We start from the raw sequence: 57,671 nt of genomic DNA, 5'->3' as shown, positions 1-57,671 counted from the left end.
CCCCCGCACAGGTCGGTAGATCACCGCTCACGACATCGGCCCAGATGGCGGAATTGGTAGACGCGCACGGTTCAGGTCCGTGTGCCGCAAGGCGTGGAGGTTCGAGTCCTCTTCTGGGCACCAAAGTCTTGGCGAAAGCCCCGCAGCTCCGGTTGCGGGGCTTTGTCTTTATGTTCTGTTGCTTTCTGCCGCGCGCAAAGAAAAATGCGCGAAGGACAAAGCCCCCGCGCATCAAGCAATCCATCACCTGCAAATGAATCAGTCGGCGGTCCAGTAGACCAGCGTGTGCGCCTCGCCGCGCTTCAGGCCGATCGCCGCGGCATGCTCGCGCGCCTCGGCCACCTCGGTCTTCTCTCCGGCATAGAAGACATAGCGGGGACCTTCGGGCAGGCGCAGGTCGCGGAAGGCGTCCATCAGGACGTCGCCCTTTTCACGGCACAACCAGCGCAGGGTGATGCCCTCCGGCACGTCCACCCGCTGGATGTCGGCCTCGGTGGGAACAAGAAGCACCGCCTCGCCCTGCGTGCCGTCGGGCGCGCCGCGAATCATGCGCAGGACGGCCGGAAGCGCCGTCTCGTCCCCGAACAGGCCCACCCAGGGGGCGGACACGTGGCCCGTGCCGCCGGGGCCGGTGATCCCGACCTCCTCGCCCATCTCCAGCGTGATGATCCAGTCGTTGGCGCGGCCGCCTTCATGACGGAAGACGTCGAAGTCGATCCAGCGCCCTTCGGGGCAGATGTCGCGCACGGTGTAGACGGGCCGATTCCACGCCGCCAGACCGCCCGGCCAAACCGTCCCGCCCGTGTCGTCGGTGGAGGGCCAGCCCAGTTCCTTCGGGCCCAGCAGCAGCCGGAAGTGGAAGCCCCCTTCCAGAAAGCGGGTGTAATCCCCCGCCAGCCGCACCCGCGTGAAGTTCGGAGAGATCTCGCTGACCCAGACCACATGCCCCAGCGCCAGATTCGCCGGGTTGGCCCCGGCCTTCATCTTGGCCCAGGTGATGCAATGCTTCAGCCCCACCTGGTCCAGATGCCAGGTCAGCGTGTCGCGCAGGTTCAAAAGCCGCGCCGCGTCCGAGGAGACGAGTTCCACCCGCGTGCGCGGGCCTGTGTCGATCACTTCCAGCGTGCCATAGTAAAGTTCGACCGCCTTGCCGCGCGGGGTGTCCGCAACCGCCATTTCCATTTCGGCGGCGCGCTGGATCAGGCCGGGAAGGAATGTTGCAGCGGGGATGTCCAGAAAAGCCGTCGTCCGTTCCAAGGCTGTCTCCTAACGCGGAAAAGCGACCGGTGCGCCGGTCGAAGGCTGAGTCACGATTTCCATACCAATTCCGTAAACTTTAGCCAAGCACAACTCTGTCATCAATTCGGAAGGCGTGCCCTGCATCACGATGTGCCCGCCGCGCAGGGCGATCACCTCGTCGCAGAAGCGGGCGGCCATGTTCACGTCGTGCAGCACGACGATCACGCCGCGTCCCTGTTCGCGGCACATGCGATGCACCAGCGACAGCACCTCCACCTGATGCGCGATGTCGAGGGCGCTGATCGGTTCGTCCAGCATCAGGCAGCCCGCTTCCTGCGCCACGGTCATGGCCAGCCAGGCCCGCTGGCGTTCGCCACCCGACAGGGTGTCCACCAGCCGGTCGGCAAAGGGGCCGATGGCGCATTCCTCGATCGCGGCCTCCACCACCTGGCGGTCATGCGGGGTGATGCGGCCCAAGGCGCCGTGCCAGGGATAGCGGCCCAGCGCCACAAGTTCGCGCACCGTCATCCCTTCGGCCGGGGGCGTGTGCTGCGGCAGATAGGCCAGACGCCGCGCCAGATCGCGCGCGGGCCGATCGGCCAGCGCCCGGCCTTCGAACGCCAGCTGCCCCGATTCGGGCCGCATCTGGCGGGCCAGCGTCTTCAGAAGCGTTGATTTGCCCGACCCGTTATGCCCGATCAGCGCCACCATCTTGCCGGCGGGCACGGTCAGGGACACGCCGTGCAGCAGAACGCGGCCCGGAACCGAAACCCGCAGGTCCCGCACGTCGAAAAGGGGGGTCATGCGTGCCTCCGCAGGATCAGCCAGACCAGATAGGGCGCGCCGATCAGCGACGCGAACAGGCCCAGCGGCAGTTCATATGGGAAGGTGGCCATGCGCGCGCCGAAATCCGACAGGATCATCAAGAGCGCGCCGATCACGGCCGATCCGGCCAGATGCCCCGCCGGACGGGCGAAACCGGACCGCCGCGCGATGTGCGGGGCCATCAGGCCGACAAAGGACAGCGGCCCCACCAGAAGCGTCGCCGCCCCGGTGCCCAGGCCCGCCAGAAGGATCAGCGCCAGACGCACCCGCCGCAAGGGCAGGCCCAGCGCCCCCGCCACCCCGTCGCCCAGCGGCATCACTGCCAGCCACCGCGTCATCACCAGCGCCAGCGCCAGTGCCACCGCCGCGAAAACGCACAGCGCAATCGCCCCCGCCGGCGTCACGGCCGACGACGATCCGCCCAGCCATTCCAGCACCTTCCAGGACCGCGCGTCCCCCAGGCTCATCATCGCCGACAGGACGGAGGAGGCGAGCGAGGACAGCGCGATGCCCGCCAGCAGGATGCGTTCGGGCGTGGCGGCGGCGCGCAGGGCCAGCGTGCCGACCACGGCCAGCACAACCGCCCCGCCCGCCATCGTGCCCGCCAGAAGGCCGGCCGCCGTGGGCTGGGCCGAAAGGAACACCACCAGCGCGAAGCCCAGCGCGGCGCCGCCCGACACGCCCAGCACCTCGGGCGAGGCGAGGGGGTTGGCCGTCATCCGCTGCAGGATCGCCCCCGACAGCGCCAGCACGGCCCCCGCCGTCCCCGCCGCCGCAAGGCGCGGCAGGCGGGTGGGCAGAAAGGCGGCAAAGCTTTGCGCGTCCAGCACGACCCAGCCGTCCGGAACCCGCCCGACCCAGATCAGCACGACGACCGCCACCGCCAGCGCGGTTGTCAGAAGCCCCAGCACCGGCAGCGGGCGGGCCAGACGCGGCACCGCGCCATCGCCGTCGGCCTGCGGCGGCACCGTCACGCGCATGCGCAGCGTCAGCCACAAAAGCAGCGGGCCGCCGATCAGGCCGGTGACCGCGCCGGTGGGAAACATCTCCCCCCCGGCGCCCGCAACCCACATCACCAGCCCATCGCAGATCGACAGCAGCAGCGCCCCGGCCAGCGGCGCCACCAGAAGCACCTGCCCGTGCCGCCGCGCGCCCGCCGCCCGTGCGATGGCAGGCGCAGCCAGACCGACAAAGACCACCAGCCCCACGGCCGCCGTGACGCTGGCCGCCAGCCAGACCGCCAGCGCGATCACCGCCAGCCGCACCCCCGCCACGTTCATGCCCAGCGCCGACGCGCCTTCACCCAGCGACAGCACCCGCAGCGGCCGGGCCAGAAGCGCCGCCCCCACGCCACAGATGGCCAGAACGGCCGCCAGCCCGCGGGCCGAGCTCCAATCCTGTTGCACCAGCGATCCGCTGTTCCACATGACCAGCGTCAGCAGATACTCCCCCTGCCCCAGCGTGATCGCGGTGGAGAGGGAGGCCGCCGTCAGCCCCACCAGCATCCCGGCGATGACCATCGTCACCGGCGCGAAATTTCGCCGCGCACCCAAGGCCACCACAAGCCCCGCCGCCAAAGCGGCCCCCGCCAGCGCCACGGGCCAGCGCCCGTGATCCAGCACCCCCGGCGCGAAGATCGTGGTCGCCACCACCGCCAGCTGCGCGCCCGAGGAGATGCCGAGCGTGGTCGGATCCGCCGCCGGATTGCGCAGAACCGCCTGCAACAGCGCGCCCGACAGGCCCAGCGCAGCACCCACCAGCAAGGCCACGACCCCGCGTGGCATCTGGCCGAAGGCCAGAAGGATCTGCGGCAGGCTCATCCCGGCCGGGTCAAAAGGCCAGGCGGGCCAGTCCGCCATCGGCAGAAGCGTCACCGCCGCGTGCCACCACAGCGCCAGCGCCACCCCGGCGGCCAGAAGAAAGGGAAAAGCACGGATCATGCCGCCTCCAGCGCGCGGACCAGTTCCATCGCAAAGCGACGCGCGGCCAGGACGCCGCCGAAAGGGCTGATCTCGGGCAGGCGGTGCAGCCGGCCTTCGGCCACGGCCGGAAGATGGTTCCACAGCACGGAACGATGCAACTCGGCCTCCACCTGCACGGGGGGTGCACCCACAACGACGATCCGCGCCTCGGGCCGCGCGGCCAGCGCCTCGATCGGAACCGAGGCGGTAAAGGCGAAACGCGTGCGGTCGGCCCAGGCGTTGGTCAGCCCGGCGCGTTCCAGAACGTTGCCGAACAGGCTGTCCGTCCCAAAGGCCCGGAAGTGCCGCGAATCCCCGATGTTCACCAGATAGACAGGCCGGTCCGCCACAGGGGCCAGCCGGTCGTGCGCCCGGGCAAAATCCCCCTCGGCGGCCTCCATGGCCGGCGCCGGATCGGCCCCGATCCGCGCGCCCAGTGCGGTCAGCGCGTCCATGACCTTTGGCAAGGGCCCCTCCCCCGGCACGAAGAAGGGCAGCGTGATCACCGGGGCGATGGGCTCCATCCGCGCAAGGTGACGCACGTAATACGGGGAGGACAGGATCAGGTCGGGCCGCACGATCTGCATCAGCTCGAAATTCGGCGCCCCCCGCAGGCCCAGATCGACCATGTCGGGGGGCAGCACGGGGGTCACGGCGTCGCGCCGGAAGCCCTTCACCTCGCACGCCGCGACGGGCGTGTTGCCAAGGGTGATGGCGGTTTCCAGCATGGCCCAGTCGATGGCGGCCAGCCGCAGGGGCGCGCCCCCGAACGCAAGCTGCGGCACCACGAAGGGCGCCGCAAGAAGCGACAGGACCTGCCGCCGTTTCACCACTTGTAGGCGACGTCCGCCACGACCGTGCGCCCGGCGCCATAGGTGCAGCCGAAGGTGCCGCAGTTTGCCAGATATTCTTCGTCCGTGAGGTTCTGGACCGTCAGGCGGGCCTCGAACGCGTCCTGTTCATAGCTGACGGAGGCGTCGAGCAGCGTCTCGTCCTCCATCTTGTAAAGGTTGCCGGCGTCGCCGTAGCGCTCGCCGATGTAGCGCAGGCCCCCGCCCACGTTCAGCCCGTCCAGGCGTGAACCTTCGGCGAAGTCATAGCCAAGCCACAGGCTCGCCACGTTTTCAGGCGTGTTCTCGGGCGTCAGGCCCGAATAGTTTCCGCTTTTGGTTTCGGCATCAGTGTAGCTGTACGAGGCGCGCATGGTCCAGTTGTCATCCAGTTCCGCAGTGCCTTCCAGTTCCACGCCCCGGGATTCGACCTCACCCCGCTGACGATTTGCAGGAATCCCGGTGTCGGGGTCCAGCACACGGACGCTGACATTCTCCTGGTTGATGTCGAACAGGGTGGCCGTGAAGAACCCCTTGAAGAACGTGGGTTCGTATTTCACGCCCAGCTCCCACTGTTTCGCGGTGGAGGGGGCCAGCACCTCACCCGTGACCTGATCCGTTTCCGTCAACGGATCGAAGGAGGTCGCATAGCTGAGGAACGGCGCCACGCCATTGGCAAAGACATAGGAGAGGCCCGCCCGGCCGGTCGTCTCGCTGCTGTCCTCATCGATGTCGGTTTCTCCGGCAAAGTTGGTGTAGGTCTCGCCCTCGCGGCTGGACCAGTCATGACGGAGCCCCAAGGTGGCGCGCCAGCCGCCGAAGCTCGCCTCATCCTGCGCGTAAACGCCGAACTGCTTGAAGGTCAGGTCGCTCGACGCGCTGTACCACCATTCCGGATCGATCTTGGACCCGTATTCGGGATCGGACATGGACAGCGGCGGCAATGTTCCGGTTTCGCCTTCCCGACCGAATTCCGTGCTCAGCTTCTCGTCGAACTTGCGCATGTCCAGACCGAAGAGGATCGTGTGGTCCACGGCGCCCGTCGTGACCTTGCCGGTCAATCGGGTGTCGGAGTTCAGGGTCGAGTTGTCTTCGGCCTGACGGATGGCGGCCCGGGCCACGGTGTTATCCGCACCAAAGGCGCTGAAATACAGCCACTGATAATCCCAGTCAAATTTCTGGTAGCGGAAGGACTGGTTCAGCGACCACTGGTCGTTGAAGCGGTGCTCCCACTCCAGCCCAAGGTTCGACTGCGTGCGGTCGGACCGGTTGAAGTCCTCCTCACCCAGATAGAAGTCGGGTCCTAGCGGATCATCGCCCGTGTCGAGGGTCGAGATGTCCGTGGCCGTCGGCTGTTCCGGATTGTCCCACTGGTAGCTTCCAAGGAAGGTCAGCGTGTCCTGATCGCTGATCTTCCAGGTCGCGCTGGGGGCCAGATAGACGCGGTCGTCGTTGATCTCCTCGGCATTGCCGTTCTGGTGACGCAGCACGCCGGTGAAGCGGTAGGCCACATCCTCGCCGATCGTGCGGTTCAGGTCGAAGAAGGTCTGGGCGCGCTGATTGGTGCCGAAGGACAGGCCCGCCTCGTTGAAATCCTCGAATTGCGGGCGCTTCTGGATCTGGTTGATCATGCCGCCCGGATTGCCCGCGCCATACAGGACGCCGGCGGGGCCGTGCAGCACCTCCACCCGCTCCAGCCCGTAGACCTCGAACGACGGCGTGGTGGAGGTCCGCAGCAGCTTCAGCCCGTTCAGGAACTGCGAGTTGCCGCCGTCGAAGCCGCGCAGGCGCGGGCTGTCGCCGCGCGCGTCCAGACCGAAAGGTTCGCCGAAGACGCCGGAGGAATAGTTCAGCGCCTGGCCCAGCGTGGTCGCGCCCTGCGCCTCGATCTGTTCGGCGGTGACGATGGAATCGCTTTGCTGGGTTTCCAGCCGCGGGGTGCCCGTCTTCGTGGCGCTGGCCTGCGAGGTGGCGACGAAACCGCCGGCCGGCGCGGTGGGATCCTCCACCCCTTCCACGATGATGGGGGCCAGGACCGTGGTGTCGGTCTGCGCCTGCGCCGGGCCCAGAAGGGCAAGCACGCTGGCACCCAAAAGAAGCGGATGGTGGAAACGCATGGAAACCCTCCCGAAATGCGGTGGAGGCCCCATATCAACAGTCCCGGCACCAAGCAACGAAATCCTACGGTTTTAGTATGATTTTGGGGCGGGTGTTGCGGGGAGCCCCTGTTGCACGATATTCAGACCCGAACCGCCGAAAAGGAAACCTTCGCCCATGCGCATGTCCGACGTCGTCTTCAAACCCATGCATCCCGAAGGGTGGCGTTTCGTCGGCATCTTCGCGGTGATCACGCTGATCCTGTTTTGGCTGTGGGAACCGCTGGGCTGGCTGGGCGTGATCCTGACGATCTGGTGCTATTACTTCTTCCGCGATCCGGTGCGCCACACGCCGGTGGCCGACGGGCTGGTGGTCAGCCCGGCTGATGGCCTGATCTCGCTGATGGAACGGGCGGTGCCGCCGCCGGAACTGGGCATGGATCCCGCGCCGCGGATGCGCATCTCCATCTTCATGTCGGTGTTCAACGTGCACGTGAACCGCGCGCCGGTGTCGGGGCTGCTGACCAAGATGGCCTACACGCCGGGCAAGTTCTTCAACGCCTCGCTCGACAAGGCGTCGATCCACAACGAACGCAACGCGCTGCTGATCCGCACGACCACCGGCCATGACATCGCTTGCGTGCAGATCGCGGGCCTTGTGGCGCGCCGCATCCTGCCCTTCGTCAAGGAAGGGGAACCGCTGGTCGTCGGCGAACGCTTCGGCCTGATCCGCTTCGGTTCGCGTCTTGACGTCTATCTGCCCGAGGGGGTGGAGCCGCTGGTCGCCCCCGGCCAGACCATGATCGCCGGGGAGACGGTTCTGGCGCGCCTGACCGGCGAACAGGCGGCCCTGCCCGCCCGCGCGACATGAGCCGCCCGCCCCGCCGCCTGAGCCTGGCGCAGCAGGTGCCCAACCTGATGACGCTGGGCGCCATCTGCGCCGGCCTGACCGCCATCCGCTTCGCGATCGAGGGGCGGCCCGACCAGGCGATCCTGCTGATCGTGCTGGCCGCCATCCTTGACGGGCTGGACGGACGGCTGGCGCGGATGCTGCAAAGCGAAAGCGCCATCGGGGCCGAGCTGGACAGCTTGGCCGACTTCCTGAACTTCGGCGCGGCGACGGGCCTTCTGGTCTATTTCACGCTGTTCGGGACCGGCGGTCTGGGCTGGGTGGCGGTGCTGGTTTACGTGATCTGCTGCGTCATGCGGCTGGCGCGCTTCAACGTTGGCACCAAGGCCCCCGAGGCGGACTCGATGCCGGGCTGGTTCACGGGCGTTCCGTCCCCCGCGGGCGCGATGCTGGCCCTGATGCCCATCGCAGTGGACCGCGCCTTCGGATCGCTGCCGCCGGCCGTGGTGGCGCTGTGGCTGGTCTTCGTGGGCTGGCTGCTGATCAGCCGCATCCGCACCCCGTCGTTGAAGCTGGTGCAGCTGGGCCCGCAGAACATGCGCTATGTCTTCGTAGGGGTGATCGCGCTGGGCGCGGTCCTGTTCACCTGGCCATGGGAAGGCCTTCTGGCGCTGGATCTGGTGTATCTTCTGGTGGTGCTGTGGTCCGTCCGCCGGCCCCGCCTGTGGCGCAAGAAGGCGACCCAAGACAACTGAGGCCGTTCAGCCCACCTTCACCCGGGGGGTTGCCACCCCCCGCACGGGCTGGCCGTTCATCATCATGCGGGCGTGGAAGGTCATGCCCGCCTGCGGCTGCCGCGCCCGCTCCTCCTCCGTCATGTTCTCCTGCCCCGTGGTGACGAACAGCACGTCCAGATCCGGTCCGCCAAAGGCGGGGCAGGTCGTCAGGGTGGCGGGCAGAGGCTCCGCCATCAGAAACTTGCCTTCCGGGCTGTAGCAGGCGATGCGGCCCGCGCCGAACTGGGCGGACCAGAACCGTCCCTCCGCATCGACCGTGCCGCCATCGGGGTTCAATCCTTCCTTCGACAGGTCAAGGAACACCTGCGGCTCACCCTTTGGCCAGCCGTCGGCGTCCAGCGTCCACATCCACACGATGTGATGCGGCGTGTCGCTGACATAGACCCGCTTGCGATCAGGATCGAAGGCCATTGCGTTGGGGGTGGTCATCGGCTTGCGGATCACCCGCAGTTCCCCGCGGTGCCAGCGGTAAAGGGCGCCGCGCCCCTCCTCGCCCTTCTTGCCCATGGTGCCCAGCCAGAAGCCACCCCAGGGATCCGCGCCGCCGTCGTTGCCGCGCGTGCCGGGATCGTCCGCCTCGATCGCGACCCGCCGGTCCCACGCGCCGTTTCGCAGGTCGAACCGCACCAGCCCGGTTTCCGAGGCGAGGAGAAGCCGGTCATGGTCGATCCAGCCGAGCGCCGACACCGTTTCCGGCAGGTCCCAGACCCTTGCCCCATCCTCGGTCCGGCTGTGCAGCCGCTTCGCCGGGATGTCGAGCCAGAAGATCTGTTCGCGTTCGGGATGCCACAGCAGCCCCTCGCCCAACTCGCAACGCGTCGAATCGAAAACCTGCATGCCGCCTCCTCTGTGTCAGGGGGATATGGGGCGGGGACGCAGGCCGGCCAGCAGCAACTCCTCCTCCGGCAGGGCGCGGGTCGGGACGCCTTGCGCTGACAGGGCGCGCAGCAGAAGGTCGGGAAGCGCACCTTCCCCCGTGACCAGAACCGACCGCCCCAGCCACCACGCCTTCGTGGCGGCGAGTTCCGCGCCGATCAGGGCCGCCGCCAGACGGGCGTCGTCCGCATCGGGAACGGCCAGTTGCGCGGCCAGCGTTTCGGGACGCGACAGGGTGGCGGGCAGCGCCGCGGCGAACCGTTCCGCGTCCACGGGCGCCCCGGTGGTCAGGCTGTCGAACAGGCGGCCGGTGAGCGTGCTGCGGGCGTCCGTCACCTCTCCCGCGCTGAGCGACGCCCAGACGGTCCGCGCGCCCACGACGACAAGGGTGCCGTCGAACTGGGGATGAACCGACAACAGCCCGGCGATCCGGGCCATGGCATCGCTCACCGCATCCGGCAGCGGGCGGTCCTGCGTCAGGCCCGGAAGAAGGTGCAGCCCGTCGCGCAGAACCGGCACGGGCACCGCGGCCGGCATGGTGGACCAAAGATCCCACAGGTCCGCCGCGCCGGACACCACCACCGGTCCATCCTGCTTGGGCAAGGCGGCCAGCAGCGCCTCCCGCGTGAGGGGCCGTGGCGCCTCGGCCCGGCCGATCACCTTGTCCCCGGTCATCTTCCACAAGCGCAGGCGTGCGCCACGATCCACCGCGATCCAGTCCATCTGCGGCACATGGGCGATTGGAAGGTCAAGATCAATGGTCAGCGGCCTTGGTGACCCCCAAGCGGGTTTGTTCCCGGAAAAGTGGAACAATGGGCAAGATTTCGCGCAGGTCACGGATCCCCGCGCTCAAGAGGTTGCTTCGGGGACAAGGTTTCGCGGAAAGAAGATTGGCGACATGACGTCTGTATGGGGCAGGCGCGGCAGGTCCAGCACCTGCGGATTGGGGATATTGCGGACAATGCGGATGGCCGGATTTTTCGGACGGGTTCTTCTTGTGCTTTCCTTGGCCCTGCCGGGCGCGGCCTTTGCCGACGAAGGCGCGCGTCAGGTGTACGTGGAACAGATGACCCGCGACGATCTTCGGGTGGCCGTGCACGACGCCACGCAGGACATGCGCCACCTGCGCCGGATCTGGTGCGTCCCCTTCGCCCGTGCCGTGTCGGGGATCGAGATCAAGGGCAACGCCTGGACGTGGTGGGAAGGTGCCGGCCGCGATTATCCGAAGGGCCGCATGCCGGTGGCGGGGTCGGTTCTGACGTTCCGCAAGACGAACAAGATGCCAATGGGCCATGTCGCCGTGGTGTCGCATGTGGTGGATTCGCGGCGCATCCTGGTCGATCAGGCGAACTGGGAGCGCAACCGCATCACCACCGACACGATGGTGATCGACGTGTCCGAAAAGAACGACTGGTCGCAGGTGCGCGTGCAGAACCGCTACAACAGCTTCGGCGCCGTCTATCCGACCTACGGCTTCATCTACCGCGCGGCCAGCCTGTCTTGAACGGGGATGCGCCGGCAAGGCTCCGGCGCTAGGGTGCGCGCGAACGACGCATCCTCCCCGAGGCTTCCATGACCGATCCTTCCCGCCCGCTGTCCCGCGGGCTTGTCTTTCTGTTCGCCGCCGCCTGCGGGCTGATCGTGGCGAACCTGTATTATCCGCAACCGCTGGCCGGACCCATCGCACGCGATCTGGGCCTGTCGCCCGGCGCGGCGGGCCTGACCGTGACACTGACGCAGATCGGCTACGGGCTTGGGTTGCTGTTTCTGGTGCCCTTGGGGGATCTGGTGGAAAACCGCCGCCTGGTTCTTGCACTTATGGGGGGCTTGACGGTGGCGCTGGTGGTCGCGGGGCTGGCCGGGTCGGCGGCTGTGTTCCTCACGGCAGGACTGGCCATCGGTCTGGGTGCGGTGGCCGTGCAGGTGCTGGTGCCCTTCGCCGCCGCCCTTGCCGACGACGCCACGCGCGGCCGCACCGTCGGCAATGTCATGAGCGGTCTGATGCTGGGCATCATGCTGGCGCGGCCCGTGTCGGCCCTGATCGCCGATGTGGCGGGGTGGCACATGGTGTATGCGCTGTCGGGGGCCGCCATGGTGGGGTTGGCCGCGGCCCTGCGCCTGCGCCTTCCGCAACGCGTGCCGCAGGGCGGGATGAGCTATGGGGCCCTCCTCCATTCGATGATGGGGCTGGTGCGGGACACGCCAGTGCTGCGGCGCCGGGCCCTGTATCACACGGCGCTGTTTTCGGTGTTCAGCCTGTTCTGGACCGTGACGCCGCTGCTGCTGGCCGAACGCTACGGGCTGGACCAGCGGGGCATCGCCCTCTTTGCACTGGCGGGGGTGGCAGGCGCGCTGATCGCGCCGGTCGCGGGCCGGCTGGCCGATGCGGGCCACACGCGGATGGCGACGCTGTCGGCCCTGCTGCTGGCCATCGCCGCCTTTGCCCTGTCGCTGGCGCCGGGGGTGATCGCGCTGACCGTGGCGGCGATCGCGCTGGACGCGGCGATCAGCCTGAACCTCGTCCTCAGCCAACGGGAGATCTTCACGCTGGGCGCCGCGACGCGCAACCGGCTGAACGGGCTGTTCATGGCCGCGTTCTTCGTGGGCGGCGCCGCCGGTTCGGCCTTTGGCGCCTTCGCCTATGACCAAGGCGGCTGGCTGGCGGCCGCGCTGGTCGGGATGGCGGCGCCCACATTGGCGCTTGCCGCGTTTCTGGCTTTGGAACGGCGGGCCTAGCGGCCCGACGCCTCGTCCATGGGCAGGACGACCCGGTCGGCGCGGCGCAGGCCCAGAAGCTGATAAAGCACGATGGCCGCGACCGTCGCCGTGCCGATCCCTTCGACGGTGAAGCCGCCCAGGGTGATGCCGAAATTGCCCGCCCCGAAGACCAGCGTGACCCCCACTGTGATCAGGTTGCGCGGGTCGGAAAAGTCGACGCGGTTGTCCACCCACAGCCGCACCATGGCGGCGGCGATCAGGCCGAACACCACGACCGACAATCCGCCCAGTACGGGCGCCGGGATCGTGCCCAGCAGCGCCCCGAACTTAGGCGAGAAGCCGAGGAAGATCGCCACCACCGCCGCCACCACGAAGACGAGCGTGGAGAAGACGCGCGTGACGGCCATGACGCCCATGTTTTCGGCATAGGTGGTGACGCCGGTGCCGCCGCCGGCGCCCGACACCATCGTGGCGATCCCGTCGCCGATGAAGCCGGGTCCGATCCAGCGGTCCATGGGGCGGCCCGTCATCGCGCCGATGGCCTTGATGTGGCCCAGATTCTCGGCCACCAGGATGACGGCGACGGGGGCGATCAGCCAGATCGCGCGGCTGTCGAACACCGGCGCGTGGAAGGTGGGCCAGCCGAACCACGGCGCGGTGGCCAGCGCCCTGAAATCGACCCCAGGCAGAAGGCCAAGGCCGTTGCCCAGGATCAGCACGGCGGCGTAGCCCATAAGGATGCCCGCAAGGATCGACACGCGGCGAATGGCGGGCGGGGCGTAGACCGCGACCAGCCCGACCGCCAGCACCGTCAGCAGCGCCACCAGCATGTGCGGGCCGGTCCCCTCGATCCCTTGCGTGGCGACGGGGGCGAGGTTCAGGCCGATGGCCGCGCCCACGGCCCCCGTGACGGTCGGTGGCATCAGCTTTTCGACCCAAGCCGTGCCCGTGGCCATCACCAGCGCGCCGATCAGCGCATAGAGGAGCCCGCAGGCGATGATCCCGCCCAGCGCCACGCCGATGTTCGCGTTCGCCCCCTGCCCCGCATAGCCCGTCGCCGCGATGACCACGGCAATGAACGCGAAGGAGGAGCCGAGGTAGCTCGGCACCCGGCCGCGCGTGACGACAAAGAAGATCAGCGTGCCGATGCCCGAAAACAGGATGGCGAGGTTCGGATCGAACCCCATCAAAAGCGGCGCGAGGATGGTCGAGCCCGACATCGCCACAAGATGTTGCAGGCCAAGGGGAACCGTGGCGCCCCAGCCCAGCCGTTCGTCCGGCTGCACCAGGGGGCCCGTGGCGGGCGTCCAGCGGGGAAAGAAACTCACATGCACCTCCGTCGGCCCGGTCTTTGGGTGGTGCGGCCTCCGGGCACGGCGCGCGACCTGGGAATCGGCTTACATCCAGCCTTCCGGCGGCGCACGGTCTTTCTTCACGGGTCCGTGGCCTTGCATTGGCGCGCCGTCCGGAAAAAGGTGGTCCCACAAAGGAGCATGCCCATGACGTTCGACATGACCACCATCCTCTCCCACCCCTCGTTCACGACAGCGACCGACGCGCTGCGGGCTGGGCACGACCGCTTCGTGGAGGAGATCGTCACTCTGACGGAAATCCCCGCCCCGCCCTTCAAGGAGGAACGGCGCGCGGCCGCCTATGCCGACCTGTTCCGCGCGCACGGGCTGGAGGATGTGACCACCGACGCCATCGGCAACGTGACGGGCCTGCGGCGTGGGCGGGGCAACGGGTCGCTGGTCGTCGTGTCGGCCCATCTGGACACGGTGTTTCCCGAAGGCACGGACGTGACCGTGCGGCGCGAGGGCACGAAGCTGTTCGCCCCCGGCGTGGGCGACGACACGCGCGGGCTGGCGGCGCTTCTGGCCTTTGTCCGCGCGCTGGACGCCGCGAACATCCGGACCGAGCATGACCTCCTTTTCATGGGCGACGTGGGGGAAGAAGGCAAAGGCGACCTGCGCGGCGTGCGCCACTTCTTCACCGAAGGGGATTACCGCGACAAGGTGGCCGCCTTCTTCACCATCGACGGGATCGAGACGCCGGATCTGGTCACGGGGGCCGTGGGGTCGAACCGCTACCGCGTGACGTTCCGAGGGCCGGGCGGGCACAGCCTTGGTGCCTTCGGCACCGTCAACCCCGCCTATGCCATGGGGGAGATGCTGGTCGGCCTGTCGAAGATGGAGGTGCCGGCCGATCCCCGCACCTCCTATTGCGCAAGCGTGTTCGGGGGCGGCACCTCCATCAACGCTATCCCCGAGGAGGTGTGGGTGGAAGTGGACCTGCGCTCCACCTCACCCGCCGAGCTGGCGCGGATCGACGCCGAGATGCACCGCCTGATCGCCACGGCGGTGGAGAACGAGAACGCGCGCGGCGACACTGCGAACGGTCCCGTCCGGGCCGAGGCGGCGCAGATCGGCGCGCGTCCCGCGGGCGGCACGGCGCATGACCAGCGCATCGTCACCGCGTCCATGGAGGCGATCCGCGCCTTCGGCTTCACGCCGGTGCTCTCCGCCTCTTCCACCGACGCGAACATCCCGATGAGCCTGGGGATCCCGGCGGTGAAGTTCGGCAGCGGCGGCGCGGGCGGGCGCGCCCATACGCTGGAGGAATGGATCGACGTGGAGCCGGAGTTGTCCCTGCGCGGGCTGAACGCCGCGCTGGCCGCCATTCTTGGCACGGCGGGGATGGAGGTCTAGCGAGCGAAGCGCCCCGGACCGCTGGCGGCCAGGACCAGAAGGCCGCCAGCAATGGCCCAGTTCTTCACGAAGATCGTGACCTGCCACGGATCGGCCCGAAGCTGCCAATGGAACCAGCTGGTGAGGAGGCAATAGGCCGCCATCACCAGCGCCACCTGCCGCACGCGCGGGCCCGTCACCAGAAGCACGGCCGCGATCCCGTCGAACAGCCCCACGGGCCAGACCAGGACAGTCGGCAGGCCGAGGCTTGCGATCATGCCCTGCACCGGACCGGGATCGGCCAACTTCTGGACCGCTCCGCCCAGAAACAGCAGGGCGATCAGCACCCGGCCCGTCAGGTTCAGGATGTTGTCCATCCTAGACCACCGCCAACGCGGACAGGCCGATCACCGCGCCCCCCGCGGCCACCTGAAGCAGGCCGGCCGTGCGCAGCGCCCCTATGCCCGACATGCGGGCGCCCAGACCGGCCACCCGCCGCGCGGCCAGTCCCCCGCCGATGGCAAGGCTGTTCAGAAACGCGGTCCCGAAGCCCATGGCCAACACGCCGCAGATCCCCGCGACCGGAATGCCCAGATGCCAGGTGATCACCAGCAGGAAGATGGCCCCCGTGCAAGGGCGCGCGGCCACGCTCAGGATCAGGGCGGCGATGTCGCGGGGGGTGCCAAGGGCAACCACGTCCTGCGCCGTCGGGCTGTGGGCGTGGCCGCATCCGCAATGGGCGTGATGCCGGTGGCCCGCCTGCCGCAACGCCTTCACGCCCCGCCACACCAGAACGCCCCCGATGACGAGGATGGCGATGCGGCTGACGGCGGACATCGCCCCTTCGGCCACCGCCGACGCCTGCTGCGAGGTGAGGGACAGGAGGTTCACCGTCACCAGCACCAGAAGGATCGCACTCAGCGCCTGCGCAAGGCTGGCGGCCGCCCCGACCGCGAACATTCGCAGGGGCCGGATGGCCGATCCGATCGCCGAGCCGCCCAGCAGCACCTTGCCGTGGCCCGGGCCCAGCGCGTGCAGGAAGCCGTAGCTCCCGCTCAGCATGATCAGGGTCCAGAAGGCGGCGGGTTCGCCGGCCTTGATGGCCCGGATCACGGCCGCCATGTCGCTCTGCACGCGGAACTTGAACTGCGACGCCCAGCCGCTGGCCGCCAGCACGTAATGATCGCCCAGCAGCACCAGACCCGCCGCCAGAACCAGCGCCGCCAGCAGGCTGAGGGTCAGTCGCATGCCAGACGGACCTCCTCGGCGAAGTTGGCGCCTATGTTGGGATCGTCCGGCATCTCCTCGGTGCCGAGGCGGGCCAGTTCGGCCTGAAGGCGGCGGCTGACGCTGTCGGGAACGAAGGGCACAATCCGGCTGCGGCATCCGGCAGGCGTGTCCAGAACCTCCTTCGCGGTGTAGGCGTAGTAGTAGTCGGGGGCGTACATCTTCAACACCACCTCCTGCCCCGCGATGGACAAGGGATCGGCCAACGGAAGGTCGAACGTCACCTCGGCCCGGTCGCCCACCATGCGGGCGGTGCCGTGTTCGGGGCGGCCCAGCGCCACCTTGGCGTCTCCCTTGAACAGGTAGGTATCGCCCTCGTAATCCTCGGCCCATTCGGTTTCGCCGGCCGCGATCTTGGCCAGATCCCCGGCGTCCAGTTGGCCATCGCCATCTTCGTCCAGCCAAAGCTGGTCATACAGAACAAGAGTGGAAAAGGCGTCATACAGCCAGACGATCCGCAGCCCCGTCAGCGTGCCCTGTTCGACCCGAAAGCCAGCGGACACGTCGACGAACACATGCGGATGCGCCCCGACGGGCGAGGCGGCAAGAAGGGCGAAGGCAAGGGCGCGGCGGAACATGCCCATGGGTTATCCTGCCCGCGCCCCGGACGCAATTTCCCTTAGCCGCGTCCGCGATAGGGCGGCACGCCCTGTTCGGGGATCCACACGCCTTTCGGCGGTTCCCCCGTCTGCCAGAAGACGTCGATCGGGATGCCGCCGCGCGGATACCAGTAGGCGCCGATGCGCAGCCATTGCGGATCCAGAAACTCCACCAACCGCCGCGCGATCATGACGGAGCAATCCTCGTGGAATGCGCCGTGATTCCGGAAGGCGCCCAGGAACAGCTTCAGCGACTTCGATTCCACCAGCCAGTCGCCGGGAACGTAATCGATCATCAGATGCGCGAAGTCGGGCTGCCCCGTCATGGGGCAGAGCGAGGTGAACTCCGGCGCGGTGAAGCGCACCAGATAGGACACGTCCTGCGGGTTCCTCACCCGCTCCAGCACGGCCTCCTCCGGCGAGGCGGGCATGACGGTCGCGCCGCCCAGTTGCTTCAGCCCGGAATAGATATTCTCTTCCATCATACGCCCCTCTTGTTGCCCCAAAGGATGACATGCAGTTGCGGCAGGATGCGCGGGTTGAACCAGCCATCCGCCACGGTCTTGTCGATCAGCCACAGCATCCGGTCCACGAGGCTGTTCTGGTCGACGGCCGCCGTTTCGTCCACCACCGGGTTGCCCGGTTGCAGATACAGCGGCAGTTGCGGGAAGCGGGCCGCCGCGTCCCGCGCGAAGTCGTAATCGGCGTCGTCGAAGATCACGATCTTCATCACGGTCTCCGGCCCCGGCAGAAGGCAGCGCGCGAAGGCGTCCCAATCGGTCACCTGTCCACTGCTGGGAGGCTTCGGCGACAGGACCAGCGTGTCCAGCCGCACGAACCACGGCTGGCTGATGGACCCCTGGGTTTCCAGCGCGAAGCGATACCCCTTGTCCTGCCCCGCCGCGATCAGCGGGCCGAAGGGCTGGATCGCAGGGTTGCCACCGGACAGGGACACGGTCAGCGGCCGGCCGCCCGACAACTCCTCGATCCGGCTCAGGATCGCTTCGGCGGTCATGGGGGTCCAGGTGTCGCGGAAGGCGCTGTCCACCGCGTGCAGGCTGTCGCACCAGCTGCACCGGTAGTCGCACCCGCCCGAGCGGACAAAGACGGTGGGCAGGCCGATCAGCACGCCTTCCCCCTGGATGGTCGGGCCGAAGATTTCGGAGATGCGGATCATGGCCGGTATTCCGCCCAGGTCTTCGGCGTTTCCGACACGCGCACGGCCGTCACCTCGGGCCACAGGACCGAGCACCAGTCGTGGAAGTGCTTGGCCAGCTTTTCGGCCGTCACCAGATCGTCGTCCATCACCTCGTTCAGGTGGCGATGGTCAAAGGTGGTGTCGATGTAGTCCTTCAGCGGCTTCAGCTCTCCGTAGTCCCGCACGAAGCCGTGGGCGTTCAGGGTGGCGGAGGCCAGTTCGACCACGATGATGTAGTTGTGGCCGTGCAGGCGGCCGCACTGGTGCCCGTCCGGCAGGCCGAACAACTGGTGGGAGGCGCAGAAGGCGAATTCCTTGGTGATCCGGTACATCAGGCGCGCCCCTCCACCGCGTGCCGCCAGAAGTCGGGATCGGCGTATTCGGTGGGATCGGGAACGCCCGCCAGATCGAATGCCTCGCGCCGTTCGACGCAGGTGCCGCAGCGGCCGCAATGGATGTCGCCGCCCTTGTAGCAGGACCAGGTTTCGGCGAAGGGCGTGCCGACGCGCGCGCCGTCGGCCACAATGTCGCCCTTGCTGCGATGCACGTAGGGCGTCAGCAGCCGCACGTTCGCGTATCCGTCCAAGGCCGCGTCCTGCATCACCTGGAACGCGTCGGTGAAGGCGGGGCGGCAGTCGGGATAGATGAAATGGTCGCCGCCATGCACGGCCGTGGCCACGGCCTCCGCCCCCTGCGCGGCCGCGACGCCAAAGGCGGTGGTCAGCATGATGGCGTTGCGGTTGGGAACGACGGTGATGCGCATCGTGTCTTCGGCGTAGTGGCCGTCGGGCACGTCGAGGTCGTCGGTCAGGGCCGACCCGGTCAGCGCGGCGCCGACGCCGCGCATGTCGATCAGGTGGAACGGCACGCCCAACCGGGTGGCGGCGCGGGCGGCGAAGTCCAGTTCCTTGCGGTGACGCTGGCCGTAGTCAAAGGACACCAGTGCCGCAAGCTGCCCTTCGGCGGCCAGCACATGCGCGAGCGACACGGAGTCCAGCCCGCCGGAGCAGATGACGATCGTCTTCATTTTTATAACCCTTGTTTTGATCACCCGGGTAGGCTGCGACCGGGGCGGGGCGCGTGTACGGCGAAACCCGCAGGGAACGCAAGCAACGAAATCTTGAGGAGGAACGAAAATGATCCTTGATCTGCACCACATCCAGCTGGTCATGCCCGTGGGCGGCAATGACGAGGCGCGGCGGTTCTACGCCCTTCTGGGGTTCGAGGAGGAGCCGCAGCCCGAGGTACTGCGCGGCCGCGGCGGCGTCTGGTTCCGCGCGGGTCATGTCAGCCTGCACATGGGGGTGGAGGAGGCGTTCCACCCGGCCCGCAAGGCGCATCCGGCCTTCCGCGTCGCCTCGCTGGAGGTGGCCCTGGAAAGGCTGAGGGCGGCGGGCATCGCCTACCGCCCCGATGTGGACCTGCCGGGGATCCGGCGGGTCCATCTGAACGATCCGTTTGGAAACCGTATCGAGCTGCTGGAGCAGGTGTAACCCTCACTCCACCCGGCCGATGGAGAAGAACAGCGTTTCGCCCGAGCTGTCGTCCACGCCGTCGTTGTCCGTCACGACCCAGCCTTCGCCGTCCGCCGTGATGGCGAAGCCTTCGACCTTGTCGACGACATAGCCGTGGGTGCGCTTCAGGTCGGGGATCAGGTCGCGGACCTCTTCCTTCGTGACGACGGGCATGTCGGTCATCGACGGTTGCATCTGGTCCAGCGCCACGCGGAAGATCTTCTTCACCTTGGCGGCCTCGCCGATCAGGTTGTCACGTTCCACGACATAAGCGTGATCGCCGTGCACGGTGATCTCGGACAGGCCCATCCAGCCGTCGCCCTTCTCCTCCAGCGGATAGGAAACGCCGCCCAGCCATTCCTTCTTGGCCGAGTCGTAGGCCAGCAGCTTCACATGGCCGGCCTCGTCGTTCCATTCGCGCTGGACGGCCACCCACAGGACGTCGCCCACCTTGGCGATGCCTTCGAAGCCGAACCGCTTTTCGCCGTCCCGCAAAGCTTCGGGCAGCGTCAACTCCTCGGTGATGGCACCATCGGCGCCGACATGCAGGATGGCGTTCTGAAGCTCCTCCTCGGCGTCGCCTTCGGACGCGACCCAGAACCCGCCGTTCCCGTCCAGCGTGATGCCTTCCAGATCCAGCTTTTCGGCCGGCTGACCGTCGCGTGTCACGATCGTCTTCGCCGTGATCCGCGCCGGCGTCTGCGCGGCGTCGATGGTGTAGATCGCGGGTTGCGCGTCATAGGCGCTGTCGGACACGGCAAACAGGGTGCCCGCCTCGCCGGCGACCAGGCCGGACATCGCGCCCCAGCCGATCAGCGGGTCGGAGCCTTCGGAGGTCAGCATGGGATAGGCGGCCGCATCGGTGCCGGCCTCGAACACCATGGCATGGGCGCGTGCGCCGCCATCCTCGCCCAGATCGGCCTCGTTCGCCGACACCAGAAGGTTGCGGGCCGGAATGGCGACCAGACCTTCGGGGCTGACGCCCGAGGGGATCATCTGGGTCAGCACGGGCTTCGTCGGATCGGTCACGTCATAGACGCCGATGACCGAGGCGCGTTCGGATACGACGAAGACATAGGTGGTGGCGTTGAAGGTGCCGATCTCGATCGACTCCGGCTCCGCCCCCTTCGAATCCGAGCGTTTGTCGGGATAATGGCCGATGGCCGCGACCGCCTGTTCGAAGCTGTTGCCGGCGTCATAGACGATCTTGCCGTCGCGTCCGAAGATGGTCCAGCCGCGCGAGCCGCCGTTCCAGTCGCCTTCGTTCGCGGTCACGATGTGGTCGGTGCCCAGCCATTTCACGCCATCGGGTTCGCGCGGAATGTCCGACTGGCTTCCGGTGAAGGACAGCGCGCCGTCATCTTCCGTGTCGATGCCCGTCAGGGACACGTTTCCCGCCGGAAAGTCCGAGGCGACCTTGCCATCCGCGCCGATGATGACAATGTGGTTGTTTTCCTGAAGCGTGACCACGATCTCACCCGCGTCGTTGATGTCCACGTATTCCGGCTCGGGGTCTTCCGGCGCGATGTCGGCAAGGCCCGTCATGTCGATGACCTGCATCGCGCCGCAATCGATCGCGCCGTCCACCACCGGAAGCTTCACGACGAAGCCTGCCGGCATCTGCGGCAGGGCGCCGTCGTTCACATCCTCGTCGCGCTGGTTCTCGATCGCGACGGCCAGGAAGCTGCCATCCTTGGCCTTGGCGACCGAATCCGGCTGCCCGCCCAGATCGCAGGATTCCAGCACCTCTTCGGTTTCCAGGTCCAGCATCCGCAGCTGGCCCGAGGGTTCGGTGAAGCTGTCGGAGGTGTCGACCCCCACGAAGGCGCGGTTGCCGATGATGACGGCGGTCGTGGGCTCGCCCTCCATCTCCACATTGCCCAGGGGTTTGGGCTGGGACGGTTCGGTGATGTCCACGAAGCCCAGGACGCCGTGCGGGCTGTCGGAATACACCAGCGTCATCCCGTCCTCGGAGACCGAGATGATCTCGGCCGAGGTCGGCTGCGCGCGATCCTCGCCTTCGGCCATGTTTTCGGTCGTGGCGAAGGAGGCGATGCGGTTGAAGGTCGTTTCGGCCGCCGCGGGCATGGCCGCCGCCAGTGCCAGCATCGAGGAAAGCGCGTATCTGTTCATGTGGGTCCCCATGTTCGTTGCCGCGACACCTGACGCGGCAACGTGACAGGCGCGTCACAGCGGTGTGACAGTTGCGTGAACCCGTCACGAGCCCTATCTGGGGCTTGACGCGGGTGTCCCGCTTTGGCCCAACGGTGTTATGGAAAAGATCAGCCTCACCCCCCGCGCGGACCAGCGCGAAGCCGAGACCGGGTTCACCTTTGCCGAGATGCATGGCGAACCCTATTGGGACGAAACCTCGGCCTATCGATTCACGCTGGAGGAGATCGAGACGCGGATCGAGGATCCCGCGACCGAACTGCACGGCATGTGCCGCGAGGCGGTGGACCGGATCGTGAAGGACGAACGGCTGATGGACCGCATGGGCATCCCGCCGGGCTTCCGCGACCTTGTGGCGAGCAGCTGGAAATCCTTTGCGCCCGAGGTGTATGGCCGGATGGATCTGGCCTATGACGGGGGCGACGCGAAGCTTCTGGAATACAACGCCGACACGCCGACCTCGCTTTATGAAACGGCGTCGTTCCAGTGGCAGTGGCTGGAGGACCAGATCAAGGCGGGCGTGCTGCCCGAAGGGGCCGACCAGTTCAACGGCCTGCACGAGGCATTGGCCGAACGCTTCCGCGAGCTGTTCCCGGCCAACACCGACATCCATTTCGCCGCCGCCGCCGGCAATGCCGAGGATTACGCGACGGTGGAGGCGATGGCCTGGGCCGCGCGCGAAGGCGGCATGGGCGCGCATTATACCGACCTGGAAAAGATCGGGCTGAGCGGGGAAGGCCAGTTCCTGGACGCCGAGGACCGGGTCATCGGCACGCTGTTCAAGCTTTATCCGTGGGAAGACATCTTCCGGGACGAGTTCGGCGCGGCTATCGTCCCGTCGGGGTGCCGCTTCATCGAGCCGCCGTGGAAGGCGCTGGTGTCGAACAAGGCGATCCTGCCGGTGTTGTGGGAGATGTTCGAAGGCCATCCGAACCTTTTGCCCGCCTTCTTCCTGGAAGATGTGGCCGGCCCGATGCGTGACGGCACGGGCGGATCGCCCCTGTTCGGCCGGGCGCGGGACATCCTGAAGGCCGGCCATGTGGTGAAGCCGATCTTTTCCCGCGAAGGCTCCTCGATCGACATTCTGGAAAACGGCCGCCCGCTGGAAACCGCTTCGAATCGGGGCTATGATGATCATCCGAAGGTTGTGCAGGCCTATGTCCCGCTGCCGGTCTTCGACGGATTCCGCCCTGTTCTGGGGGCATGGATCGTGGGGGAAACCTGTGTCGGCCTTGGCATCCGCGAAGATCGGGCCCGGATCACGCAGGACCTGTCACGCTTCAAGCCCCACTTCCTCCAAGGATGACGCCCATGCGCAAACGTTCCGCCACCGTGGCCCTGACGCTGATGGGCGCCGCCTTTGTTCTGTCCGGCTGCAAGGAGGATGAAACCCAGGCCTCCTCGTTCCCCGATGCGGCGGCCTGCAAGGCGCAGGTGGCGCAAGGCAGCCTTGCCTTCACCGCCGAGGATTGCGACGCGGCCTTCGCCCAGGCGCAGGCCGACCACGAGGCGACTGCCCCCCGCTATGACGCGCTGGCGGTGTGCGAGGAGCAGCACGGCGCCGGCAACTGCGAACAGCAGGCGCAGCCGGGCGGCGGTTTTTCCTTCATGCCGCTGCTGGCGGGCATGCTGATCGGGCAGATGCTGGGCGGACGCGGCGGCTTCATGAGCCAGCCGCTGTCTCGCACAGCCAATGGCCGTTTCACCACCCCCGGCGGCACGCAGGTCGCCACCAACACCGGCAAGGGCCCGATGAGCGCGACGGCCTTCAACAAGGCCCCCACCACCGTGGGCAAACCCCCGATGACACAGGCCGATGCCATGCGGCGAGGCGGCTTCGGGTCCAGCGGCGCGGCGCGGTCCACCATGGGCGGATAAGGCTGCATCTGCGCCCCGCCTGTGCCAATTTGGGGTGGCACGGTGGATTTCGGGCGAGTCTTCGCCTATAACAAGGCGCATATGCAAAACGAGACACAGACACACCCGCCACACACCGGGTCGCAACCTGTCGCGACTGTTACCCGTCCCTTTGACCGCATCGCCGTGATCGGCGGCGGGGCCTGGGGGACCGCCTTGGCCACCGTGGCCGCCCGCGCCGGGCGTGAAACCCGGCTGTGGATGCGGGACGAGGCGCTGGCCACCATCGTGGCCGAAACCCACCGCAATCCGCGTTATCTGGGCGACATCCCGCTTCCCCACAGCATCCGGCCCACGACCGATCTGGCGCTGGCGCTGAAGGGGGCGGAGGCCGTGCTGCTGGTGACCCCCTCGCTGACCGTGCGCGAGATGGCGGGCCGCGTCGGCGCGCTGGCCGATCCCGGCATTCCCATCTTCGTCTGCGCCAAGGGGATCGAGGCCGACACCGGCCTTCTGATGTCCGCCCTGGTGGAGGAGGTGGCCCCCGGCCGCCCCATTGGCACTGTCACCGGGCCGACCTTCGCCAAGGAAACCGCCGCCGGCCATCCCACCGCCGTCACCGTGGCCTGCACCACCCAGCCGGACGTGGCGCCCGCGGACCGGGCGGCCGTGCGCATGGCCCTGTCGCTGACCACCGGCAGCTTCCGCCCCTACGTCTCGGACGACATGGCGGGGGTCGAGGTGGGGGGCGCCGTCAAGAACGTCATCGCCATCGCCTGCGGCATCCTGGCCGGGGCGGGTTTTGGCGACAATTCCCGCGCCGCGATCATCACCCGCGGCCTGGACGAGATGAAGGAGCTGGCCGTGCATCTGGGCGGCCGGCGCGAAACGGTGACGGGTCTGGGCGGTCTGGGCGACCTGATCCTGACCTGTTCGTCGCGCCAGTCGCGCAACTTCTCCTACGGGTTCCAGCGGGGGCAGGGCATTCCCGACGCCGCGGTGTTCGAAGGCAAGCCCGTGGTGGTCGAGGGCCGCCACAACGCGATCACCGTGACCGATCTGGCCCGGAAGCTGGGCCTGAACATGCCGATCTGCGAGATGGTCCGCGCCATCACCGCCGAGGGCCAGCCCATCGCGATCGCCTTCGCGAATTACTGGGCCGCGCCCATCAGCGCCGAACCGCGCGCGATGAACCTGCAGATGGATCACCCGGCGGTCGATGCCGTCACCCGCCATTTCGAGGACAAGTTTCAATGACCCAACCCCGAGACCCGAAAAACTGGCGCTTCGTGCTGGCCACCGATCTGGACGGCACCTTCCTGGGCGGCACCGACGCCATGCGCCGAAACCTCTATGACTGGATTGAGGCGCGCCGCGAGGATGTCGGCCTGATCTTCGTGACCGGCCGCGATCCGGCCTTCATCGCGCAGATGTGCGGCGACGGCATCATGCCTTGGCCCGATTACGTCGTGGGTGATGTGGGCACCACCATTGCCGGTCTTGAAAACGGCACCGTGACGCCGATCGACGCACTGGAAGCCCATATCCGCGAGGTATGGGGCGACCGCGGCGATCTGGTGCGCCAGACGCTGAAGGGCGCGCCGGGACTGGTGGAGCAGGACACGCCCTTCCGCCACCGCGTCAGCTATCACTGGGACCCCGAAACCTATGACCCGGCCAGCGTGGCGCCGCTGGAGGAGGCGGGCTTCGACATCCTGATCTCGCATGGGTGCTATCTGGACGTGCTGCCGGGGGGCGTGTCGAAGGGGCCGTCCCTTCTGCGCCTGCTGGACCAGCTGGGGATCGATCCCGAACGCGTGCTGGTCGCGGGCGACACTCTGAACGACCTGTCGATGTTCCAGACCGGGCTGCACGGCGCGGTCGTGGGGGAAAGCGAACAGGGCCTTCTGGACGCCACGCGCGACCTGCCCCGTGCACGCCATTGCACCCTGCCCGGCACCGGCGGCATTGCCGAGGCGATCCGCGCCTTCCAGCTACATCCCGAAGCCCCGGACGAGGTGACCGCATGAGCGTGAAATCCGATCTTGTCGTCGTCTATCACCGCCAGCCCTACGAGGAGGTGGAGCACGAGGACGGCACCGTGGAACTGCGCGAGAACCGGTCGCCCAACGGCATCGTCCCCACGCTGAAAGGCGTGATGGGCCGCATGGGCAACGGTGCCTGGGTTGCGTGGAAGCACGCCGAGGATCCGGCGAACCCCGCGTTCGAACGGGTGATCGACATCGACGATTCCTACGGCAAGTACAAGGTCAGCCGCCTGCCCCTGACCAAGGAACAGGTGTCGAGCTTCTACCACGTCACCTCGAAGGAAGCGTTCTGGCCGATCCTTCACGGCTTCAAGGAAAAGTACAACTACGACCCCGTGGACTGGTCGACCTTCCGCGAGGTGAACTGGGCCTTCGCCGAGGCCGCCGCGAACGAGGTGTCGGACAATGGCGTCGTCTGGGTGCACGACTACAACCTGTGGCTCGTGCCCGGCTATCTGCGCCAGATCAAGCCGGACGTGAAGATCGCCTTCTTCCACCACACGCCCTTCCCCTCGGCCGACATGTTCAACGTCCTGCCGTGGCGAGAGGAGATCATCCGTTCGCTTCTGTCCTGCGACAGCGTGGGCTTTCACATTCCGCGCTATGCCCAGAACTTCGCCTCGGTTGCGCATTCGCTGACGCGGGCGCGGACGGTTTCGGACGAATACACCGCTGACACGATGACGCCGCGCGGGGCCGCGCTGTCAGAACGGTTCACGCCCACCCTGATGGAACATCGCGGCCGCAAGATCCGGATCGAGGTGAATCCTGTCGGTGTCAACGTCGACTACCTGTCCGATCTGGCCGAGGCGCCGGAGGTGGAGGAAAAAGTCCGCGCCATCCGCGACTGGATGGGCGAGGGCCAGCTGATCGTGTCGGTGTCGCGCACCGATTACACCAAGGGCAACATCGAACAGCTGGAAACGTTCGAGCGGCTGCTGCACCGTCGCCCTGAACTGCACGGCAAGGTGCGGCTGATGCTGGTGTCGGTGGGCGCCAACCGCAACATGACCGCCTATGAAGAGGTTCAGCAGAAGATCGAGGAGCTGACCGGCCGCATCAACGGCACGCACGGCACCTTCGAATGGCAACCGGTGTCGCTGATTTCCACCGCGATCCCGCTGGCGGAACTCGTGGCCTATTACCGCGCGGCCGACGTGGCCTCCATCACGCCGCTGGCGGATGGGCTGAACCTCGTGGCGGCGGAATATTGTCTGGCCAAGGCGACGGGCGATCAGGGCGCGCTGATCCTGTCGGAATTCGCAGGCTGCGCGGTGCTGCTGACCGGCGCGATCCCTGTGAATCCATTCTCCCACGCTTCCATGGACCGGGCGCTGGATCAGGCGCTGGCCATGGGGCCGGAGGAACGGGCCTCGCGCATGGTGGAACTGCGCCAGTCCGCCAAGCGGTGGAGCATTGCCGCCTGGTCGGACCGGATGACCCGCCACTTCCACGAGCTTCTGAACCCGCAGCCGGACACTCTCTCCTGAACCTCCGGGATGATCGGCGGGACCGGATGGACCCGCCCCTCCCCTTCATTTTGGCCTTAAGGCAACAGGGGTGAAACAGCTGCGGGCCCCTGATTGTCTTACAGGCTCAAGGGGTGTTTACTCATCTTTGAAGCCAGCGTAAGACCAGTCGAAAGTATACGAACAAACGTTCCGTTTCGACGCGACGCGGGTCGGACTTCCCGGAAAACGAGGAACGGGCTCCTCATGCCCGTCAGAGATGAGATCGATGTGATGAGCGAGACGCCCTCCCCCCTTCTTCGCAACGTGCGCAACACCACCGCGCTGGCCTTGGCCGCCTGGGTGCTGGCGGGCTGCACCATGAACTACCGTGCCCCCACGCCCGACCTGCCGGCCACCTTCAGCGCCCCGGCGCCGGAGCGGGACGTGACGCGTGGTCAGCAGTGGTGGGCGTCGTTCAACGACACTCGCCTGAACCAGTTGTTGACGGCGGGTCTGGCGCGTAACCTTGACGTGGCGCAGGCGATCGAGGCGATCAACGAGGCCCGGGCGAACACGCGGCTGACGGGCGCCAACGACCTTCCCGAGGTGTCGGTGACGGGCTCGGCCTCGCGCGGGCGGCCCGAGGCGGCGAGCCCGGTGGTGGAATCCTCGGCGGTGAGCGGCAACGTGTCTTGGACGCTGGATCTGTTCGGGCGCAACCGCAACGCGCGCGCGGCGGCCTCGGCCCAGCTGGACGCGGCATACCTGTCGGTGGACGTGGCGCGGCTGACGATGATGTCGGCGATCGCCCAGTCCTACATCACCGCCCGCTATTACCAGGAAGCCATTGCCCTGACGCGGCAAAGCATCGCCAGCCGGCGGGAGTCGCTGGAACTGACGCAGACCAAGGTGGAATACGGCAGCGCCCCGCGTCTGGATCTGGTGCAGGCGCAGCAGCTGGTGGCGCAGGCCGAAGCGCAGCTTCCGTCGCTGGAGGTCGGTTTCGACCAATCCGTGAACAGCCTTGGCACGTTGACGAACCAGCGCATCTCCACCCTGAAGGCCATGCTGCAACCGGGTGGTCCGCAGCCGCGGCCGCGTTACCGTGCCAGCGTCGGCGTGCCGGCGGAGGCGATCCGGAACCGTCCGGACGTTCTGGCGGCGGAACGTCAGTATGCCTCCAGCGTCTTCAACGTGGGTGTGGCGCGCGCGGCATTTTATCCTTCGCTGTCGCTGACGGGCACGGTGACGCCGACGCATCTTGCGGGAGCGGGCAGCGTCAAGACATGGAGCTTTGGGCCGCAGCTGAACCTTCCTATCTTCAACGCCGCCAACAACGCGAACCTGACGATCGCGGAGTCGCAGGCCGTTCAGCAACGTCTGGCGTACCAGGCCACGGTTCTGGACGCGGTGGAAGAAGTGGAGAACGCGCTGGCCGCCTATAACCGCGACGCCCGCAACATCGAGGCCCAGCGTCGTCTGGTCGACGCCGCCCAAGAGGCGGTGGATCTGGCCCGCACCAGCTTCGATATCGGCGACACGGAGTTCTTCACGGTGCTGGACGCGGAACGGTCGCTTCTGGACGCGCGCAACTCGCTGGCGCAAGCCATTCAGCAGCAGGCACTGAACTACGTGACATTGTCGGTTGCCACGGCCGGCGCGGGGATCGGCCCGCGTGCGGCGGCACCGGCACAGGTGGCCACGGCACAGGTCGCCGCGAACTGAGCCTTGTGCTCGGCCTTCCTGTCTTGCGCGGGAAGGCCGGTACTCCGCAGGTAAAACATTCTCACCTTGATCCAGATCGCCGAACTGGAGACAATCCTTCTTCTGCTGCGGGAGACGACTGAGGAAGGCACAGTGTCTGGCGGTCCACCTTGTCAGGCCTTCTGAGGCTCGCAGCGGGCCTTCCGAGTGATGTCGCACCCTCAACGGCTAGAACTTTCACGCCGAACATTATCGGAACAACAAAAAGCCCCGCGAGTTGCGGGGCGTGGTGTGGGCTATGAAGCCAGTCTGCAAGTTAGAGTGGTTGCGGGAGCTCGCTTCCAGAAATTCTTACCCATCATGCAGACCAACTGCCGTCCTGTTACTTCCGATAGCCCGTAACCCGTTACGGTTGCGATGGGCGGAAAGCCGTCTGACGGCGGCGCGGCATGGCATCCGCAGCAAACATAAGGAAGCTGCCATCCGGGCGCAGGGTAGCGACGAACGCGTCACGCGCCCCGATCGGGCGGAAAGCGGCCTGACAGCAGTGCGGCGCGGCAGCCGCAGAAAGCTCGTGAAAGCGGCCATCCCTGCGCGGTGTAGCGACGAGCAAGGCAACGCACGACGACCAGAATTCGAACTACTGGTGCCTGAGGTAAAATAGGAGTGCATCTCCATACTTCTACAACGACATCCCGAAAGCCACCGTTAGCTTCCCGACGGGAAAAGCGTATGACTCGTCAAAGAATGGCTCGGCAACAGCTTGTTGCCGTCGATTAAGATCTTGGCACAATTGGTCGAGGGACATTAGCGAACCAGAAGAAAACGATTGGAGAAAAGTCGCCCAGTCCGTCCAGCAGGCTCTTTGATCTAAGCCGTTGGTTGACAAGAGCGGACCGGTGTAGCGACCTACTACGATTAGATGGATGCTTGTCTCTGAATTTAGGCGAGCTTCTATTCGAGTGCCGAGTTCTTCACAACCATATATTTCCAACCATCTGCTAGTAGCCTCTACCCACCTATTGCCCTCTCGTTCAAAATTGCGTGCCGCACTAAATTTAGCTTTGTCGTCCAAGCCGACCGGATCTTGCCACTTCAGCTGGAATAATAACGCAGCGTTTTTCTGCTCATCAAATGCAAGAAAGTCGATGTCGGTGAGAACGCGCCCGCCGTGCTTGAGATTTACTCCCCTATCTACAACCCTCCATCGCCCTGAGCTAAATACATCTTTGAGTTCGGATTGCCAGCGTCTCTCTCGACGATTTGCAGCGGAAAACCAGTCGCTTGCGTACCTTGCCTTCAGGTCGCGAAGCAAGAATCTAAACGGCGAGTGCTCCAACCCAAAAAGGGGTAGGATGATATGTGATTGAGAAGATCTAATCAGTGGCGCCCAGGCCGTATCACCAGAAGCGGTATGGGTGATCTTGTTGAAGGGTGACAGCGTCAGTGACTCGCATATTTGCTGAACTTGAAGCTGATCGGCGTCGAGATGTTTTGCCAAAGAATAAAGGAATTCGTCATGTGGCGCGAATGTGGTCAGCAAATTTCTGTGATCTAACTCCGGGTGGCGCCTACTTAGGATCGAAGCATAACATAAGTGTTTTTGAGCTCTTCCGGCTAGCCCGACGAGTACTCCAAGGTATTCATTATATTGGCTAGGTCCAATGCGATCACCGAGGCCGATCAGATCCTGCCCCCACATCCGCCGCAAATATAATCGCCCCCATTCTAGGAAATAGTCGTCGATTTCTCGAGAGGTTTGGTAGGCTATGCCCCAGTCCTGGTATTTTTGTACGTTCTTAATTAACTCTGGCAGAACGGCGTAATGTTCTTTTTCCAAAGCCTCTTCCATCGGCCTGTCAGCCTCGTACTGCAGATCTTGCAGCCACTCCCTGCTGCGGTATGCGATATGCTCAGATCTATAATCGGCGCTCTTTGGGTGGAGTTCCAAGAGGATCCCGATCGCTTTGTCTCGCTGGTTCTTGAAATTTCGAAGTGTTGGATCTAGCAGGCCATGAAACAACTCGTGGCGGCACTTGCGTGCTCTCTGGAGTATGCCGCAATGAAAAAGAAGATTATCGGCCTGGCTTTGAATTTGCGGCCGGCTTGGGAAAAGCGTGAAATTCTCTAGGCGCAATTCGTCTGGAACCATCATAGCCAAGGCCGCATTTGCTCCAAAACTCCGAATGGTTCGCGTTGCAGTCTCGGAGAGGTCAATAGACGGTGGCTCCATCATATCGCCTACAAACAGATTATCGAGAGCGCGCACCAACTCGAACAAGAGTGGTGACTTGGGCTGATTCCAGCGATCAACGAGTGAACGTTGTTGCCGAATGGATCTGTCAAGCAAGCCTAAAGCGATGGCGTGAGTATCGTTCATTCGGTGAAGCCTGAAAAGCTATAAGTGTGTTTTATAAATTATCGTCGGATCAAAGAAGGAAACCCGAATGCGCCGAAATAACCATGCTTTAGCGCTAAATTCCGTGCGCGATCGTGCTGACCGGTCAATGGCTGTTAACCAAATCCCCTCAGGTAGCCTGACCGCTCCGCCACGGGCAACGTTGACATGCGGGCAGGCTCTGTCTATCGTGGTGTGGCCAAGTAAAAAACTAAACGATCTGCAGGTTGCCAGCCTTTTCGTCGAACTGACTCATGCCGCACGCTTTAGCGAGCACGGTATGAATCAGTTAAAACTCTATCTATGTGCACCAGTTGCGCAAGGTGTGATCATGCTTGCCTGTCGACGGGTGCTCACTCAGGTGAGGTTAGCTCAATCAAAAACACTCAAGTCCACCACTGAACCAAGTAAGACGCCTAGTTGTACTTGCCCCTTCCCGCTTCTGGAGTCCTGCCGACAAGGAGTCACACCTGATCTGATGCTGACGCAAAATCATCTACCCATATCATGTGCGGTGCCGCTTCATTTTCTTGCAACATTCGTGTGATGCGTGTAGAGTGAAGAAAATGGATGATTAGACGTAAGCACATGAAATTCGTAGATTTATTTGCGGGGCTAGGTGGCTTCCATCAAGCTCTCAGCCTGCGCGGCGGAGAGTGCGTCTTTGCGTCCGAACTCAACATGCATCTCGCTGGGCTGTACGAAAAGAATTTTGGGCTTCGTCCAGATGGTGATATTCGGGCCGTCGATCTGGATGGTATACCTGATCATGATGTTCTTTGCGCGGGGTTTCCCTGCCAGCCGTTCTCAAAAGCCGGCGATCAAAAAGGCCTAGAGTGCCCTGAGTGGGGCAACCTTTTTGACTATGTGGCAGGCATTCTTGAGAAGAAGCAGCCCCGCTACTTCATTGTCGAGAACGTTCCCAACCTTATGCGGCACCGTGGCGGCGAGACGTGGGATATTATCTGCAACCAGCTTAGAAATTTGGGCTACGACATTTCTTTCGAGCGGCTATCTCCCCATATGTTCGGCATCCCGCAGAAGCGGGAGCGCGCCTTCATCGTCGGAGACCGGCAGGGGCTGGACGGCTTCAACTGGCGGAAGCCGAAAGATTTGCCTGAGATTTCGATTCATTCGATCCTCGATCGCGATCCACCCGACGCTCACGCTCTGAACGAAAACCACGTCAAGTACATCGAAGCCTGGCAGGAATTCGTCGCGGCTTTCCCGAAAGAAGAGGACCTGCCGTCTTTTCCCATCTGGGCAATGGAATTTGGCGCCGACTACCCTCTGGACGGAGCGACGCCTCATAAGCGCGGCTACAAGCGAATGGGTGGCTTCAAGGGCGCCTTCGGCCAGCCGCTTGACGGAATCTCCGCCGATGAGGTCAAAGAGATGCTGCCCAACTATGCACGGACCGAATTGGACGCATTCCCGGACTGGAAGATCGACTTCATCCAGAAAAACCGAGATTTCTACGACCAGCACAAAACGCTGATTGATGGGTGGATTGAGAAGATTAAGGGCTTCCCGCCTAGCTTTCAAAAACTGGAGTGGAACTGCAAAGGCTCCGAGCGTAACATCTGGAACCACATTCTTCAGTTCCGGGCTAGCGGCATTCGTGTCAAAAAAGCTGACACTGCGCCCTCGCTCATTGCCATGACAACTAGTCAGGTGCCTATTATCGCCTGGCGCAAGCGCTACATGACCCCCCGCGAGTGCAGCCGGTTGCAGAGCATGGGCGCACTTGAGCATCTGCCTGATTCAAAGGGCGGTGCCTACAAGGCATTTGGAAATGCGGTCAACGTTGATGTCGTCGGGCACATTTTCGATTGTCTCATGAACCGCACGCCTTCCGAAGAAGCAGATAATTTGGCGGTCGCGGCGGAATAATGGTGCAAGTAAGTTCGGTAAATATTCGCCCAGGAGTTAACGTTCTCTCCGTCCTTCCACACCTGAACTATAAGTCATGGTTCGCTCTCGCTGAGTTTGTAGACAACTCAATTCAGAGCAGTATCGACAACAAACGGGCTCTCAAGGCTGTCGGTGGATCCCAGTATAAGCTCCGCGTTGACATAGCCTTTGACGTGGCCGGCAATATGATTGCCATAAAGGATAACGCCGGCGGTATTGCGTCTGCGGACTATCAAAGAGCCTTCCGTCCGGCAGAAATTCCCCCGAACGCCGCGGGCCTTTCCGAGTTCGGCATGGGGATGAAAAGCGCCGCGTGCTGGTTCGCGCCCAATTGGAGCGTTCGGTCCAGCGCATTGGGTGAGAACATCGAGCGCACGGTCATCTTTGATATCGACGAAATCGTGCATGACAGGATCGAGGAACTCAACGTTCTCTCGACGCGCGTAGCCGAAGAAAAGCACTATACCGAAGTCCGCCTAGAGAATATTCGCCGCTTCCCGCGCGGGAAGACGATTCACAAGATCAAGGAACACCTGTCCAGCATCTACCGCGGCTATATCCGCGAAGGGTCTTTAGCGCTCTTCGTTGATGGCGAGCAACTAGTCTACGATGAACCGGCCATACTGACCGCGCCAAGCTACCGCGATCCAAGCGGTGATCCCGTTGTATGGAAGAGGGAAATCGATTTTGACTTGGGTGATGGTAAGTCGGCTAGCGGCTTTGTTGCCATCCGCGAGACCGCCAGTACAAGGCTGGCGGGGCTTGCGCTCTTCCGGCGCAAACGCCTGATCATGGGTAGTGCCGACGAGGCCTACCGGCCGGAAGACATATTCGGCAGGTCGAACACCTATCCCTACCAGAGGATATTTGGTGAAATTCATCTGAAAGGCTTCTTCGTTTCCCATACCAAGGACGGCATCAAATGGGAGGAAAGCGAAGACGAGTTCCTGCGCAAACTGCGTAAGGTATTGTCAGAAGAGGGTTTCCCTCTGTTGCAGCAGGCGCGCGAACATCGGACGAAGGCTAGCGTAAAGGGGGTGCGCAAGGATGCCGCCGCTGCGCTGAACGCCACGGCAGCCAATCTCAATGATGCGACGCTGTCTGCGCCTGGCGTGGATGCCGATGCACCCATCCCGCCGCAAGATGTTCCCACCCCTCCGCCGCCAGAGGATGAGGCGCTCCCTGACCTCGAAAGCGGGGACATGGAGCAGGCCGAGTTCAAGCTACGGTTTCGGAGCGAGAGTTGGATCGTCGGTATGGAACTGTCTTACGCTGACGATGATGCTGATTGGCTGACCATCCAAGACCGTCCTTCGATTACAGACCCCGAGCCGCGCAGGGTGACAGTCCGGGTGGCGATGCTGCACCCGTTCATGGTGCAGTTTCCGACGATGGACACGGACAGCTTTACCGCAATCCTCAACATCGCAGCGGCCATGGCGCTGGCCGAAGTCGTCGCTGCCGAACTGGCGGACAAAAAGCCGACCGCAATCCGACGCTACACCAACGAGATATTACGGAACCAGATGTCGAAGGGAGCGATGGGTGAGTGAGAGCAAAAGCATGATCACGGTCGCCTCATCCGCGGCAGTTGCCAACGGCAAATGGTCCCCCGTCCAGCGCAGCGCTTTCAGCGATATGCTGGGTGCAAACACGTCTCTTTCCCAGGAAGAGAAGGATCGGCTGTCGGAAGAGACAACCACGATCCTCGCCCAATGTGTTGATCCGGCCAAAACGGGAGACGTCAACACGGGCCTCGTCATCGGCTACGTGCAGAGTGGCAAGACTCTCTCGTTCACAGGGCTAGCGGCGCTAGCTAGAGACAATCAGTATAGGTTGGTTATCCTGCTCGCGGGGACAACGAATAACCTTGTTGAGCAGTCGCATTCCCGCTTGAAGGACGATCTGGACATTGATGCTACGCGGGAATGGAAGCTGTTCTCCACCCAGCAAAAGGGCTTCCAGCAGAGCGAACTCGACCGCGTCAACATGGAACTCGCCAGGTGGCGGCGCGGCAACCCACGCGCGCGAACGATCCTTATCGTCTCCATGAAGCAGCACCAGCACCTCGACAGCCTTTCGAAGCTCCTTTCCGCTTCTGATCTCAGTGATGTGCCGACGCTCATCATTGACGATGAAGGCGATCAGGCAGGCATCAACACGCGCGCCAAGCAGAACGAAGAGAGCACCACCTATTCCCGAATCCTAGAGCTTCGGAAGCTCTTCCCGCATCACAGCTACTTGGCCTACACAGCAACGCCGCAGGCTCCGCTCCTGATCAGTCGCATTGATACACTGTCCCCCGATTTCGGGTGCGTCCTGACGCCGGGCAGCAAATACGTGGGCGGCCAAGAGTTTTTCATAGAAGGTGCCAGCAAGTATATTGAGCCGATCCCCGCCGGTGACGTGCCCGACAAGAATGATCCGCCCACGGAGCCGCCCAGCAGCTTGCTTGCAGCGCTGCGACATTACTTTGTCGGCGTGGCCATCGGCCTACTTGAAGAAGAGGATCAGAAGGGACGCAATCGCTCCATGATGATTCACCCGGCCGTACCGAAAGACGAGCATCTGATGTTCGCGCGCTGGATAAAGCAGACCAAGGAGAACTGGTCGATCATCGTTCAGGACGAGGAACACGAAGACTATGGTGATCTGATCGCGGCGTTCGAGCTTTCCACGAAAGAGTTGCTGGATACCTATAACACCCCCTTTACATTCGCTGATGTGCTTTCGGTGCTGTTCGATGCCATCGAAGAGACCGCCGTCGTCGAACTGAACACCCGCGAGAAGAACCGCATTCCGAGTGTGGATTGGAAAGGCGAGTACAGCTGGATTCTTGTAGGCGGCATCGGCCTCGACAGGGGATTTACCGTCGAAGGTCTGACCGTCAGCTACATGCCGCGCTCTACAGGCGTAGGGAACGCAGACAACATCCAGCAAAGGGCGCGTTTCTTCGGCTATAAGAAAGCTTATCTGGGGCTATGCCGGATATACCTGACAGCTGAAAACATCGAGGCCTTCACCGACTATGTGAAGCATGAGGAGTCTATCCGCGGCTCGATCAGGCGCCACCTACAACAGGGTAAGACCCTGAAAGATTGGCGGCGAACCTACTTCCTAGACCAAAGCCTCAAACCGACGCGAAGCTCGGTCATCCTACTTGAAATGTATCAGTCTAAGGGGAGCGGCGGCTGGGTGATCCCCGACCATCCCTTCGATGACTCAGAGATTGTCGCCGAGAACCGAGAAGTGGTGGACGACATCATTTCCGACTTTGATTTCCAAAACTACGCCGAGGTGGGCTGGAACGAAAAGCAAAAGGTGCCGGCTTTCAGCGACACGATCAGACTCGCTGATCTACTGCCACGGATCGGACAACTGCGCTATAAGTGGCCGGATGACAACCTGCAGCATTCCGCGCTCCTATTGGGACTTGAGCGCTTGGCGAACGAAGAGCCCGACATGCGGTGCAGCTTCTATGCGCTCTCTGGGCCATGGTCGGGGGTAGAGGCTGTCCGTTCACTAGGTGATACCAGCCCGCCCAAGATCAAGAACCTCTTCCAAGGTAAGAACGACCCCACCAATTACCCCGGCGCTAGAGCACTCGTCTCTGCGGAAATAATCACCTTCCAACTGCACCGCTACGATATTCAGACATCCGACAAGAAACGGACGATACGAGACGTGCCGATCCTCGCCGTTCATATCCCTGATCATCTGATGCAGCGCGTTTGGATCGAAAGGTAGGATCGCGTGCTCTTCGAAACCTACGCGAAACTGCTTGGTGACTTCCCAGAGGGGTGCGACCAACTTTTCGGCGAGCCCTTGAGTGCAGATGGATCGCTCTGGCTTTCGGTCGACGGTGACGGCTATCCGTCCTTGCTCTTCCGTTCACGGCGGCAAGACCTCAGGAGCGACATCGAACTGCGCTCCGTCTCCGCCCGGTTCTCAAGGGATTGCGTCATTGAGGCTCCCGGCGGGCTAAGCACATCGGGCGTGTACAGCGTCATACGGCTGAACGATAACGACCCCGACATCGTGCAGATATTGCTCAGGCTTCTTGAGGAGACCTTTCCCGAGGACAATGCACCTTACGCGAATAAAGACATTGCCACGCAAGTATTAGAGCTTGCCAGCCTATTCAAGCAGATAGCCAGTTCCGATACGGACATCATCGGCTTGTGGGGCGAACTCTATATCCTCTCGCAAGCATCAAACACCGCTCATGCGGTTCGGTGCTGGTGCGGGCACAAAATGGCGAAATATGATTTCGTGACTAGCGCCTTCGTTCTGGAAGCCAAGACGACACTTCGAAGCCGCCGTAAGCACAGCTTCTCACTGGATCAACTGCGGCCCAATAGTGACTTCGCAGTCTACGTTGCTTCGCTAGCAGTCGTAGAACTCAACTCCGGTCGCACAGCTGCGGAGCTTATGGACTTTCTGCATTCGCGCTTTGAAAATAACGAACTGCGCGTTTCGTTCTTGAAGCAATGCATTTTGAAGGGCGGTCGGGATCTATACCGCAACACGCTCAAGCTGGGCGTATTTCCTGACGGTACTTCGCTGGCAGTATTCGATGCATCTGCTCTACCAGTACCACGGGTCGGTGAAGGTGATCCGATCGAGAACGTCCGATTCGACCTCGACCTATCCGATCTATCCCGGCTGTCGTCCAGCGATGCAGCTTCACGTCTTTCATTCTATGAGGGATAAGGCCGTGACCGAGGCCAGTTGGCTGCGCGGCATAGTCTTCCGGGCGTCGGACCCCGCCGAGGTTCGGGACCCTTCGTGACTGCGCCGCCATACTTGAGGCGGCTGGTCGATCCTTTCTGGGGCGAGACCGCCGCAGAACTTCTGCGGCTGCCGCAAGCAGCTTGATCACGCCAACCAGTTTTCACCACCCTTGCCTGAGTCTCCAGACCGGCCTCGCCACGCGTTCAAGTTGATGATCGCCGCGCAGGTCAAATGGCGCAAGCTCGACGGCCTGAACCGGTTGCCCGAGATCACCCAAGGGGTTGAGTTGCGCGACGGCCTGCGCCAGCTTCAAACCGCCGACTGATCCGCCTGAGTTCAGAATTTGTCCCCGACCGGTCAGAGCTGCCTGGGAAGTACCCCCAGACGAGTCATTGACCAGCCCAGATCGATCACCGCAAGATTGCGCTGATTTCACGGAGGATTCCTGTGCTCTATCGGCGGATTGTGATCGGAACTGCGACGTTTACCTTCGAAGCTGACATCGCGTTTAAGACGCACCGCAGGTCGGCACTGCGATTTATCGATAAGGTCTCGCGCAGGCTGGAGATTGAATACGCCTCCGGTTTCACGGTCGACGGACATTGGGTGCCCACGCACGCAATCTTTCTCGACCCAGCGTCCTTAGAGCCCGGAAGTCTTAAGGCCGTCGCGCACATCGCTACGATTGTCGGGGTGTTAGGGGGCTTGGTTGCAAACTACTCTGAGATCAAAGAGGAGATCCCGCACGTCATCGAGGATATCACCTCCTCGTCCGTGTTCACCAGCATCGAGAGGTATGTCGCCGAGATCGTCGCTGAAGCTCCGCTCAACTGGCCGCCATCGAGGGTCCTCTATCCGGTCCAAACGGCCATCGTGCCCCGCACAACGGACGAACTGCTGCAGGAGTTTAATCTGCAGCGAAAGAATGTCAGCGAGCCGCAAAAGCAGAAATTGATCCGCGGGGATTGAGATGGTGCAGTTCATCGCTGGCGTTTGGAGCAGCTATGGACGATGTGTGAGAGCAAAGGAGATTTGGGGCAGACTTGGTGTTCGTGGTCCAAACGCGTGCACATATCGACAGCTGCACTTTCGCGCGGCGGCGGCCGAACACCTGCTGCGTGAAGCTGGTAAGCCGCTTGACAACTAGTCTCCACGGCCATTTTCTGGAAAGCCTAACGGCCATGAGGACAGATGAAATTTCTTGATGTGAGTAAAGGCGGTGCGTGGACTGGACTTAAGTCAGTTTCGTTCGCGATCGCGCTTTCAATTACGTTTGTTCTGTTCATCATCGCTGCCAACATTGCGCTGATGGGACACCTCTACTCCGAACCTGGTGACCGCGGCACCGCTGGTGATATGTTCGGGGGGGGTGACCGCTCTTTTTTCAGGGCTGGCTTTTTCTGGATTGATTATTACCCTCTTGATCCAGCGCGAAGAACTTAAACTCCAACGGCAAGAAATAAGGGCGTCCAATCACGAATTTGCCCTGCAACGCTTTGATTCAGCGTTCTTTGGTATAATGAAGATGCTAAACGATCACGTTCTATCGATCACTGGGGGATCTCAAAAGAACCCGACCAGTGGTCGTAAGGTTTTACTCGAGTATAGCAATACAATTTTCAGGAATGCATCACTCAAAGCGGAGCAGTATCGGGAAGGATCCTTATCAGATCGGCGATCGTTTTTAGATGGCAAAGAGGATATTATCAACATGACGGAGCCGGCTGATTTAGTCGGATATGTCTCGAAATTGTTCGGCGATTATGATTATGACCTCGGGCCATACTTCAGGATTCTTCATAACGTATACCGTCTAATTGACGATGAAGATAAACTTTCCCCTGCTCAAAAACTTAACTATGCCAGAATTGCTCGCTCCCATATCAGCCTAGCCGAATTGGATTTGATCTTCCTTAATGGGGTGACAAGACAAGCGGAATGGTTCAAGCCATACATTGACCGATACGCTATTCTCAAACATACGGAAAAAGCGACATTGACAGAATTTGAAGGCCACTTCTCCCATCTATACGAAGACTCCGCCTTCGAAACCACCCCTCTCCCGAGCGATGCCAAACCAATATCTGAACTCAAGCGTTTCTCCCTCGCATCTAGGCTCAGGGCGCATTGATCAACCTCGCAGGCTACGCGACGTCGAATGGCCGTGTTGTCCCACCCCGAGACGTTGGACAAGCTTTCCGCTGCAACTCAATCGAACGTCTGCTTTGGGAAAGCTGCAGTGCAGCAGCGCTACTGGCCTGACCGGCGGCTATGGGCCGGCCGCCATGGAACCCACGGACCGGCTGCCAGCTACAAGTCTATCCACTCCCGCGCCGTCCAGGTCGACGCCGAGATATTGGACTGTGCTGTCCATATTCGTGTGACCGAGCAAAAGCGCGACGGCGAGCAGGATGAACTAGGCGAAGAATTTGGACCGCCCCGGCCGAAAATCGAGGCGATTTCCTTTTGGCAATACCTCCCAAGCGATGACCTGGTACGCCTTCGGCTTCACAACTTCCGGTCGCGGAGCGGCTCGGCGAGTCGCTATGCGCTCCGCAAATCTCAAATCTTTATAAGGTTCGAAGAGTTGCTTGAGCATTTCGAACCTGACAGAGACGAGCGGTACCAACGGTGTAGTGTGGACGACATTGTTGTCGTGACGGAGCAACGGTCGACGGTGCGGTCTAGTTTCAGCGTCCGAGAAGGCCGGATGATCGAAGATCGCCTTAAGCTTTGCTCCTGTGCCCGCGAGTAGGAAGATGCATCGCGCGTTTTCGTGGTGAGCGATGAGCTCGAGTCTGATGAGGTCCCACAAGATTTCGTTGGTTGAGGGTGTCGTGCGACCCGCCCATTTCGTCTCGACGGCAAGGACGATTTTTCTGCTTTCGTTACGGACGACGAAATCGACCTGCGGCCTCCGGCCAGGACCTTGCCTAAGCGGCGCGAGTATTGGATGGGTGAACTCTGCCTCGACCCTGTTTCCCGTTCTGGCCGCAAGAATCTGACCGACTGCCGAGGTCAGGTATTTTTCGCTGAAAAGGCCACTGCGATCGCAGGCTCGCTCGAACTCGAGCCATGCCGCAACGCCGCCTGTCAGAACTCTCGCGAAGTTTATCAAACTGTCAGCTCCAGACCGCCACTCCTTGGCCACCGTCCTGAAACCCCGCATCTTCCTGACGAAATCACAGGCAACTTCTCTACCAAAAGCTTCCGAGACCCGTCCGACACGAGTCTCCCCAACACTTCTCGCGCTCATACGGGGTCAACGATCCCTGACATACTCAACATGATTGCGCTGGTTTTTCCACTCTTGTCTCGGCAGAGATCGTAGACCCTCGATGTGTCCGCCGTCGACAAGCGCGCGGAACTCTGTACCGATTTGAGCTCGATCGCCTAACTGGTCCCGTCCACCACCATATAGCGCTCGTGCGGTAGTTCGTTCGGGCTCCTCGGATTCAACGAATTGTGCGGCATTCACTCGCAGCCTGTTCTCTATGTGTTCCAGCAAGTGCCTTTCCCATTCTGATTTTCGTAGCGCACTTACTTATCTAATGGATCAATCTTCCGTGTGTAGGCCCTCATCACCAACTTTCACGTAACTCCAGCCCAGTATTGCTCTACGAGGGCCACACTGTGAAATGACTAAATGGACGCCCGCTTTGAAGGCGCTGTATACCAGCGACGACCCAGTCTAAAGATGGCCGCTGTGGGCCGGTAGACCCGCCTCAGCCAGACGCGTTCACAATTCGTCACCGCTACTACCAAAACCCGGGTGGAAAAGGCGCTTGTAGAGACGCTCGGCGTAGCTGTCAGTCATCCCAGCGACGTAGTCACATACACGACGCTCTGTGGAGCTTTCCCGACACCCATCTTGCCAAGATGACTGAGGAATGAGACTTTCTGGATCCGAGATCAACGTATCAAACAGACGCGCCACGATCATTTGACCTCGACGCTCAAGCTGCTGCACCTTCGCCTTTCGGATCACGAGTTCGTAGGCCAGCCCCTTTAAGGCTTCCAACAGCCTTGCATGAGGCTCCGGAAGAACTGCGTTGAACATTAAAAGCGGGTGGTCGTATGAACTGTGTTTTGTAATCGTTACATTGGTGATGAACAGATTAACAAGCTCAGCAATTATCTGCTTTCTGCGGAAGCTGTCAGAAAACAGGCCTTCGCAGACCACATTTGTATCAAGTCCGGGCAAGCGACCGCCGTCAATTTTTTTGAAGGCTTTAGTTATCTCTTCTTTGACTTCACGTTCAGTCGCCAAACCCCTAGCGACAATGTCCTCGATGTCATGAATGCCATAGGCAATGTCATCAGCGAGTTCGAGAATACTGCAGTCAAGGCTATGATGGGCTCCTTTGCCGTCTGCTGATGTTATCAGTTGCTTTTGATCGGCAACGGAGAACCCATCAAGCGCCCATTCCACAACACTTTCCTCGTCTTCGTGGTACGACTTAGGCGGCTTCTTCACATAGTCAGCGAGGTTGAAAGATTTCATCGAGCGCGGATATTTCAGCACTGCGAGAACCAAACGGCGCGTCGGATAAAGCCCTTTCCCTCGCGCCTTGTACTTCTCAAGTTTCGTAAGAATGCGAAGGGTCTGCCCGTTTCCTTCGAATCCCCCATGGAGCAACATGGCCTTGTGCAGCGCTTGTTCTCCTTTGTGCCCGAAGGGCGGATGCCCAAGATCGTGAGCGAGGCACGCGGCTTCGACCAGATCACGCGCTGGCAGCCAATCTTGCGCATCCTTGTGGAAGGTGGCTTTCTTGAAATGCAGAGCTTCCAGTAGACCATAGCCGATCTGGGACACTTCGATGGAATGTGTCAGGCGAGTTCGATGAAAATCACCTTCGCCAGTACCCATCACCTGTGTTTTACCTTGCAGCCGTCGAAATGCCGCCGAATGCATTATACGCGCGCGGTCCCTCTGAAATGGTGACCTCATATCTTTTGAACGGTTGGGCTGATCTTCGTGCAGACGTTCTTGAAAAAAGGCAATATTAGAGGTCATAGGGATATCCTGGAACAAATACTCGGGGTAGATGCTAGATCGAATAGAAAAGCCCTTCAATGGCGGCGATGAGGAAGCTGCGTTGCAAAATCTTTATTGCGGGCGAGCGTACGGAGAGGGCCGGGGAGAACCTAAGTCCCGAGTTGGTCGACCGCGACGATAAGCTCGCGGTCGGAGGAACGGGATTCCCTCATGCCCAACCCCGACTCTCTGGCGAGCGGGTTTCTGCGCGGCGCACCGAATGGCAGCTTTCGGGAATGCCGCAGCACAGCATTCCAGGAGGGCGAATGTCCGCTACGGGCCGCGGGCGGGGATGCGAGCCCACGGCAGAGCGCGCTACCCCACTGCGTCAGGATGCTGCGCTGCGTCGAGCCCATAGCCGCCATTAAAGTCCAGCTACCAACCGAGAGGAAGACGCTCGCGTTCGGCCCTAAACTGACCTCTGCCGAGATCCGCGTTGCTGCGGCGCAGCTTCCCAGAAGCAAACGCCTGAATGCGCACCGGACCTATCTACCATCCCCATTGCGGAAATTTCGTTATTCTTCTAATGTTGTAAAAGCTGCAGATTACGCATCACAGTGTCATTTGAAGCTAATGCTCGGCGCCGCATCAAGTAGCCATTTGGGCAGTTTTTTTATCTCACCCAAGGTGATGCATTCTGGCACATCGTTCCAGAAAAGGACTATGGCATCAGATACAGCCTTAAAATGTTCTATGGAAATTTGAAGGTCGGCATGATCTTTCCAAAACAATGCAGACCCACCACTTTTCGCTATTTCGTCATCGGACACGATCAATTCAGGATACTGTCTCTTTAAGTCGTCCAGAGACTTGCCGTCGCCGTGCTTGTGGACGTTGACTACAAGACGACACCCGTCCAGCGCCTTGAAATATGGCTTCGATCGAACATCCAAGCCGAGGTCTTTCAACAAATTTAGAACTTCAACAAAGCTGGAAGACCATACACGGCGAAATGCTGTTTCGTCCTGCATCCAGTGACGCATCTCTTGGACTAACCAGTCACGAAGCTCTTTTTCCCAACGATGAAAGATCGAAACCAGCATTGCGAACAGGACCTGCTCTCGCATGTCGCAAAGGCTCAAATACAGGTCTATGCGAGCTTCGTAAGCCTGTTCTGCAAAGTCGCCGGGATCGTGGCGATCTGGGTCAAAATCCTGCCCCATAGCCTCCCATGTTGCCTCTGCATGCGCATCAGCAGCGTCCTTCATTTCCTCGTCGTCAAACTGCGCGAATAGTCTCTGGCGGGCCTGCGAGACGAAAAATTGATGCTCATCGATCAGATATTTTCGATGCCCAGACCAAAAGTGAAATGCGGTGTAAGAGCTATCCATTGTCAGCGCTCCCCTGCCAAGTCGGCCAGGGCAGCTTTCAGGACCTGAAAACAGACTTTGGCTGTGTGCTGATCCGGAGTAAACCCGGACATAAGCTGCTGATAAGGATGGATGTAATTTCGGAAATCGCGAAGACCGTGTCCGAACTTTTTGATATCAGGTTTGAGCACACCGATGTCGCAAGCAACATCAATGAACTGTGCCAGGCTCCACTCATGAAACTTTTTCACGCTGCCAGCGCTGGTTGTCGGGCTAGCCTTAGAATTGTTGAACTTTGCTGGATGCTTTTGTGCGGCACCCAGTAGCACGGCTTCCAATACGCTTCCGCAGAGGAAGATCACTGACAGGTTCGCCCCAGCCTTCAAAGCAACTCGGGCTTCCGTCAGGCGTTTTTCGACGACCGGGACAACAGGCGCATCGATAGGCAGCTTGCCAATATTCGGGATGGTGAATTCGGTGTCGAGGAAACTGCTCTCGGTGGGCGCGCTGGCTGTCCTTCCTTGTTTGCCGAGCAGCCGATCAACAGCGGATCGGCCTTTTTCTAATACCGGCTTGTCGATCTCAGCCCCGCTAAGCTCGCAACTCGCAACGTAGGAGTCCATCATCTCGGACAGTACCTTTCCGACTATAGGGTCCGGTTCTTGCTCCCAAAACGATCGCATCTTCTTTGCTTTAGAAGTGCCGTAGGTCTGGTACTTGCTTCCGTGGATGTCGATCCGGTGCTTGTTAAAGAACTCGCTGTAGGTGTTGTCAGAGAAGTCCAAGACATACCCACCACCCATACCCAGCAATCGTTCCAAGTACCGTTTTTCAATATCTGTCAGGGTGCTCACGCTTTTGCGTCTCTCAAATATATCAGTGCAACTATGAGGTCAGCTTAACGGCACTAGCTGCATAGCATAAGGAGCATAAAGCTCTTGTATGTAAAGTCGCGCCGTGTGCCGACGTCTGCGTCGACCGATACGAGTGTTGGCTGGTGCGTCCGCAGCAACGGTAGACTTCCGCTGCTCACTGTAGGTGACCCGGGGTTCCGCGCCATGATCGTAGCTGAACGTCCGCTTCCATGATCTGGCAAGGTGATGTTCGCACGTGCAGCGAATGTCGGCTCTCGCCCTGGCAGCCCCCATCAAGGGATCTTGCCACTTGGATGTGAATGGCAGGAATGTCCCATGATCGACGTGCGAAACCCTTTGCAGACCTTGGCTGATGAGGCTAGTCCATGGTTACGTGCATCGAGATCGACCTGCATGGTCAATCATCTGCGCGTTCATCTCATTGGAAAGCAAGGATGGCACATGTGTGACCATATGTTTGTCGTGACTGGCGGCCCCGGATCCGGCAAGAGCACTTTGATTGACGCGCTGCGCGACAGGGGATTTGCGTCCATGCCCGAGGCCGGGCGCGCGATCATTCAGGATCAGGTTAAGATTGGCGGAACCGCATTGCCGTGGGCAGACAAAGGCACGTTTGCCGAACTCATGCTCGGATGGGAGTTGCGTTCGTGGCACGAAGCATCGGCATTTGAACGGCCAGTTTTCATGGACAGAGGAATTCCCGATGTCGTCGGGTATCTGACGCTATGTGGGCTTCACGTCCCCGCCCATGCGGAGGTTGCCGCAAAGACATATCGCTACAACAGGATGGTCTTCATTGCCCCATATTGGGAGGCCATTTTCGGGCAGGACGCCGAAAGAAAGCAGGATCAGGAGGAAGCCAAGGCAACCGGCCGGGTCATGGCTGATACTTACGCCCGCTTCGGCTACCACCTTGTCGAACTGCCCAAGGTGTCGGTCGACGAACGCGTGGCTTTCGTCATGGATCACCTGAAAGCTGAATGACGGCTTTGTCCCAAACCTGAGACCGTAAGTCAGCTTTTTGCTGCACATCCTACGAATGACCGCTTCGAGGAATGCGGCTTCGCAGCATCGGCATTCGGCGACCGGCGGCTATGGGCCGAACGTTACCCTGCTTGGCTTCGATGGCCCCCTCCTGCCTTGACCATCACCTGGCCGATCCGCTTTTCTGGTGACATGCAAGATGACCGACTTACCCCGACGATTGTTGCGCACTGCGACTGGAGCGTGGATCCCCGGAAGCGCTGGATGGCTGTCGCTCGGCGGCAGGAAAACGGCTGGCATCTCGGCCTCCCGGAACCCGTCGGCGCGACGACCGATCTTTTCAACAGGCTTCGGACACGACAGATGGATTCCGGGTCGTCGATCGTCGGCTTCGACTTCCCCATCGGTGTCCCTGCCGCTTATGGAAACCTGACCGGAGCCGAAGATTTCCGAACCTTGCTTGCGGCTCTCGGAACAGGAGAATGGGGCGACTGGTTCAACGTGTGCTCTGCCGCAGGAGAGATCGGCGTCCGACGCCCGTTCTATCCCATGCGGCCGGGCGGAACGCGACGGCTTCACCTGACGGACGCGCTTCGCCTTCCTCCGGAAGCCCTGCTGAGGGCCTGCGAACGCGCGACGCCACATCGACCGGCCGCCTGCAGTCTCTTCTGGACGCTGGGCGGCAATCAGGTCGGCAAAGGTGCAATTTCGGGCTGGCGGGAGGTACTGCGCCCCCATCTGGACCAGATTGCCCTGTGGCCCTTCGACGGCACCTTCGACGATCTGTCGCGTACCCGTGACATCGTGGTAGTCGAGACCTATCCCGGGGATGTCTATGGACAGATCGGGCTGCCCGCGAAAAGAACGTGGAGCAAGCGGACTCAAGACGGTCGACGCACGGCCGGCAAAGGTCTGACGCAGTGGATCGAGCGGCACGGGCTGATGGCATCCGGAGACCTTCTCCACGCCATTGAGGACGGCTTCTCGGACCGCCCCGTCGGAGAGGATCAGTTCGACGCCGTTGTGGGCCTGTTCGGGATGCTGGACGTGATCGAAGGTCGGTGTTCTGCGGCACCCACCCTTCCCCTCCAGTCGTTGGAATGGGAGGGATGGATTTTTGGTCAGGATACTATCGGAGGCGATCGGCGGGAATGACCAAAGGGCATCGGTCTGAGCCGGGTGAAATACCCGTGGCAGGTCACTTACATTGCTCGATAACATGATGAATTACTCCCCGCCCCCATATTATCGAGGTTTGTAAAAGGCGTTTCCTCTGCCGTATGACGCCTGAGCGACCAGGATAGCTTTGGGAGGGCAAGCCCCGGGGGGGCTTTCCGGCCCTGAAAGGCCAGGAGCCAACGAGCAATTTTATCCGACACCGCATGATGCCGCGATGCCGGACCGGGGCCGGCTCGGAAACCGCCCTGATAAACATCTCGGCCATTGGCCCAAAGCAGTGCTCGTGGGGCTACCGACCCTCGATCCGCTGCCTGTCGAACCGATAGACCCGTGCCCTGTCCGGATCGACATGGCGGGGAAGGCGATACTGAAACGACCTCTGCTCCCCTCCGGGAACCAGCAGCCCCGCGTCTCCCAAAAGCTTCACCGCCAGGTTGGCCGGCATGCCGTCGGCGATCTCCGTCCGGAGGGCTTCGATGCCGAGATAGATCCAGCGTGCATCACACCAGCCAATGGCATCCGGATCCGGCTCGGCTCCGGGTGGGCACAGACGGTGGCGGTTGCGCCGCAGGTATCCGGTCAGACGATCGGCCATGGCCTCTGCGGTCGAGGGCGGACGCGCCGCATAGGCCCGGTGCCAGATCGTCGCGATCTCAATCAGCGCATCCGCCGCCATGCCTTTGCGCCAAGGCAGGACGCCGAGCCGGATGCCGATTTCACCGGCGGCTGCGACTAGGGCCAGACAGGTCAGAACGCGCATCACAGGACCTTCCTTCGCATTCGCGGGCAACCCGATTGCCGACAACATTGAGTTGCGCAGGCGCGCGATCATGAGGGGCAAGGTCTCCTCCACCCGCCTGTGCCGCGCAACGATCCGTTGCACGAATGCCGGCAGGACATGCCCGTGGTGCTCTCTGGCCCCGGCCTGGAGAGCTTCAGCAAAGGCATGCCCCGAACCATATTCATGCAAGGTCTTAAACAGATTAAATTCCCATGACCGCGCGGGAATATCGATCAGGCGGACGCCGATTCCTTCAGGCATCTGGATCCGGGCGGTGGCCAGGATCTGGGCGATCGGCTTTTCCGAGGTCGAAAGCAAAACCGTCCGCCAACGCAGCGTTTCCTCGCGCATCAGCTTGCGGTTTCCGCGCCCGCGGCCCGTGCCGTTGCCGATCATGTAGAGGGCCTCGATGATGGGAGGTGACGGCTGAGCCGGGAACTCGTCCAACATCAGCGTGCCGTCATGAGCCTGTCGACAGGTAAGCTCCAGCGCGGTGTTCGTGGCATTCCAACGGTCCAACTGGGGCGGCCCGATGCAGCTTTGCGCGGCAATCAACGCGGCGGTCTTTCCCGAACTCGTCGATGCGTGAAGGTTTACGCCCAGCGTTTCGAGCCTGGCAGGTTTCAGGAGGGGACCGGCGAGAACCGCGCAGATGGCGCTGATCAGCGCAGGGTTACCGGCAGCCAGACGACCGACGGTGGCTTGCCATCCTTCCAAGCACCCTGACAGCGGGACCGCGCTGCGGGCGTGGGTCAGCTCGATGTCGTCGTCACGCTGTGGGTCCGCCGCAATTAGTCTGCCGTCCGGCAACAGATACGCGGGTTCCGCAATCGTTTCCTCCAACCAGCCGGGCCGCGACACCGACAGGATACGGCGGGCATCCACGGGCCACTTACGGATCAACTGAATGATGTCCGTACGATTGCCCTCGATGGCGAGCCCCGCCGAGATCAGCTGCGCACAGACGTTACGCGGCCGGTTGAGGATGTCGGCCTCGGAGATGGTTTCCCGGCGCAGATGTCCGTCGCGATCAAGATAGCGGATACGGCGGCTCCAGTGCTGACCCTCGCCGTCGCGGATCAAAGCCTCGACGCGCAGCGGGCCGCACATCGGCACCCACTCATTATCCATGCCGCCATACCCCAGCATCTGCTCGTGGGGCAGATGGGTCCAGAACGGCGGGAGCTCCTCGCGCATGGTGGCCAGAAAAGCCGCGATGTCCGGGTCCTGATGAAGGGGGGTGAACCGAGAATGAACGGTTTCTTCAGGAACCGTTTCCAAGGGAGCGATCTGTTCGGCGTCGGTGGATGTGGTCACGGTCTCGGGATGCGCTTCGCGCTCCTGCTCGTCGAGAGAATTATGATCCGGCATTGTGTTTTCCAAGTAGGACGCAGGGTTGCGCCATCTCCGACATGATCCTCCATGACGGGATACACGTCAGCGCCGGCGCTGCGGGATAGTGTGGACAACGGCCCCGGACGTGCGAATTTTGGGGATAACCTGGGTGCGCAATTGCAATGACACGACGAACACGGAAGGCGGCGGACACCGCAGTTTAAAAAATCCGGAAAGTCCCCCTCTGCCGGTTACTGGTCCGTTGGACCTGTTGGACCGTTGGACCGGGCTGGGGATGCAAGGCAGCGCGGTTACGGACTGGTGCGCGGTAGCGGTCCGAGAATCCAACTGGTCCAATGGACCAGAAAAGAACATGCTCTGAACCTAGATCCGGCGGGGAAATCATCTGTGACGTTGCACTCGCATGCCAGGCACCGGAATTACCATTAAACTCGAAGTCACTCGTCGAAAGTATAGAGTCTCCTACCTAGTTCAGATTTTCCTCGTTTTCATCTCCAGCCATTCAATCAAGGCTCGGCGGATCATCTCAGGGCGAGTAGGCAGATCGGCCTCATCGCGGCGGTGCTCATCTATAGCTTCTATGAGGTCGCGTGGGAGGCGGAGGTTTACCGCCTCCGAGTCTATCGGAGGGCGTCCGCGTTTTTTTTCCATTTTTCCGAATCTATGCTTGATTTACGGTTTAATGGTTTCATATAATGCGGACACAGGCAAGGGCTCCTACCCCCTTGCCCGGTCCTAACCACAACTGATCCTCAGGAGATCACTCATGGCTATTCACACGCCTATCATCCCGCCGGGCCATTCGGAAGCGGCGCCATCGTTTCGCCCCTCCCCCGTCACTGTCCTGTTCAGCAAAGTGACGTGCAACCTCTCCGCCTATATCGAAGCGGAGCGCGACCTCGAGCATTGCAGCAACTGGGATCCCGCCTGCGACGCGTGGATTCGCAACGCTGAACGGGTTCGGACCCGCGTGCTGGACAGCCTTGCTCAGCTTGATGCCACGCCGCTCGAACGTCGGGAAGATCAGCCGTTGAAGCGCCTTGGCAAGATGGCACAGATGCTGATCGAGAGCGACACACCCGAAGCGTTCCGGAACACCTTCGCGCTGCAGGACTATTTCCCTGATCTTTTCCGCTGCACCGATACCGGCCCCACGGGGCGCCGCACCAATCAAATGGTCGCCGCCTTTCAACAGCATTTGAAGGCCTTGAGCGAATTGCCGGATTTCATGGATGCCATCGAGGTGGATCCTGCCGAGATCACCGCGGATGATCCCGATTACCAGATGGCGCCGGCGGCCTGACTGCTTCGCAGATCTGACAGCTGCCGGCCTGCGATTAACCATCGACCGCAGGTCCGTTGCTCCGTCTCACCAAATTTCCTCAGCCTCCGGCCCTTGGGCTGCACGCTTCGCATGCGCAAGCTCGGCCATGGCTGCCCCCATCCTGTTTTCCGGGAGGACCTCCCATGCCCAAGACCATCCTGTCTTCGCACGACAACCGCACTCCGATTGCGGTGTCCGATCTCCCCCTCGTCATTCATCCCGGCCCGATCCACGAGCACTGGACCATAGCGGCGCGGGACAAAGGCTTCGACCTGATCGCCCGGGTTCGGGACCGCCTGCATGTCGCACTGCGTTGCCATATCTGCGGCGGGATCCACGCTGCGCGTCATTCGGTTGTCATGTCGGCGCAACCTTTGTGCCCGCATTGCATCGAGGCCCGTTGGCGCCAGACGGCCCTGACCGCTGGCCTGACCTGGCTCGGACGGGACCAAGATCATCGGCATTATGGTCGCTACGGCCTACCCTGTGGCCATGAGTCACGTAGGCAGTTCGCATTCGTGGACCGTATGGCCCGTGGCGAAGTGGCCGCCCGCTGCAATATCTGCCTCATCATGCGTGAGGAAGATGAGGCGCAAAACTTCGGCTGGATGCGTGTGGGACGCGATCCCAAGGGAAGTGCGTCCTATCGGGTCTATCGTCACACTTGCGGACATGAACAGCGGATCGCGGTTGCCAATGTGCGGTGGGGACAATGCGATTGCGCCGGCTGCGGGCAATCCTGGACGGCCAAGCCGAGCTATATTTACCTGCTCGACATCCGTCATCCTGCCACCGGTCGTCACGTTCTCAAAGTTGGATATTCGGCACGTCCGGTAAAGAGGCACAAACATCAACTTGACCTTCCCAAAGACGCCATCGTCGAGGTTCTCCGGGTCGTGGCCATGCCGACGGGCCACGACGCCTGCGCGAGCGAGAAAGCCGCCCATGCCCGCCTCAAACGCACACATCCGGAGTCCCTCGTTCCGCGTCAAGAATATGTGGATCTGATGAATGTCTCGTCCGAGGTGTATAGGCCTGAGAGCCTGCCTCTCCTGCATAAGACCCTCGACCTGATCGAGGCGGACATCGTGGATGCGGCGCGCATCCGGACTCCGGATTCGACCTCCCCGCTGTCCCGAGCGGCGGACCTCGCCGATCCGGAGATCATGCCGGATCCCCCGGATTCACATCCGTCGACCGTATCGGCCCGCCGGACTCCAGCACGCGCCCGAACCCGGCGCAAACCGCAGCCCAAGACCACGCTGCGGGATCGATCTCCGATCCTGCGCCGCCATCCGGGCCAACCCGGATAACGCCATCTTGCGTGGTGATTCCGGATCATGGCCGGCCTTATGCCGACAGTTCCGGATGACGCTGCGAACCAGCGTCGCAGCCGCATGCCTCCGTTATCCGGAAGCCGAACCTATCCACCGGACGGCCGAGGCGATCTGCAGCGCGCGTTCCGGAATCCGGATGCCATCGGCTTCAACAGAGCCGATCTCAGGAGGCTTCCGGATATCCGTTCGCCCCTTACACGACACCGCGGCCACCATGCACCGCCCAAGATCGCGCCTCCCGCTCTGCCTCACCGATCGCCATTCGGACCGCCGGATGGTCTTCCCTCCTCACACCCGGAATCCCGTTATGACCCAGACAAACGCAAATCTGACCCGCAACCCCAAGATCAATTCCGGATCCCCTAAATCCCCGATTTGGCTGTCTTTGGCAGATCAGGCCATCCGCAATCTGCAGGACGATCTGGCGGCTCGGCTGACCCCGGCCTGGGATCCCGCATTGGACCCGGAGGATATGGATCTGCCCGAACTCCTGGTGACCACAATGTCGCCTCCGGGGTCCACCGCACTCGATGCACTGAACCGCAGCCCGGCTGCGCAAAACATTCCCCCGGAGGAATACGACTCTGTCCAGGAAGACGATGGCGATCCCGCGGCGACCGCGTCGGATGGCACGTCGCAGCCCCGCCTCCGGTTGCCGTCAGGCAAGCTCATCCCGCTTTTGCGCCTGGTGGCGAGCATCGGCAATCTCGCAGATCGCGACGCCATGCTGGCCCCCGGCGCGATCACCGTAATCGAGCGCGTGCCGGCTGATCTCATCCACATGCTGCAGAAGCTACTGCCGCTCTTGGTGCCGGAGGGTTGGTCACTTGCCATGACGCTCGGCCGTCTCCCGAAGGATGCGCCCTATCTACTGCTATTGCACCCGGAGCCCATGAACGGCAAGGTCTCGGAACGCGCGGAAGCGGCTTTTGCTGCCGATCTCGCGCGCGCCGTCGATATGCGCGCCCCGATTCTCGTCCTGCTGCCGGAGGAGTCCAAGGGCCTGCCAATCCCGCGGCAGGCACCGGTCCAACACCGGAGCTACGCGCCTCTGTCGGTGGACATCCTGATCACCGCGCTGCGCGCGACACACAGTGCGACGGGGCGGATCGACGAGGCGGCGGTGCGCGCCGCCCTTACCAACGATACCGTGCTGTCGGACCTCGACGCGCTGTCCCTGAGCCTTGCGATGCGGGCGCCCACCGCCAAAGCCGTGGCCGAACGGATCGCCGCCCTCACAGAAGTTCCGCGGGCTGCGACGGATGGGCCATGGCTCGAAGATCTCCACGGCGACACACCGGCGCTGCGCGCCGCGCGGCAGATCGTGCGTGACTTGCGCGGATGGAAGACCGGCGCAGTCGCCTGGCCAGACCTAACGCGGACGCTGTTGCTTTACGGCCCGCCCGGGACGGGTAAATCGTGGATCGCTCGGGCGATGGGCCATTCCGCCGGTTTTGCCGTCGTCACCGGAACGTTCGGCGCTTGGCAGGCGGCGGGCCATCTCGGCGACATGCTGCGCGAGATGCGCAAGAGCTTTGCCGAGGCCCGCACAAAAGCGCCGTCGGTGCTGATCATCGACGAGATCGATGCGGTCGGCTCGCGCGAGGACAGTGACCAGCACAATCGCAGCTATCGCACGCAGGTGATCAATGCTTTTTTAGCCGAGATGGACGCAATCGCGCGCGAGGAGGGCGTTGTGGTCGTTGCCACGTGCAACCACCCGAATACAATCGATCCGGCCGTTTTGCGCGCGGGCCGGATCGATATGAAGGTCTCCGTGCCGTTGCCCGATGCTGATGCACTCTACGGCGTGTTCCGACATTGCCTGCCTGACTGGAGCGAAGCTGACCTGCGGGACCTTGCCGCCCGTGCCATCGGCTGTTCCGCCGCCGATGTCGATGCCGTCGTGCGCCAAGCACGGGCCGCCGCCCGTGGGGCCAAGCGGAATCTCGTCATCAACGACCTGCGGAACGTGTTCCGCCTCACGCATGATCCCGAGATCGACCGCCGCGTCGCCGTCCACGAATGCGGCCACGCCATCGTCTGCACCGTGCTGGATCTTGGACCAATCAAGCGGGTCTACCTGGATCGCGACGGGGGCGGAGGGACTGTCTTCGACACCACTGCAAAGCACGGCCTTCTCGCGGATATGCAGAATCGCATGGTTCAGCTTCTTGCTGGGCGCGCCGCCGAACGGCTGGTGTTGGGCGACGTATCCGCCGGAGCGGGAGGTGGTCCGGACTCTGATCTGGCCATGGCGACGGCCATCGCCTCGGGGATCCAGATGCGCTATGGTCTGGGCGGCCATGGCTCGGTCTGGAGCGCAGACCCCGAGGCACGTCTGGCGCGCGACCCCGACGCCGTATTCCGCGTCAGGCGCGAACTCGAGAATGCCGAGAAGCGCGCGGCGGAGATCCTTACCCTTCACCGCCCTCTTCTCGAAGAGATGGCGGAGTCGCTGATGGCCACCCGCGACATGGATCAGGCCGAAGCCCAAAACTGGCTCGCGCGCCTGCGCCCGACGGCACCGGATGAAGACCCACACACGCGCGCCGCCCAGCAATCCCGATAGATGCGGACACCTGCGCCAGCCCCGGGCAATCACCCGCGTCCGCGAACCCGTCATCACCGAACAAAAAAGAAGAAGAAGGCGGTGGAACCGCCTGCCAAGTCCCCAAAACCAAAAACGGCACTCCCTGCGGCGGGTCCCATCCGCCGCCCACTCCATTCCCCCGGCACGAAGAAGAGAAGACAGAAAGAACAAAAAAACAAAGAACAAAGGACCGGGAAGACCCACCAGACAAAATCCTTCGTCGACCGAGTGTCGATGGTCCATGACGGCCACCCCACGCGCACGTCATGGAACCCGGGTTGTCTCAAAACGACGCACACCCCCTTTCATTAAGGAGAACGGCATGACCATTTTGTCGCCCTATAAGCGCTCTTGGCTTGACCGTGCATTGGTCTCGATCACCGCCGCAGAGGCAGGTCCATCTGACCTGGATCTAGACAGCGCACCGGAACTCGATCCCTGGCGGCCGCAGATCACTGTCATCGGCGAGCTGGTGCTGGAAGGCGACGTCCGCGGCCATCCGGCGTTGGGGGACAAGACTATCATCACCTCCCCCATCATCGCCCTTGATCCCGACGATCGCTGGGCCCGCACGGTGTCGCGCTGGTATCGACTCCGGCGCCACCACCCGCGCGAGGGACATGTGCATCGCGCCCATCCCTACCTCGCCCCGTTGCTGCCGCCCGACCGCGCGCAAATCGATCGTCGGTTGCAGGTCTATATCGAGTGGCTCAGGGAGATGGACGCGCAGGATCGCCAGGCGCGAGGCTGCGCCGACAAAGACGGCCATCGATGACAGCCTTGCCGCCAGATGGTCTGCCTTAGTGGGGCATTTGACACTGCTCCTGAGAGCACGCCCTAAAATACGGATAACTCGCCCCCGAAGTTCTGCGGTGCCTGGCAATCACCCCGACAAGCCATCGGAATGCGGCCATCGCATCATCCAGCGACCCGAAGTTGTCTCTCGGTCACCCTATGAAGAGTGAGATTTCCGTATTTCCGGCAGGTTATCCACATTCATGAACCCAGAGTTCCGTGTTTCCAGCTTCAGAACCTCTCCCATGCCTTATGATCATCTGAACACCCGCGGGACCGCCCGCACCCAGGATCATCAGCAGCAAACGTCGACGGGCCCTGCCCTCCGGCGCAGGGAGCAACTCGGCCCATGGCGCGAGACCGGAGAGATATTGCCAACGAGGGAGGCGCCACGCAAACGGCGGCCTTCGCGTTGGTATCTCCTAGTGTCCGTGTTTCGGCCCCCTTGGCCGATACCCCCAACACGCCCCTTGCCGGGGATCATCAGGTGTCGCAGCCTCGGGATCACCTGCTCGCCTTGGTCCGGGCCTTGGCGCGCGATGCCGCCCGCGCCGATCACCTTATGGAACAGGGACACGGCACTGACTGACGTCCCTGCCCCGTGCAAACCGGAGATTACCCCATGACCCTCCGCGTGGCCCTCTACGCTCGCTACTCCACCGACCTGCAGAATGCCGCCTCCATCGAGGACCAGATCCGGCTGTGCCGCGAACGCGCCCTGCGCGAGGGCTGGCAGATCGTCGGCACCTATGAGGATGCCGGCCTGTCGGGCTCTAACATGATCCTGCGCCTGGGCCTCCAGCGCCTTTTGCAGGACGGGCGGGATCGTCGCTTCGATCTCGTGCTGTCCGAAGCCCTCGACCGGATTTCCCGCAACCAGGCCGACATCGCCACCATCTACCAGAACCTTTCCTTCGCGGGCGTGACCATCCTGACGCTGGCCGACGGTCAGGTGAATGAGATGCATATCGGGCTGAAGGGCACGATGAACGCGCTGTTCCTCAAGGACCTTGCAGCCAAGACCCACCGGGGCCTGCGCGGCCGTGTGGAGAAGGGCAAGTCCGGCGGCGGCAATGCCTTCGGCTACACCGTTCTGCGCCATATGGGCGAGGATGGGGAGATCCGGCGCGGCGACCGTGAGATCAACGCGGAGGAGGCTGCCATCGTGCAGCGTATCTTCACCGCCTATGCCGAGGGAATGTCGCCGGGCCGGATCGCCGATCAGCTGAACCGCGAAGGCATTCCGGGCCCTCGTGCCGGCAAATGGGATAAATCTACCATCCATGGCAATCCGAAGCGCGGCACCGGCATCCTGAACAACGAGATCTACATCGGTCGCCTGGTCTGGAACCGGCAGCAATTCGTTAAAGACCCCGCGACCGGCAAACGGCAAGCACGCCTCAATCCCGAAGCGGACTGGATCATCACGGAGGTGCCCGAATTGCGCCTGATCGATCCCGCCCTCTGGGAGAAGGTGAAGGCCCGTCAACAGGGCCGGAAGATCGAGCAGACCGACAAGGAAGCTTGGGAACGGCGCAAGCCACGCTTCCTGCTGACCGGTCTGGTCAAATGCGGGTGCTGCGGGGGTGGCTTCTCCACCATCGCCAGGGATCGCTTCGGCTGCAGCAACTCGCGCAACAAGGGCACGTCGGTCTGCAGCAACCGCACCGGCATTTCCAGGCAGGAGCTGGAAGGCCGGATCCTCACCGCCCTATCTGATCGGCTGATGGATCCGGACCTGGTGAAGGTGTTCGCCGAAGAATACATCGCCGAGCGCAATCGCCTGGCGGCACGCCACACCGATGACCGCGCGGTGAAGGAGAAGGAGCTGGCGAAGGTCATCAAGGACCAAGACGCGCTGGTGAATGCCCTGCTCTCCGGCCTGCCGCCCGACCGGATCAAGGCGAAGATGCAACAGCTGGCGATCCGGCAGAAGCAGCTGGAACGGGACGTCGCCGCGACCCCTGCCCGGTCCGCCACCGTGCGAATCCATCCGAAGATGGCCGACACCTATCACAACCGCATCCTTGGACTGATTGCCGGGCTGACGGACCCGGATCGGGAGAGCGAAGCGCGGGAGGCGATCCGGGGCCTGATCGAGAAGATCGTGGCGACACCGGTGCCGACCTCGGGCAAGCGCAGCCGGCTCGAGTTGACGCTGCACGGCGACCTGGCGGGCATTCTGGCGCTGAGCCTTGTCGCGGTCCTGATGTCCAGACAGCAAAAAACCTCCCTTTTACGGGAGGTTGATCAAACACGAGAATTTCTGGTTGCGGGAGCAGGATTTGAACCTGCGACCTTCAGGTTATGAGCCTGACGAGCTACCGGGCTGCTCCATCCCGCG

General features: G+C 62.6%; 49 protein-coding genes, 2 tRNA genes and 2 pseudogenes. 29 read left to right on the top strand and 24 right to left on the bottom strand.

Annotated features, from left to right (window positions below):
- Window positions 1-38: 38 nt before the first annotated feature.
- Window positions 39-123 (top strand) — tRNA-Leu (locus tag ACSHZY_RS03730).
- Between the two features lie 135 nt (window positions 124-258).
- On the opposite strand, the gene ACSHZY_RS03725 is transcribed toward ACSHZY_RS03730, so the two are convergent.
- From ACSHZY_RS03725 to ACSHZY_RS03705, 5 genes are read right to left on the bottom strand one after another with little or no spacing between them, the layout of a single operon-like run.
- A complete protein-coding gene (locus tag ACSHZY_RS03725) occupies window positions 259-1,257 on the bottom strand; it encodes a siderophore-interacting protein (RefSeq protein WP_435165607.1) in 999 nt (332 codons plus the stop codon).
- Window positions 1,258-1,266: 9 nt separating this feature from the next.
- Window positions 1,267-2,043 carry an ABC transporter ATP-binding protein gene (locus ACSHZY_RS03720; RefSeq protein ID WP_435165604.1) on the bottom strand — a complete coding sequence of 259 codons (777 nt, stop codon included), beginning with the start codon at window positions 2,041-2,043 and terminating at the stop codon, window positions 1,267-1,269.
- Window positions 2,040-4,004 carry a Fe(3+)-hydroxamate ABC transporter permease FhuB gene (gene fhuB, locus ACSHZY_RS03715; RefSeq protein ID WP_435165602.1) on the bottom strand — a complete coding sequence of 655 codons (1,965 nt, stop codon included), beginning with the start codon at window positions 4,002-4,004 and terminating at the stop codon, window positions 2,040-2,042. Before fhuB ends, ACSHZY_RS03720 begins: the two co-directional genes overlap by 4 nt.
- The gene (locus ACSHZY_RS03710; protein ID WP_435166907.1) at window positions 4,001-4,837 is read right to left on the bottom strand and encodes an ABC transporter substrate-binding protein; all 837 of its coding nucleotides are present in this window, start codon (window positions 4,835-4,837) and stop codon (window positions 4,001-4,003) included. The genes fhuB and ACSHZY_RS03710 overlap by 4 nt, the downstream gene beginning before the upstream one ends.
- 14 nt (window positions 4,838-4,851) lie before the next feature.
- Entirely contained in the window at window positions 4,852-6,972 is a 2,121-nt protein-coding gene (locus ACSHZY_RS03705; protein WP_435165599.1) for a TonB-dependent siderophore receptor, read from the bottom strand.
- A gap of 157 nt (window positions 6,973-7,129) precedes the next feature.
- Between ACSHZY_RS03705 and ACSHZY_RS03700 the strand changes: the two genes are divergently transcribed.
- Together ACSHZY_RS03700 and ACSHZY_RS03695 are read left to right on the top strand one after the other, a co-directional pair.
- Window positions 7,130-7,822, top strand: a complete 693-nt coding sequence (locus tag ACSHZY_RS03700) for a phosphatidylserine decarboxylase (protein WP_435165596.1) — start codon at window positions 7,130-7,132, stop codon at window positions 7,820-7,822.
- On the top strand, window positions 7,819-8,556 hold the full coding sequence (locus ACSHZY_RS03695; protein WP_435165593.1) for a CDP-alcohol phosphatidyltransferase family protein: 738 nt from the start codon (window positions 7,819-7,821) through the stop codon (window positions 8,554-8,556). The genes ACSHZY_RS03700 and ACSHZY_RS03695 overlap by 4 nt, the downstream gene beginning before the upstream one ends.
- A 6-nt stretch (window positions 8,557-8,562) precedes the next feature.
- On the opposite strand, the gene ACSHZY_RS03690 is transcribed toward ACSHZY_RS03695, so the two are convergent.
- Window positions 8,563-9,435: an SMP-30/gluconolactonase/LRE family protein gene (locus tag ACSHZY_RS03690; protein ID WP_435165590.1), complete on the bottom strand. Its 873-nt coding sequence runs from the start codon at window positions 9,433-9,435 to the stop codon at window positions 8,563-8,565.
- A 15-nt stretch (window positions 9,436-9,450) separates the two neighbouring features.
- Window positions 9,451-10,197: a 2-dehydro-3-deoxygalactonokinase gene (locus tag ACSHZY_RS03685; RefSeq protein WP_435165587.1), complete on the bottom strand. Its 747-nt coding sequence runs from the start codon at window positions 10,195-10,197 to the stop codon at window positions 9,451-9,453.
- Window positions 10,198-10,441: 244 nt separating this feature from the next.
- On the opposite strand from ACSHZY_RS03685, the gene ACSHZY_RS03680 reads away from it, so the two are divergent.
- Together ACSHZY_RS03680 and ACSHZY_RS03675 are read left to right on the top strand one after the other, a co-directional pair.
- Window positions 10,442-10,978: a CHAP domain-containing protein gene (locus ACSHZY_RS03680; RefSeq protein ID WP_435165584.1), complete on the top strand. Its 537-nt coding sequence runs from the start codon at window positions 10,442-10,444 to the stop codon at window positions 10,976-10,978.
- Between the two features lie 68 nt (window positions 10,979-11,046).
- On the top strand, window positions 11,047-12,210 hold the full coding sequence (locus ACSHZY_RS03675; protein ID WP_435165582.1) for an MFS transporter: 1,164 nt from the start codon (window positions 11,047-11,049) through the stop codon (window positions 12,208-12,210).
- Here ACSHZY_RS03675 and ACSHZY_RS03670 read toward each other — a convergent pair.
- Window positions 12,207-13,520: a uracil-xanthine permease family protein gene (locus ACSHZY_RS03670; RefSeq protein ID WP_435165580.1), complete on the bottom strand. Its 1,314-nt coding sequence runs from the start codon at window positions 13,518-13,520 to the stop codon at window positions 12,207-12,209. The genes ACSHZY_RS03675 and ACSHZY_RS03670 overlap by 4 nt on opposite strands.
- A gap of 171 nt (window positions 13,521-13,691) precedes the next feature.
- Here ACSHZY_RS03670 and ACSHZY_RS03665 point away from each other — a divergent pair, with 171 nt between their 5' ends.
- Window positions 13,692-14,900: a M20/M25/M40 family metallo-hydrolase gene (locus ACSHZY_RS03665; protein ID WP_435165577.1), complete on the top strand. Its 1,209-nt coding sequence runs from the start codon at window positions 13,692-13,694 to the stop codon at window positions 14,898-14,900.
- On the opposite strand, the gene ACSHZY_RS03660 is transcribed toward ACSHZY_RS03665, so the two are convergent.
- The 7 genes from ACSHZY_RS03660 to queC are packed head-to-tail and all read right to left on the bottom strand — an operon-like array spanning window position 14,897 to window position 18,990.
- A complete protein-coding gene (locus ACSHZY_RS03660) occupies window positions 14,897-15,256 on the bottom strand; it encodes a DoxX family protein (protein WP_435165575.1) in 360 nt (119 codons plus the stop codon). The two genes, ACSHZY_RS03665 and ACSHZY_RS03660, sit on opposite strands and share 4 nt — an antisense overlap.
- 1 nt (window position 15,257) lies before the next feature.
- Complete coding sequence (locus ACSHZY_RS03655; protein WP_435165573.1) at window positions 15,258-16,127, bottom strand: nickel/cobalt transporter; 870 nt, start codon at window positions 16,125-16,127, stop codon at window positions 15,258-15,260.
- Window positions 16,118-16,750 carry a DUF1007 family protein gene (locus ACSHZY_RS03650; RefSeq protein ID WP_435165570.1) on the bottom strand — a complete coding sequence of 211 codons (633 nt, stop codon included), beginning with the start codon at window positions 16,748-16,750 and terminating at the stop codon, window positions 16,118-16,120. The genes ACSHZY_RS03655 and ACSHZY_RS03650 overlap by 10 nt, the downstream gene beginning before the upstream one ends.
- A 35-nt stretch (window positions 16,751-16,785) precedes the next feature.
- Window positions 16,786-17,247 carry a preQ(1) synthase gene (queF, locus tag ACSHZY_RS03645; RefSeq protein WP_435165567.1) on the bottom strand — a complete coding sequence of 154 codons (462 nt, stop codon included), beginning with the start codon at window positions 17,245-17,247 and terminating at the stop codon, window positions 16,786-16,788.
- The gene (gene queE / locus ACSHZY_RS03640; RefSeq protein ID WP_435165563.1) at window positions 17,247-17,942 is read right to left on the bottom strand and encodes a 7-carboxy-7-deazaguanine synthase QueE; all 696 of its coding nucleotides are present in this window, start codon (window positions 17,940-17,942) and stop codon (window positions 17,247-17,249) included. The genes queF and queE overlap by 1 nt, the downstream gene beginning before the upstream one ends.
- Window positions 17,939-18,295 (bottom strand): 6-pyruvoyl trahydropterin synthase family protein, encoded by a 357-nt coding sequence (locus ACSHZY_RS03635; protein ID WP_435165560.1) that lies wholly within the window; start codon window positions 18,293-18,295, stop codon window positions 17,939-17,941. The genes queE and ACSHZY_RS03635 overlap by 4 nt, the downstream gene beginning before the upstream one ends.
- A complete protein-coding gene (gene queC / locus ACSHZY_RS03630) occupies window positions 18,295-18,990 on the bottom strand; it encodes a 7-cyano-7-deazaguanine synthase QueC (RefSeq protein WP_435165558.1) in 696 nt (231 codons plus the stop codon). The genes ACSHZY_RS03635 and queC overlap by 1 nt, the downstream gene beginning before the upstream one ends.
- 109 nt (window positions 18,991-19,099) lie before the next feature.
- Here queC and ACSHZY_RS03625 point away from each other — a divergent pair, with 109 nt between their 5' ends.
- Complete coding sequence (locus ACSHZY_RS03625) at window positions 19,100-19,456, top strand: VOC family protein (protein ID WP_435165555.1); 357 nt, start codon at window positions 19,100-19,102, stop codon at window positions 19,454-19,456.
- Window positions 19,457-19,459: 3 nt separating this feature from the next.
- On the opposite strand, the gene ACSHZY_RS03620 is transcribed toward ACSHZY_RS03625, so the two are convergent.
- Entirely contained in the window at window positions 19,460-21,610 is a 2,151-nt protein-coding gene (locus tag ACSHZY_RS03620; RefSeq protein WP_435165552.1) for an esterase-like activity of phytase family protein, read from the bottom strand.
- Window positions 21,611-21,749: 139 nt separating this feature from the next.
- Here ACSHZY_RS03620 and ACSHZY_RS03615 point away from each other — a divergent pair, with 139 nt between their 5' ends.
- The 6 genes from ACSHZY_RS03615 (at window position 21,750) to ACSHZY_RS03590 (ending at window position 28,730) form a co-directional block, all read left to right on the top strand.
- Window positions 21,750-22,955, top strand: coding sequence for a glutathionylspermidine synthase family protein (locus tag ACSHZY_RS03615; RefSeq protein ID WP_435165549.1), 1,206 nt, complete (start codon window positions 21,750-21,752; stop codon window positions 22,953-22,955).
- Between the two features lie 5 nt (window positions 22,956-22,960).
- On the top strand, window positions 22,961-23,527 hold the full coding sequence (locus ACSHZY_RS03610) for a DUF1190 domain-containing protein (protein ID WP_435165546.1): 567 nt from the start codon (window positions 22,961-22,963) through the stop codon (window positions 23,525-23,527).
- Window positions 23,528-23,608: 81 nt separating this feature from the next.
- Complete coding sequence (locus ACSHZY_RS03605; RefSeq protein WP_435165543.1) at window positions 23,609-24,763, top strand: NAD(P)H-dependent glycerol-3-phosphate dehydrogenase; 1,155 nt, start codon at window positions 23,609-23,611, stop codon at window positions 24,761-24,763.
- Window positions 24,760-25,536, top strand: coding sequence for an HAD-IIB family hydrolase (locus tag ACSHZY_RS03600; RefSeq protein ID WP_435165541.1), 777 nt, complete (start codon window positions 24,760-24,762; stop codon window positions 25,534-25,536). The genes ACSHZY_RS03605 and ACSHZY_RS03600 overlap by 4 nt, the downstream gene beginning before the upstream one ends.
- Before the next feature lie 2 nt (window positions 25,537-25,538).
- The gene (gene ggpS, locus ACSHZY_RS03595) at window positions 25,539-27,044 is read left to right on the top strand and encodes a glucosylglycerol-phosphate synthase (RefSeq protein WP_435166904.1); all 1,506 of its coding nucleotides are present in this window, start codon (window positions 25,539-25,541) and stop codon (window positions 27,042-27,044) included.
- A gap of 225 nt (window positions 27,045-27,269) precedes the next feature.
- Complete coding sequence (locus ACSHZY_RS03590; protein WP_435165538.1) at window positions 27,270-28,730, top strand: efflux transporter outer membrane subunit; 1,461 nt, start codon at window positions 27,270-27,272, stop codon at window positions 28,728-28,730.
- A 661-nt stretch (window positions 28,731-29,391) separates the two neighbouring features.
- Here ACSHZY_RS03590 and ACSHZY_RS03585 read toward each other — a convergent pair.
- The gene (locus ACSHZY_RS03585) at window positions 29,392-31,089 is read right to left on the bottom strand and encodes a hypothetical protein (RefSeq protein WP_435165536.1); all 1,698 of its coding nucleotides are present in this window, start codon (window positions 31,087-31,089) and stop codon (window positions 29,392-29,394) included.
- A 127-nt stretch (window positions 31,090-31,216) separates the two neighbouring features.
- On the opposite strand from ACSHZY_RS03585, the gene ACSHZY_RS03580 reads away from it, so the two are divergent.
- From ACSHZY_RS03580 to ACSHZY_RS03540, 9 genes and pseudogenes are all read left to right on the top strand, one after another.
- A complete protein-coding gene (locus tag ACSHZY_RS03580) occupies window positions 31,217-31,654 on the top strand; it encodes a hypothetical protein (RefSeq protein WP_435165533.1) in 438 nt (145 codons plus the stop codon).
- Between the two features lie 41 nt (window positions 31,655-31,695).
- Window positions 31,696-33,000, top strand: coding sequence for a DNA (cytosine-5-)-methyltransferase (gene dcm / locus ACSHZY_RS03575; protein WP_435165530.1), 1,305 nt, complete (start codon window positions 31,696-31,698; stop codon window positions 32,998-33,000).
- Window positions 33,000-34,574, top strand: coding sequence for an ATP-binding protein (locus ACSHZY_RS03570; protein WP_435165528.1), 1,575 nt, complete (start codon window positions 33,000-33,002; stop codon window positions 34,572-34,574). The genes dcm and ACSHZY_RS03570 overlap by 1 nt, the downstream gene beginning before the upstream one ends.
- A complete protein-coding gene (locus tag ACSHZY_RS03565) occupies window positions 34,567-36,768 on the top strand; it encodes a Z1 domain-containing protein (RefSeq protein ID WP_435165525.1) in 2,202 nt (733 codons plus the stop codon). Before ACSHZY_RS03570 ends, ACSHZY_RS03565 begins: the two co-directional genes overlap by 8 nt.
- Before the next feature lie 6 nt (window positions 36,769-36,774).
- The gene (locus tag ACSHZY_RS03560; RefSeq protein ID WP_435165522.1) at window positions 36,775-37,734 is read left to right on the top strand and encodes a PD-(D/E)XK motif protein; all 960 of its coding nucleotides are present in this window, start codon (window positions 36,775-36,777) and stop codon (window positions 37,732-37,734) included.
- Between the two features lie 191 nt (window positions 37,735-37,925).
- Window positions 37,926-38,080, top strand: a pseudogene (locus tag ACSHZY_RS03555) (IS256 family transposase); the annotation flags it as partial.
- 122 nt (window positions 38,081-38,202) lie between these two features.
- Entirely contained in the window at window positions 38,203-38,724 is a 522-nt protein-coding gene (locus ACSHZY_RS03550) for a hypothetical protein (RefSeq protein ID WP_435165520.1), read from the top strand.
- Window positions 38,725-39,088: 364 nt separating this feature from the next.
- The gene (locus ACSHZY_RS03545) at window positions 39,089-39,886 is read left to right on the top strand and encodes a putative phage abortive infection protein (RefSeq protein ID WP_435165517.1); all 798 of its coding nucleotides are present in this window, start codon (window positions 39,089-39,091) and stop codon (window positions 39,884-39,886) included.
- A gap of 27 nt (window positions 39,887-39,913) precedes the next feature.
- Complete coding sequence (locus ACSHZY_RS03540; RefSeq protein WP_435165514.1) at window positions 39,914-40,510, top strand: hypothetical protein; 597 nt, start codon at window positions 39,914-39,916, stop codon at window positions 40,508-40,510.
- A gap of 984 nt (window positions 40,511-41,494) precedes the next feature.
- Here the strand turns inward: ACSHZY_RS03540 and ACSHZY_RS03535 are convergent.
- From ACSHZY_RS03535 to ACSHZY_RS03525, 3 genes are all read right to left on the bottom strand, one after another.
- Window positions 41,495-42,706, bottom strand: a complete 1,212-nt coding sequence (locus tag ACSHZY_RS03535; protein WP_435166901.1) for an anti-phage deoxyguanosine triphosphatase — start codon at window positions 42,704-42,706, stop codon at window positions 41,495-41,497.
- A gap of 647 nt (window positions 42,707-43,353) precedes the next feature.
- On the bottom strand, window positions 43,354-44,124 hold the full coding sequence (locus ACSHZY_RS03530) for a hypothetical protein (protein WP_435165511.1): 771 nt from the start codon (window positions 44,122-44,124) through the stop codon (window positions 43,354-43,356).
- A gap of 2 nt (window positions 44,125-44,126) precedes the next feature.
- Entirely contained in the window at window positions 44,127-44,957 is an 831-nt protein-coding gene (locus tag ACSHZY_RS03525; RefSeq protein WP_435165508.1) for a hypothetical protein, read from the bottom strand.
- 336 nt (window positions 44,958-45,293) lie between these two features.
- Between ACSHZY_RS03525 and ACSHZY_RS03520 the strand changes: the two genes are divergently transcribed.
- Window positions 45,294-45,962, top strand: coding sequence for an AAA family ATPase (locus ACSHZY_RS03520; RefSeq protein WP_435165505.1), 669 nt, complete (start codon window positions 45,294-45,296; stop codon window positions 45,960-45,962).
- Between the two features lie 156 nt (window positions 45,963-46,118).
- Window positions 46,119-47,117 carry a DUF429 domain-containing protein gene (locus ACSHZY_RS03515; protein WP_435165502.1) on the top strand — a complete coding sequence of 333 codons (999 nt, stop codon included), beginning with the start codon at window positions 46,119-46,121 and terminating at the stop codon, window positions 47,115-47,117.
- Between the two features lie 313 nt (window positions 47,118-47,430).
- Here ACSHZY_RS03515 and ACSHZY_RS03510 read toward each other — a convergent pair whose 3' ends face one another.
- Window positions 47,431-49,305 carry a DUF927 domain-containing protein gene (locus ACSHZY_RS03510; RefSeq protein ID WP_435165499.1) on the bottom strand — a complete coding sequence of 625 codons (1,875 nt, stop codon included), beginning with the start codon at window positions 49,303-49,305 and terminating at the stop codon, window positions 47,431-47,433.
- Between the two features lie 444 nt (window positions 49,306-49,749).
- Entirely contained in the window at window positions 49,750-49,929 is a 180-nt protein-coding gene (locus tag ACSHZY_RS03505) for a ribbon-helix-helix protein, CopG family (protein WP_435165496.1), read from the bottom strand.
- A gap of 115 nt (window positions 49,930-50,044) precedes the next feature.
- On the opposite strand from ACSHZY_RS03505, the gene ACSHZY_RS03500 reads away from it, so the two are divergent.
- The 5 genes and pseudogenes from ACSHZY_RS03500 to ACSHZY_RS03480 all read left to right on the top strand — a co-directional run.
- Window positions 50,045-50,581, top strand: a complete 537-nt coding sequence (locus ACSHZY_RS03500; protein ID WP_435165493.1) for a hypothetical protein — start codon at window positions 50,045-50,047, stop codon at window positions 50,579-50,581.
- A 164-nt stretch (window positions 50,582-50,745) separates the two neighbouring features.
- Window positions 50,746-51,915, top strand: coding sequence for a hypothetical protein (locus ACSHZY_RS03495; RefSeq protein ID WP_435165490.1), 1,170 nt, complete (start codon window positions 50,746-50,748; stop codon window positions 51,913-51,915).
- Between the two features lie 331 nt (window positions 51,916-52,246).
- Complete coding sequence (locus ACSHZY_RS03490) at window positions 52,247-54,511, top strand: AAA family ATPase (RefSeq protein WP_435165487.1); 2,265 nt, start codon at window positions 52,247-52,249, stop codon at window positions 54,509-54,511.
- 343 nt (window positions 54,512-54,854) lie between these two features.
- A complete protein-coding gene (locus tag ACSHZY_RS03485; RefSeq protein ID WP_435165485.1) occupies window positions 54,855-55,307 on the top strand; it encodes a DUF6634 family protein in 453 nt (150 codons plus the stop codon).
- 642 nt (window positions 55,308-55,949) lie between these two features.
- A pseudogene (locus tag ACSHZY_RS03480) lies at window positions 55,950-57,029 on the top strand (recombinase family protein); the annotation flags it as partial.
- A gap of 9 nt (window positions 57,030-57,038) precedes the next feature.
- Here the strand turns inward: ACSHZY_RS03480 and ACSHZY_RS03475 are convergent.
- The gene (locus ACSHZY_RS03475) at window positions 57,039-57,551 is read right to left on the bottom strand and encodes a hypothetical protein (RefSeq protein WP_435165482.1); all 513 of its coding nucleotides are present in this window, start codon (window positions 57,549-57,551) and stop codon (window positions 57,039-57,041) included.
- A gap of 43 nt (window positions 57,552-57,594) precedes the next feature.
- Window positions 57,595-57,671, bottom strand: a tRNA-Met gene (locus ACSHZY_RS03470).

It is taken from the genome of Falsirhodobacter sp. 1013 (genome assembly GCF_051195255.1).
GTDB lineage: Bacteria > Pseudomonadota > Alphaproteobacteria > Rhodobacterales > Rhodobacteraceae > Falsirhodobacter.
Note: the sequence above shows the minus strand (reverse complement) of the source record. Positions and strands in the feature narration are given on the sequence as shown.

Coding starts and splice junctions, on each gene's coding strand:
- ACSHZY_RS03720 (WP_435165604.1), bottom strand. CDS start 2,043: ATGACCCCCCTTTTCGACGTGCGGGACCTGCGGGTTTCGGTTCCGGGC.
- fhuB (WP_435165602.1), bottom strand. CDS start 4,004: ATGATCCGTGCTTTTCCCTTTCTTCTGGCCGCCGGGGTGGCGCTGGCG.
- ACSHZY_RS03705 (WP_435165599.1), bottom strand. CDS start 6,972: ATGCGTTTCCACCATCCGCTTCTTTTGGGTGCCAGCGTGCTTGCCCTT.
- ACSHZY_RS03700 (WP_435165596.1), top strand. CDS start 7,130: ATGCGCATGTCCGACGTCGTCTTCAAACCCATGCATCCCGAAGGGTGG.
- ACSHZY_RS03695 (WP_435165593.1), top strand. CDS start 7,819: ATGAGCCGCCCGCCCCGCCGCCTGAGCCTGGCGCAGCAGGTGCCCAAC.
- ACSHZY_RS03690 (WP_435165590.1), bottom strand. CDS start 9,435: ATGCAGGTTTTCGATTCGACGCGTTGCGAGTTGGGCGAGGGGCTGCTG.
- ACSHZY_RS03685 (WP_435165587.1), bottom strand. CDS start 10,197: ATGGACTGGATCGCGGTGGATCGTGGCGCACGCCTGCGCTTGTGGAAG.
- ACSHZY_RS03680 (WP_435165584.1), top strand. CDS start 10,442: ATGGCCGGATTTTTCGGACGGGTTCTTCTTGTGCTTTCCTTGGCCCTG.
- ACSHZY_RS03675 (WP_435165582.1), top strand. CDS start 11,047: ATGACCGATCCTTCCCGCCCGCTGTCCCGCGGGCTTGTCTTTCTGTTC.
- ACSHZY_RS03665 (WP_435165577.1), top strand. CDS start 13,692: ATGACGTTCGACATGACCACCATCCTCTCCCACCCCTCGTTCACGACA.
- ACSHZY_RS03660 (WP_435165575.1), bottom strand. CDS start 15,256: ATGGACAACATCCTGAACCTGACGGGCCGGGTGCTGATCGCCCTGCTG.
- ACSHZY_RS03655 (WP_435165573.1), bottom strand. CDS start 16,127: ATGCGACTGACCCTCAGCCTGCTGGCGGCGCTGGTTCTGGCGGCGGGT.
- ACSHZY_RS03650 (WP_435165570.1), bottom strand. CDS start 16,750: ATGGGCATGTTCCGCCGCGCCCTTGCCTTCGCCCTTCTTGCCGCCTCG.
- queF (WP_435165567.1), bottom strand. CDS start 17,247: ATGGAAGAGAATATCTATTCCGGGCTGAAGCAACTGGGCGGCGCGACC.
- queE (WP_435165563.1), bottom strand. CDS start 17,942: ATGATCCGCATCTCCGAAATCTTCGGCCCGACCATCCAGGGGGAAGGC.
- ACSHZY_RS03635 (WP_435165560.1), bottom strand. CDS start 18,295: ATGTACCGGATCACCAAGGAATTCGCCTTCTGCGCCTCCCACCAGTTG.
- queC (WP_435165558.1), bottom strand. CDS start 18,990: ATGAAGACGATCGTCATCTGCTCCGGCGGGCTGGACTCCGTGTCGCTC.
- ACSHZY_RS03625 (WP_435165555.1), top strand. CDS start 19,100: ATGATCCTTGATCTGCACCACATCCAGCTGGTCATGCCCGTGGGCGGC.
- ACSHZY_RS03620 (WP_435165552.1), bottom strand. CDS start 21,610: ATGAACAGATACGCGCTTTCCTCGATGCTGGCACTGGCGGCGGCCATG.
- ACSHZY_RS03615 (WP_435165549.1), top strand. CDS start 21,750: ATGGAAAAGATCAGCCTCACCCCCCGCGCGGACCAGCGCGAAGCCGAG.
- ACSHZY_RS03610 (WP_435165546.1), top strand. CDS start 22,961: ATGCGCAAACGTTCCGCCACCGTGGCCCTGACGCTGATGGGCGCCGCC.
- ACSHZY_RS03605 (WP_435165543.1), top strand. CDS start 23,609: ATGCAAAACGAGACACAGACACACCCGCCACACACCGGGTCGCAACCT.
- ACSHZY_RS03600 (WP_435165541.1), top strand. CDS start 24,760: ATGACCCAACCCCGAGACCCGAAAAACTGGCGCTTCGTGCTGGCCACC.
- ACSHZY_RS03590 (WP_435165538.1), top strand. CDS start 27,270: ATGCCCGTCAGAGATGAGATCGATGTGATGAGCGAGACGCCCTCCCCC.
- ACSHZY_RS03585 (WP_435165536.1), bottom strand. CDS start 31,089: ATGAACGATACTCACGCCATCGCTTTAGGCTTGCTTGACAGATCCATT.
- ACSHZY_RS03580 (WP_435165533.1), top strand. CDS start 31,217: ATGGCTGTTAACCAAATCCCCTCAGGTAGCCTGACCGCTCCGCCACGG.
- dcm (WP_435165530.1), top strand. CDS start 31,696: ATGAAATTCGTAGATTTATTTGCGGGGCTAGGTGGCTTCCATCAAGCT.
- ACSHZY_RS03570 (WP_435165528.1), top strand. CDS start 33,000: ATGGTGCAAGTAAGTTCGGTAAATATTCGCCCAGGAGTTAACGTTCTC.
- ACSHZY_RS03540 (WP_435165514.1), top strand. CDS start 39,914: ATGGCCGTGTTGTCCCACCCCGAGACGTTGGACAAGCTTTCCGCTGCA.
- ACSHZY_RS03535 (WP_435166901.1), bottom strand. CDS start 42,706: ATGAGGTCACCATTTCAGAGGGACCGCGCGCGTATAATGCATTCGGCG.
- ACSHZY_RS03530 (WP_435165511.1), bottom strand. CDS start 44,124: ATGGATAGCTCTTACACCGCATTTCACTTTTGGTCTGGGCATCGAAAA.
- ACSHZY_RS03520 (WP_435165505.1), top strand. CDS start 45,294: ATGATCGACGTGCGAAACCCTTTGCAGACCTTGGCTGATGAGGCTAGT.
- ACSHZY_RS03505 (WP_435165496.1), bottom strand. CDS start 49,929: ATGGAAAAAAAACGCGGACGCCCTCCGATAGACTCGGAGGCGGTAAAC.
- ACSHZY_RS03500 (WP_435165493.1), top strand. CDS start 50,045: ATGGCTATTCACACGCCTATCATCCCGCCGGGCCATTCGGAAGCGGCG.
- ACSHZY_RS03495 (WP_435165490.1), top strand. CDS start 50,746: ATGCCCAAGACCATCCTGTCTTCGCACGACAACCGCACTCCGATTGCG.
- ACSHZY_RS03490 (WP_435165487.1), top strand. CDS start 52,247: ATGACCCAGACAAACGCAAATCTGACCCGCAACCCCAAGATCAATTCC.
- ACSHZY_RS03485 (WP_435165485.1), top strand. CDS start 54,855: ATGACCATTTTGTCGCCCTATAAGCGCTCTTGGCTTGACCGTGCATTG.